Annotated in this window: 48 protein-coding genes (2 of these 48 cut by a window edge); 16 read left to right on the top strand and 32 right to left on the bottom strand. The window is 55.7% G+C overall.

Going from position 1 to position 57,671, the window contains the following annotated elements; translation table 11 throughout:
• Nucleotides 1-2,137, top strand: partial view of a glucose/quinate/shikimate family membrane-bound PQQ-dependent dehydrogenase gene (locus tag MXM41_RS13510; RefSeq protein ID WP_325932492.1) — the 3' portion only. Its footprint begins 251 nt before the window's first position; 2,137 of the gene's 2,388 nt are visible here — the last part of the coding sequence; its start codon lies off the left edge, out of view; it ends in the stop codon at nucleotides 2,135-2,137.
• A 74-nt stretch (nucleotides 2,138-2,211) separates the two neighbouring features.
• Here the strand turns inward: MXM41_RS13510 and cueO are convergent, their stop codons facing one another.
• A complete protein-coding gene (cueO, locus tag MXM41_RS13505; protein WP_325932491.1) occupies nucleotides 2,212-3,765 on the bottom strand; it encodes a multicopper oxidase CueO in 1,554 nt (517 codons plus the stop codon).
• A gap of 145 nt (nucleotides 3,766-3,910) precedes the next feature.
• Here cueO and MXM41_RS13500 point away from each other — a divergent pair, with 145 nt between their 5' ends.
• The 3 genes from MXM41_RS13500 to speD all read left to right on the top strand — a co-directional run bounded on the left by MXM41_RS13500 (nucleotide 3,911) and on the right by speD (nucleotide 6,026).
• Nucleotides 3,911-4,258 (top strand): YacC family pilotin-like protein, encoded by a 348-nt coding sequence (locus MXM41_RS13500; RefSeq protein WP_325932575.1) that lies wholly within the window; start codon nucleotides 3,911-3,913, stop codon nucleotides 4,256-4,258.
• A 110-nt stretch (nucleotides 4,259-4,368) separates the two neighbouring features.
• Nucleotides 4,369-5,226, top strand: a complete 858-nt coding sequence (gene speE / locus MXM41_RS13495) for a polyamine aminopropyltransferase (RefSeq protein ID WP_325932490.1) — start codon at nucleotides 4,369-4,371, stop codon at nucleotides 5,224-5,226.
• A gap of 5 nt (nucleotides 5,227-5,231) precedes the next feature.
• Complete coding sequence (speD, locus tag MXM41_RS13490; RefSeq protein ID WP_325932489.1) at nucleotides 5,232-6,026, top strand: adenosylmethionine decarboxylase; 795 nt, start codon at nucleotides 5,232-5,234, stop codon at nucleotides 6,024-6,026.
• A 30-nt stretch (nucleotides 6,027-6,056) separates the two neighbouring features.
• Here speD and yacL read toward each other — a convergent pair whose 3' ends face one another.
• Together yacL and acnB are read right to left on the bottom strand one after the other, a co-directional pair.
• A complete protein-coding gene (gene yacL / locus MXM41_RS13485; protein WP_039030345.1) occupies nucleotides 6,057-6,419 on the bottom strand; it encodes a protein YacL in 363 nt (120 codons plus the stop codon).
• 147 nt (nucleotides 6,420-6,566) lie between these two features.
• A complete protein-coding gene (acnB, locus tag MXM41_RS13480) occupies nucleotides 6,567-9,164 on the bottom strand; it encodes a bifunctional aconitate hydratase 2/2-methylisocitrate dehydratase (protein WP_325932488.1) in 2,598 nt (865 codons plus the stop codon).
• A gap of 890 nt (nucleotides 9,165-10,054) precedes the next feature.
• Between acnB and MXM41_RS13475 the strand changes: the two genes are divergently transcribed.
• Entirely contained in the window at nucleotides 10,055-11,665 is a 1,611-nt protein-coding gene (locus MXM41_RS13475; protein WP_325932487.1) for a DUF3300 domain-containing protein, read from the top strand.
• 11 nt (nucleotides 11,666-11,676) lie between these two features.
• Complete coding sequence (locus MXM41_RS13470; RefSeq protein WP_325932486.1) at nucleotides 11,677-12,471, top strand: DUF2950 family protein; 795 nt, start codon at nucleotides 11,677-11,679, stop codon at nucleotides 12,469-12,471.
• 56 nt (nucleotides 12,472-12,527) lie between these two features.
• Here MXM41_RS13470 and lpdA read toward each other — a convergent pair whose 3' ends face one another.
• From lpdA to pdhR, 4 genes are all read right to left on the bottom strand, one after another.
• The gene (gene lpdA / locus MXM41_RS13465) at nucleotides 12,528-13,952 is read right to left on the bottom strand and encodes a dihydrolipoyl dehydrogenase (protein WP_325932574.1); all 1,425 of its coding nucleotides are present in this window, start codon (nucleotides 13,950-13,952) and stop codon (nucleotides 12,528-12,530) included.
• 199 nt (nucleotides 13,953-14,151) lie between these two features.
• Nucleotides 14,152-16,050: a pyruvate dehydrogenase complex dihydrolipoyllysine-residue acetyltransferase gene (aceF, locus tag MXM41_RS13460; RefSeq protein ID WP_325932485.1), complete on the bottom strand. Its 1,899-nt coding sequence runs from the start codon at nucleotides 16,048-16,050 to the stop codon at nucleotides 14,152-14,154.
• Nucleotides 16,051-16,064: 14 nt separating this feature from the next.
• A complete protein-coding gene (gene aceE, locus MXM41_RS13455; RefSeq protein WP_325932484.1) occupies nucleotides 16,065-18,728 on the bottom strand; it encodes a pyruvate dehydrogenase (acetyl-transferring), homodimeric type in 2,664 nt (887 codons plus the stop codon).
• A gap of 121 nt (nucleotides 18,729-18,849) precedes the next feature.
• A complete protein-coding gene (gene pdhR, locus MXM41_RS13450) occupies nucleotides 18,850-19,614 on the bottom strand; it encodes a pyruvate dehydrogenase complex transcriptional repressor PdhR (protein WP_039030352.1) in 765 nt (254 codons plus the stop codon).
• A 538-nt stretch (nucleotides 19,615-20,152) separates the two neighbouring features.
• Between pdhR and aroP the strand changes: the two genes are divergently transcribed.
• The 3 genes from aroP (at nucleotide 20,153) to MXM41_RS13435 (ending at nucleotide 24,168) form a co-directional block, all read left to right on the top strand.
• The gene (aroP, locus tag MXM41_RS13445; RefSeq protein WP_325932483.1) at nucleotides 20,153-21,523 is read left to right on the top strand and encodes an aromatic amino acid transporter AroP; all 1,371 of its coding nucleotides are present in this window, start codon (nucleotides 20,153-20,155) and stop codon (nucleotides 21,521-21,523) included.
• Between the two features lie 161 nt (nucleotides 21,524-21,684).
• Nucleotides 21,685-23,094, top strand: coding sequence for an MFS transporter (locus MXM41_RS13440; protein WP_325932482.1), 1,410 nt, complete (start codon nucleotides 21,685-21,687; stop codon nucleotides 23,092-23,094).
• A 123-nt stretch (nucleotides 23,095-23,217) separates the two neighbouring features.
• Nucleotides 23,218-24,168: a family 43 glycosylhydrolase gene (locus MXM41_RS13435; protein WP_325932480.1), complete on the top strand. Its 951-nt coding sequence runs from the start codon at nucleotides 23,218-23,220 to the stop codon at nucleotides 24,166-24,168.
• Nucleotides 24,169-24,186: 18 nt separating this feature from the next.
• On the opposite strand, the gene ampE is transcribed toward MXM41_RS13435, so the two are convergent.
• Together ampE and ampD are read right to left on the bottom strand one after the other, a co-directional pair.
• Nucleotides 24,187-25,041: a beta-lactamase regulator AmpE gene (gene ampE, locus MXM41_RS13430; RefSeq protein WP_325932479.1), complete on the bottom strand. Its 855-nt coding sequence runs from the start codon at nucleotides 25,039-25,041 to the stop codon at nucleotides 24,187-24,189.
• Nucleotides 25,038-25,601 (bottom strand): 1,6-anhydro-N-acetylmuramyl-L-alanine amidase AmpD, encoded by a 564-nt coding sequence (ampD, locus tag MXM41_RS13425; RefSeq protein WP_325932477.1) that lies wholly within the window; start codon nucleotides 25,599-25,601, stop codon nucleotides 25,038-25,040. The genes ampE and ampD overlap by 4 nt, the downstream gene beginning before the upstream one ends.
• Before the next feature lie 87 nt (nucleotides 25,602-25,688).
• Between ampD and nadC the strand changes: the two genes are divergently transcribed.
• The 4 genes from nadC to hofC all read left to right on the top strand — a co-directional run bounded on the left by nadC (nucleotide 25,689) and on the right by hofC (nucleotide 29,787).
• Complete coding sequence (nadC, locus tag MXM41_RS13420; protein ID WP_325932476.1) at nucleotides 25,689-26,582, top strand: carboxylating nicotinate-nucleotide diphosphorylase; 894 nt, start codon at nucleotides 25,689-25,691, stop codon at nucleotides 26,580-26,582.
• 184 nt (nucleotides 26,583-26,766) lie between these two features.
• Nucleotides 26,767-27,216 (top strand): prepilin peptidase-dependent pilin, encoded by a 450-nt coding sequence (gene ppdD, locus MXM41_RS13415; RefSeq protein WP_325932475.1) that lies wholly within the window; start codon nucleotides 26,767-26,769, stop codon nucleotides 27,214-27,216.
• Complete coding sequence (gene gspE / locus MXM41_RS13410; protein WP_325932474.1) at nucleotides 27,216-28,601, top strand: type II secretion system protein GspE; 1,386 nt, start codon at nucleotides 27,216-27,218, stop codon at nucleotides 28,599-28,601. Before ppdD ends, gspE begins: the two co-directional genes overlap by 1 nt.
• A complete protein-coding gene (gene hofC, locus MXM41_RS13405; protein ID WP_325932473.1) occupies nucleotides 28,591-29,787 on the top strand; it encodes a protein transport protein HofC in 1,197 nt (398 codons plus the stop codon). The genes gspE and hofC overlap by 11 nt, the downstream gene beginning before the upstream one ends.
• A gap of 32 nt (nucleotides 29,788-29,819) precedes the next feature.
• On the opposite strand, the gene MXM41_RS13400 is transcribed toward hofC, so the two are convergent.
• A complete protein-coding gene (locus MXM41_RS13400) occupies nucleotides 29,820-30,863 on the bottom strand; it encodes a GMP reductase (protein ID WP_325932472.1) in 1,044 nt (347 codons plus the stop codon).
• 235 nt (nucleotides 30,864-31,098) lie between these two features.
• Here MXM41_RS13400 and coaE point away from each other — a divergent pair, with 235 nt between their 5' ends.
• From coaE to yacG, 3 genes are read left to right on the top strand one after another with little or no spacing between them, the layout of a single operon-like run.
• Nucleotides 31,099-31,710, top strand: a complete 612-nt coding sequence (gene coaE, locus MXM41_RS13395) for a dephospho-CoA kinase (RefSeq protein ID WP_325932471.1) — start codon at nucleotides 31,099-31,101, stop codon at nucleotides 31,708-31,710.
• Nucleotides 31,710-32,453, top strand: coding sequence for a cell division protein ZapD (gene zapD, locus MXM41_RS13390; RefSeq protein WP_325932470.1), 744 nt, complete (start codon nucleotides 31,710-31,712; stop codon nucleotides 32,451-32,453). The genes coaE and zapD overlap by 1 nt, the downstream gene beginning before the upstream one ends.
• A 9-nt stretch (nucleotides 32,454-32,462) precedes the next feature.
• Nucleotides 32,463-32,657 (top strand): DNA gyrase inhibitor YacG, encoded by a 195-nt coding sequence (gene yacG / locus MXM41_RS13385; protein ID WP_103823255.1) that lies wholly within the window; start codon nucleotides 32,463-32,465, stop codon nucleotides 32,655-32,657.
• 38 nt (nucleotides 32,658-32,695) lie between these two features.
• Here the strand turns inward: yacG and mutT are convergent, their stop codons facing one another.
• The 22 genes from mutT to ilvI all read right to left on the bottom strand — a co-directional run.
• Entirely contained in the window at nucleotides 32,696-33,085 is a 390-nt protein-coding gene (gene mutT, locus MXM41_RS13380; protein WP_325932469.1) for an 8-oxo-dGTP diphosphatase MutT, read from the bottom strand.
• A gap of 57 nt (nucleotides 33,086-33,142) precedes the next feature.
• On the bottom strand, nucleotides 33,143-35,848 hold the full coding sequence (gene secA, locus MXM41_RS13375; protein ID WP_325932468.1) for a preprotein translocase subunit SecA: 2,706 nt from the start codon (nucleotides 35,846-35,848) through the stop codon (nucleotides 33,143-33,145).
• 60 nt (nucleotides 35,849-35,908) lie between these two features.
• A complete protein-coding gene (gene secM, locus MXM41_RS13370; RefSeq protein ID WP_325932467.1) occupies nucleotides 35,909-36,412 on the bottom strand; it encodes a secA translation cis-regulator SecM in 504 nt (167 codons plus the stop codon).
• Between the two features lie 251 nt (nucleotides 36,413-36,663).
• Nucleotides 36,664-37,581 (bottom strand): UDP-3-O-acyl-N-acetylglucosamine deacetylase, encoded by a 918-nt coding sequence (gene lpxC / locus MXM41_RS13365; protein WP_103178276.1) that lies wholly within the window; start codon nucleotides 37,579-37,581, stop codon nucleotides 36,664-36,666.
• A 101-nt stretch (nucleotides 37,582-37,682) separates the two neighbouring features.
• Nucleotides 37,683-38,834: a cell division protein FtsZ gene (gene ftsZ, locus MXM41_RS13360; protein WP_325932466.1), complete on the bottom strand. Its 1,152-nt coding sequence runs from the start codon at nucleotides 38,832-38,834 to the stop codon at nucleotides 37,683-37,685.
• Between the two features lie 63 nt (nucleotides 38,835-38,897).
• Nucleotides 38,898-40,154, bottom strand: a complete 1,257-nt coding sequence (ftsA, locus tag MXM41_RS13355; protein ID WP_325932465.1) for a cell division protein FtsA — start codon at nucleotides 40,152-40,154, stop codon at nucleotides 38,898-38,900.
• 2 nt (nucleotides 40,155-40,156) lie between these two features.
• Entirely contained in the window at nucleotides 40,157-40,990 is an 834-nt protein-coding gene (gene ftsQ / locus MXM41_RS13350; RefSeq protein ID WP_325932464.1) for a cell division protein FtsQ, read from the bottom strand.
• A gap of 1 nt (nucleotide 40,991) precedes the next feature.
• Nucleotides 40,992-41,912 carry a D-alanine--D-alanine ligase gene (locus MXM41_RS13345; protein ID WP_325932463.1) on the bottom strand — a complete coding sequence of 307 codons (921 nt, stop codon included), beginning with the start codon at nucleotides 41,910-41,912 and terminating at the stop codon, nucleotides 40,992-40,994.
• Complete coding sequence (gene murC / locus MXM41_RS13340; protein WP_325932461.1) at nucleotides 41,905-43,380, bottom strand: UDP-N-acetylmuramate--L-alanine ligase; 1,476 nt, start codon at nucleotides 43,378-43,380, stop codon at nucleotides 41,905-41,907. The genes MXM41_RS13345 and murC overlap by 8 nt, the downstream gene beginning before the upstream one ends.
• Before the next feature lie 59 nt (nucleotides 43,381-43,439).
• Nucleotides 43,440-44,504 carry an undecaprenyldiphospho-muramoylpentapeptide beta-N-acetylglucosaminyltransferase gene (gene murG / locus MXM41_RS13335; protein WP_325932460.1) on the bottom strand — a complete coding sequence of 355 codons (1,065 nt, stop codon included), beginning with the start codon at nucleotides 44,502-44,504 and terminating at the stop codon, nucleotides 43,440-43,442.
• Complete coding sequence (ftsW, locus tag MXM41_RS13330; protein WP_250587807.1) at nucleotides 44,501-45,745, bottom strand: cell division protein FtsW; 1,245 nt, start codon at nucleotides 45,743-45,745, stop codon at nucleotides 44,501-44,503. The genes murG and ftsW overlap by 4 nt, the downstream gene beginning before the upstream one ends.
• Nucleotides 45,745-47,061, bottom strand: a complete 1,317-nt coding sequence (murD, locus tag MXM41_RS13325; protein WP_325932459.1) for a UDP-N-acetylmuramoyl-L-alanine--D-glutamate ligase — start codon at nucleotides 47,059-47,061, stop codon at nucleotides 45,745-45,747. The genes ftsW and murD overlap by 1 nt, the downstream gene beginning before the upstream one ends.
• Before the next feature lie 2 nt (nucleotides 47,062-47,063).
• Nucleotides 47,064-48,146, bottom strand: coding sequence for a phospho-N-acetylmuramoyl-pentapeptide-transferase (gene mraY / locus MXM41_RS13320; protein ID WP_103823246.1), 1,083 nt, complete (start codon nucleotides 48,144-48,146; stop codon nucleotides 47,064-47,066).
• On the bottom strand, nucleotides 48,140-49,498 hold the full coding sequence (gene murF, locus MXM41_RS13315) for a UDP-N-acetylmuramoyl-tripeptide--D-alanyl-D-alanine ligase (protein ID WP_325932458.1): 1,359 nt from the start codon (nucleotides 49,496-49,498) through the stop codon (nucleotides 48,140-48,142). The genes mraY and murF overlap by 7 nt, the downstream gene beginning before the upstream one ends.
• Nucleotides 49,495-50,982, bottom strand: coding sequence for a UDP-N-acetylmuramoyl-L-alanyl-D-glutamate--2,6-diaminopimelate ligase (gene murE / locus MXM41_RS13310; RefSeq protein WP_325932457.1), 1,488 nt, complete (start codon nucleotides 50,980-50,982; stop codon nucleotides 49,495-49,497). Before murE ends, murF begins: the two co-directional genes overlap by 4 nt.
• Nucleotides 50,969-52,735: a peptidoglycan glycosyltransferase FtsI gene (locus MXM41_RS13305; RefSeq protein WP_325932456.1), complete on the bottom strand. Its 1,767-nt coding sequence runs from the start codon at nucleotides 52,733-52,735 to the stop codon at nucleotides 50,969-50,971. Before MXM41_RS13305 ends, murE begins: the two co-directional genes overlap by 14 nt.
• Nucleotides 52,736-52,750: 15 nt before the next feature.
• Nucleotides 52,751-53,116: a cell division protein FtsL gene (ftsL, locus tag MXM41_RS13300; RefSeq protein WP_325932455.1), complete on the bottom strand. Its 366-nt coding sequence runs from the start codon at nucleotides 53,114-53,116 to the stop codon at nucleotides 52,751-52,753.
• The gene (gene rsmH / locus MXM41_RS13295) at nucleotides 53,113-54,054 is read right to left on the bottom strand and encodes a 16S rRNA (cytosine(1402)-N(4))-methyltransferase RsmH (RefSeq protein WP_325932454.1); all 942 of its coding nucleotides are present in this window, start codon (nucleotides 54,052-54,054) and stop codon (nucleotides 53,113-53,115) included. The genes ftsL and rsmH overlap by 4 nt, the downstream gene beginning before the upstream one ends.
• Before the next feature lie 2 nt (nucleotides 54,055-54,056).
• Complete coding sequence (gene mraZ, locus MXM41_RS13290; protein ID WP_103178262.1) at nucleotides 54,057-54,515, bottom strand: division/cell wall cluster transcriptional repressor MraZ; 459 nt, start codon at nucleotides 54,513-54,515, stop codon at nucleotides 54,057-54,059.
• A 598-nt stretch (nucleotides 54,516-55,113) separates the two neighbouring features.
• Nucleotides 55,114-56,118: a catabolite repressor/activator gene (cra, locus tag MXM41_RS13285; RefSeq protein ID WP_103823241.1), complete on the bottom strand. Its 1,005-nt coding sequence runs from the start codon at nucleotides 56,116-56,118 to the stop codon at nucleotides 55,114-55,116.
• Nucleotides 56,119-56,298: 180 nt separating this feature from the next.
• Nucleotides 56,299-56,790, bottom strand: a complete 492-nt coding sequence (ilvN, locus tag MXM41_RS13280) for an acetolactate synthase small subunit (RefSeq protein WP_032616525.1) — start codon at nucleotides 56,788-56,790, stop codon at nucleotides 56,299-56,301.
• Between the two features lies 1 nt (nucleotide 56,791).
• A protein-coding gene (gene ilvI, locus MXM41_RS13275) for an acetolactate synthase 3 large subunit (protein ID WP_325932453.1) crosses the window boundary here: on the bottom strand, nucleotides 56,792-57,671 show its 3' portion. Its footprint extends 845 nt past the window's final position; the window shows 880 of its 1,725 coding nt (coding positions 846-1,725); its start codon lies beyond the right edge, outside the window — the gene reads right to left on this strand; the stop codon is at nucleotides 56,792-56,794.

Raw genomic sequence — 57,671 nt, 5'->3', positions numbered from 1 at the left:
CTTCGACTTCTGGGCCCTGACGCCGCGTAGCGATATTCTGGTCTTCTTCGGTGTCTGGCTGATCCTGCCTTTCGTCTGGCGTCGCCTGCTTGTGCGCTCCAGCGGCGCGGTGGCCGCGCTGGTCGTGGCGCTGCTGATCAGCGGCGGCATCCTGACCTGGGCTGGCTTTAACGATCCGCAGGAGGTGAAAGGCACCCTGAATGCCGACGCCACGCCTGCGGCGGCGATCTCTGAGGTGGCCGACGGCGACTGGCCTGCCTATGGTCGTAATCAGGAAGGTCAACGTTACTCTCCGCTGAAGCAGATCAATGCGGACAACGTGAAAAACCTGAAAGAAGCCTGGGTATTCCGTACCGGCGATCTCAAGATGCCGAACGATCCGGGCGAGCTGACCAACGAAGTCACCCCGATTAAAGTGGGCAACATGCTCTACCTGTGTACGGCGCACCAGCGTCTGTTCGCGCTTGATGCGGCCACCGGTAAAGAGAAATGGCACTTCGATCCGCAGCTGAAGACCAATAACCAGTTCCAGCACGTGACCTGCCGTGGCGTCTCTTATCACGAAGCACGCGCTGATAATGCCAGCCCGGACGTCATTGCCGACTGTCCGCGCCGCATTATGCTGCCGGTGAACGATGGTCGTCTGTTTACCATCAACGCCGAAACCGGCAAACTGTGCGAAACCTTTGCCAACAAAGGTGTACTGAATCTGCAGAGCAACATGCCGGATCAGACTCCGGGTCTGTATGAACCTACCTCCCCGCCAATCATTACCGATAAAACCATCGTGATTGCCGGTTCGGTAACGGATAACTTCTCCGTGCGCGAAACCTCCGGCGTGATCCGTGGTTTTGACGTTAACACCGGTAAGCTGCTGTGGGCCTTCGACCCGGGTGCGAAAGATCCAAACGCTATTCCTTCAGATGAACACACCTTTACCTTCAACTCGCCAAACTCCTGGGCACCCGCGGCGTATGACGCGAAGCTGGATCTGGTCTATCTGCCGATGGGCGTGACCACGCCGGATATCTGGGGTGGCAACCGCACGCCAGAACAGGAGCGTTATGCCAGCTCGGTACTGGCGCTGAATGCGACCACCGGGAAACTGGCGTGGAGCTACCAGACCGTTCACCACGATCTGTGGGATATGGACCTGCCCGCTCAGCCAACGCTGGCGGACATTACCGTTAACGGTAAAACCGTGCCGGTGATCTACGCGCCTGCGAAAACCGGTAACATCTTCGTGCTGGATCGTCGTAACGGCGAGCTGGTGGTTCCGGCCCCGGAAACACCGGTTCCCCAGGGCGCGGCGAAAGGCGACTACGTCACCAAAACCCAGCCGTTCTCCGAGCTGAGCTTCCGTCCGAAGAGAGATCTCAGCGGAGCGGACATGTGGGGCGCCACCATGTTCGACCAGCTGGTGTGCCGCGTGATGTTCCATCAGTTGCGCTATGAAGGCATCTTCACCCCGCCGTCCGAGCAGGGCACGCTGGTGTTCCCGGGTAACCTGGGGATGTTCGAATGGGGCGGTATCTCCGTTGACCCGAACCGTCAGGTGGCGATTGCCAACCCGATGGCGCTGCCGTTTGTCTCTAAACTGATCCCACGCGGCCCGGGCAACCCGATGGAACAGCCGAAAGACGCGCAGGGCACCGGTACGGAATCCGGTATTCAGCCGCAGTACGGCGTGCCGTACGGCGTTACGCTGAACCCGTTCCTCTCGCCGTTTGGCCTGCCGTGTAAACAGCCTGCCTGGGGTTATATTTCCGCGCTGGATCTGAAAACCAATCAGGTGGTCTGGAAAAAACGTATTGGTACGCCACAGGACAGCATGCCGTTCCCGATGCCGGTTCCGGTGCCGTTCAATATGGGTATGCCGATGCTGGGTGGTCCAATCTCCACCGCCGGTAACGTACTGTTCATTGGCGCTACCGCCGATAACTACCTGCGCGCATACAACATGAGCAACGGTGAAAAACTGTGGCAGGGTCGTCTGCCAGCCGGTGGCCAGGCTACACCGATGACCTATGAAGTGAATGGCAAGCAGTTTGTTGTCATCTCTGCGGGTGGTCACGGATCGTTTGGTACGAAGATGGGCGACTATATTGTTGCCTACGCGCTGCCTGACGAGAAGTAAAAGCAAAACGGCAACGAATGTTGCCGTTTTTTTTACCCCTAAGCCGGGTCAGGCGTAGCCGCCACCCGGCTTTTTTATACCGTGAATCCGAGCATCATCCCGCTATCTTCATGCTCTAACAAATGGCAGTGCGCCATATAGGCGTACTCTTTCGGCGCCGCGTGGTTGAACTTCACTAATACCTCGCTCACTCCGCCCTCAACGCGTACCGTATCCTTCCAGCCTGTACGATGCCCCGCTGGCGCTTTACCGTTTTCCGCCAAAATGCGGAACTGGGTGCCATGTATATGGAACGGATGCAGCATCATATCGCCCTCCCCCGAAATCACCCAGCGCTCATACTGCCCTCTGGCGGCAGCAAACTGCGGGGCGTGCATATCGAAGGCTTTACCGTTAATGCGGTTACCGTTGTGGAAATCAAACCCATGCATGCTGTGATCCATCCCGCCCCTCTGGCCGTGATTCATATGGCCCTTCATCTGACCGTGATGCATCCCCGCCATCGCCTGATCGCCATATTTCTTCATCAACGCCTGCATGCCCATCATGTCGAGCATCGGATCCATCGACAGCTGGAGTTTACGCTGGGTCAGCCCCTCCAGGGACGGCAGTGCGGGCATGCTGGTCAATGTATCGGGCAGTACGCCGGAGGCGGTTACCTGCAGCGGCTGAATCCGCAATACCGGCTGCGGTTTATCGAAGGGGGCAACCGCCATTCCCATCTGGCTCACCGGCAGGGTCATCAGGTCAAACGCTTTACCGTCGCTGATGTCCACCAGCACTTCGAAGCGTTCGCCCATCAGCATCGGCAGCTCGCTCACCCTGACCGGCTCAGCCAGCAGCCCACCGTCGCTGGCGACGACGTACAGCGGACGCTTATCGCTGGCGGCGACGTTGAGCGAACGAGCATTACAGCCGTTGAGCAGACGCAGACGCAGCCAGCCTTTGGGCGCATTGTGCTGCGGGTAGACGGCCCCATTGGTCAGCAGGGTGTCGCCAAACCAGCCCACCGCGGCGCTCAACACATCAAGCTGATAGTCAATTTGCCCGTCGGCGGTAAATTTCTTGTCCTGCACGATAACAGGCACATCGTCGATGCCCCACTGCTTCGGCAGGCGGAGCAGGCGACTCTCGTCATCCTCAATCAGCACCAGCCCGGCTAATCCCATCGCCACCTGATGGCCGGTTTTGCCGTGCTGATGAGGATGAAACCAGCAGGTAGCCGCCCGCTGATCCGGCGTAAAGGTCACCGTCCGCTGGCCGCCTGGCTTAATAGTGCCGTGCGGTCCGCCGTCGACCTCGCCCGGCACTTCCAGACCGTGCCAGTGGACGGTGGTCTCTTCGCTCAGGGTATTGTGGATGTTAACGGTAAGGGCTTTTCCTTTCCGTAGCTGAATGGCCGGGCCCAGTAGATTGCCGTTGTAGCCCCAGGTGGTGGCGTTGTGGGGACCAAACTGGGTTTTCCCCGCCTGCACCACCAGCTTCACCTGATTACGCACATCGGGCGTCAGTAAATTCGGGATCGGTAAAACGGGTCTGTCGGCCGCCAAAACGGCGCGGCTCCAGAGCGGCAGCGCACTGGCAACCCCCAGTGCGGCAGAATATTTTAAAAAATCACGGCGTTGCATGTTCATCTCCTTATTCGCAGCAGTCGATGTTCTGAGCATAAACCCTCCCCTTGCCGGAAGGTCAAGAAAAGCCGCAATAATAAAGATCGTCGCTCCGGCGGGAAGTGTGCTAACGTTGAATTTCCGTGACGTATTGGTAGAAGCAATGAAGACGTTTTTGCGAACAATCCTGTTCAGCACCCTGATGATTAGTTGCGCAAACAGCTATGCGCTGAGTGAAAATGAAGCCGAAGATATGGCGGATTTGACGGCGGTATTTGTATTTTTGAAAAACGACTGCGGCTACCAGAATTTACCTAACGGTCAGATTCGTCGCGCGCTGGTCTTTTTTGCTCAACAGAACCAGTGGGATCTGAGCAACTACGACAGTTTCGATATGAAAACCCTCGGTGAAGACAGCTACCGCGATCTCAGCGGCATCGGCATTCCCACGGCAAAAAAATGTAAAGCTCTGGCTCGCGATTCGCTGAGCCTCCTTGCCTACGTTAAGTAAATCCCCACCCGATGCCCCTTTGCTGAATTTATGACCGTGCAACCACGGTCATTGTTAGCTATGATGTTGCCCCCGTTTTATGCGGGTGTTAACAAAGGAGGTATCATCCCATGGCCGAAAAAACGATGTGGCATGAAACGCTACATGACCATTTTGGGCAGTACTTTGCCGTTGATAACGTGCTCTATCACGAGAAAACCGATCATCAGGATCTGATCATTTTCGAAAACGCGGCCTTTGGCCGGGTGATGGCGCTGGATGGCGTGGTGCAAACCACCGAGCGTGATGAATTTATTTATCATGAAATGATGACCCACGTCCCGCTGCTGGCACACGGCAACGCGAAACATGTGCTGATCATCGGCGGCGGCGACGGCGCTATGCTGCGTGAGGTTTCCCGCCACAAAACCATTGAAAGCATCACCATGGTCGAGATTGACGCAGGCGTGGTCAGCTTCTGCCGCCAGTATCTGCCGAACCACAACGCCGGCAGCTACGACGATCCGCGCTTTACGCTTGTCATTGACGATGGCGTCAATTTTGTTAACCAGACGACGCAAACGTTCGATGTGATCATCTCCGACTGCACCGACCCGATTGGGCCAGGGGAGAGCCTGTTTACCTCGGCATTCTATGAGGGCTGCAAACGCTGCCTGAATCCCGGCGGTATCTTCGTGGCCCAGAACGGCGTCTGCTTCCTGCAGCAGGATGAGGCCTTAGACAGCCACCGCAAGCTGAGCCACTACTTTACGGACGTCAGCTTCTACCAGGCGGCGATCCCAACCTACTACGGCGGCGTGATGACCTTCGCCTGGGCGACGGACAACGATGCCCTGCGCCATCTCTCCACCGGCATTATTCAGGCGCGCTTCCAGCAGGCGAATCTGACCTGCCGCTATTACAATCCGGCCGTCCATACCGCAGCCTTTGCCTTGCCGCAATATTTACACGATGCTCTGAGGGGGTGAATGAATTGAAAAAGCTGAAACTGCATGGCTTTAACAACCTGACCAAAAGCCTGAGTTTTTGTATTTACGATATCTGCTATGTGAAAACGGCGGAAGAGCGCGATGGTTATATCGCCTATATCGATGAACTCTATAACGCCAACCGACTGACCGAGATCCTGTCAGAAACCTGCTCCATCATTGGCGCTAACATCCTGAACATCGCGCGTCAGGATTATGAACCTCAGGGCGCCAGCGTCACTATCCTGGTCAGCGAGGAGCCCGTTGACCCCACGCTTATCGATCATACGGAGCACCCCGGCCCGCTGCCGGAGGCGGTGGTTGCCCATCTCGATAAAAGCCATATCTGCGTGCATACCTACCCGGAAAGCCACCCTGAAGGGGGGTTATGTACATTCCGCGCCGATATTGAAGTGTCGACCTGCGGCGTGATCTCCCCGCTCAACGCGCTGAATTACTTAATTCATCAGCTTGAGTCCGATATCGTGACCATTGACTATCGCGTGCGCGGTTTTACCCGTGATATCAACGGCATGAAACACTTTATCGACCATGAAATTAACTCCATTCAGAACTTCATGTCCGAGGATATGAAAGCGCTGTATGACATGATGGATGTGAATGTCTATCAGGAGAATATCTTCCATACCAAGATGCTGCTTAAGGAGTTCGACCTCAGGCACTACATGTTCCACACCCGGCCGGAAGATTTAAGCGAAGAAGAGCGCAAGGTCATTACCGACCTGCTCTGGAAAGAGATGCGCGAAATTTACTACGGCCGCAATATCGCGACCGTATAAGACGCGTCAGGAGCAGGGATGCTCCTGATGTTATTTCTGCTTCACAAATTCGCGGTAGGCCGCCACCACCTGAAGAAAATCCTCTACGCCGCACAGCGACAGGCTCTCTTCATCGTAGTAGCTCATCCCCTCTTCCATCTCGTCGCCGGAAAACTCCAGCTGGTTGGCGCGAACCATGACCTCTTCGCCGTCCATCCACAGCGTGTACTCATGCCCGGCACGTTGCCAGGATCGTTCACTGCCTTTGACCGTGCGCGCAGCCTGTTCCACTTCATCGAGCAGGCTCAGGTTCTCTTTCACTTCTTCATTGAACCAGTGACCGACCACCTCGTGGCCCATCGACATCCGCACTTTCACCACCCCGGTGATATCACGCAGAAATTCGTAATCCATAGTATTTTCCTCTGCAAAACTCTTGCTGTAATTATCGCAGCAGCGAGGAAGAAAAAAAGCGGAACGGGTGGAAGGAATGAAAATAAAAAATCCCCTCACCCCGGCCCTCTCCCCTATGGGGAGAGGGTTAGGGTGAGGGGTGAGGTTTTATACCGCCGTCTGGAAGATAACGCCGTCCGCCTTCTCGGTGTACTGAGAGAGCTGGTCAAAGTTCAGATAGCGATAGGTATCCACCGCAGTCTTATCTACCTGCGCCACAAAGGTCTGGTACTCTTCCGGCGTTGGCAGTTTGCCAATCAGCGCCGCAACCGCCGCCAGCTCCGCAGAGGCCAGATAGACGTTTGCACCGGTACCTAAACGGTTCGGGAAGTTACGGGTAGAGGTAGAGACCACCGTCGCACCGTCAGCCACACGCGCCTGGTTACCCATACACAGGGAACAGCCAGGGATTTCGATACGCGCACCGCTCTTACCGAACACGCTGTAGTAGCCCTCCTCCGTCAGCTGTGCCGCGTCCATACGGGTTGGCGGTGCCACCCACAGACGGGTTGGCAGCTGGCCTTTATGGGTATCCAGCAGTTTACCGGCAGCACGGAAGTGACCGATGTTGGTCATGCAGGAGCCAATGAAGACTTCGTCGATCTTGTCGCCCTGAACGTCGGAGAGCAGACGCGCGTCGTCCGGATCGTTCGGCGCGCACAGGATTGGCTCTTTAATGTCGGCCAGATCGATCTCGATCACTGCCGCATATTCTGCGTCAGCATCGGCTTCCAGCAGCTGTGGATCCGCCAGCCATTTCTCCATGCCCTGAATACGACGCTCCAGGGTACGACGATCGCCGTAGCCTTCAGCAATCATCCACTTCAGCAGCACGATGTTGGAGGTCAGGTACTCTTCGATAGGCGCCTGGTTCAGCTTGATGGTACAGCCCGCAGCGGAACGCTCCGCGGAGGCATCGGTCAGCTCGAATGCCTGCTCGACTTTCAGGTCCGGCAGACCTTCGATCTCAAGAATGCGGCCAGAGAAGATGTTCTTCTTGCCTTTCTTCTCAACGGTCAGCAGGCCCTGTTTGATAGCGTACAGCGGGATCGCGTGCACCAGGTCGCGCAGGGTGATACCCGGCTGCATTTTACCTTTGAAACGCACCAGAACGGATTCCGGCATGTCCAGCGGCATTACGCCAGTCGCCGCGGCAAACGCCACCAGACCAGAGCCTGCCGGGAAGGAGATGCCAATCGGGAAACGGGTGTGGGAGTCACCACCGGTACCCACGGTATCCGGCAGCAGCATACGGTTCAGCCAGGAGTGGATTACGCCGTCGCCCGGACGCAGGGAGACACCGCCACGGTTCATGATGAAGTCAGGCAGCGTGTGGTGCGTGGTGACATCAACCGGCTTCGGATAGGCCGCAGTGTGGCAGAAGGACTGCATCACCAGGTCAGATGAAAAGCCCAGGCAGGCCAGGTCTTTCAGCTCGTCACGAGTCATTGGGCCGGTGGTATCCTGAGAGCCCACGGAGGTCATCTTCGGCTCGCAGTACGCGCCCGGACGGATACCGGCTACGCCGCATGCGCGGCCAACCATTTTCTGTGCCAGAGAGTAACCCCGGTTGCTTTCCGCCACGTCTTTTGCCTGACGGAATACGTCGCTGTGCGGCAGACCCAGCGCTTCACGCGCTTTGGTGGTCAGGCCACGACCGATGATCAGCGGAATACGGCCACCGGCACGCACTTCGTCGATCAGCACGTCGGTTTTCAACTCGAAGCTTGCCAGCAGCTCACCCGTTTCGTGGTTGCGCACTTCGCCCTTGAACGGGTAAACGTCGATCACGTCACCCATGTTCAGGTCAGAGACATCAACTTCAATTGGCAGCGCGCCCGCATCTTCCATGGTGTTGAAGAAGATGGGTGCGATTTTGCCGCCGAGGCACAGGCCGCCGCCGCGTTTGTTCGGCACATGTGGGATGTCATCGCCCATGAACCACAGTACGGAGTTGGTCGCGGATTTACGGGAAGAACCGGTACCGACCACATCACCGACGTACGCCAGCGGGAAGCCTTTTTTCGCCAGCTGCTCGATCTGTTTGATCGGGCCGACAACGCCAGGCTGATCCGGTTCAATGCCTTCGCGGGCGTTTTTCAGCATCGCCAGAGCGTGCAGTGGAATATCCGGGCGTGACCAGGCATCCGGTGCCGGAGAGAGGTCATCGGTATTGGTTTCGCCGGTCACCTTGAAGACGGTGACGGTCATTTTTTCTGCCAGAGCAGGACGGCTCAGGAACCACTCGGCATCAGCCCAGGACTGCATAACCTGCTTCGCATAGCTGTTGCCCGCTTTGGCTTTCTCTTCTACGTCGTAGAAGTTATCGAACATCAGCAGCGTGTGGGACAGAGCTTTGGCAGCAATGGGGGCCAGCGTGTCGCTGTCCAGCGCATCAATCAGCGGATGAATGTTATAACCGCCCTGCATGGTGCCGAGCAGCTCAATTGCTTTTTCAGGAGTAACCAGTGGGGACGTTGCTTCGCCTTTGGCAATCGCAGCAAGGAAACCGGCTTTTACGTAGGCGGCTTCATCGACGCCTGGCGGTACGCGGTTGATCAACAGATCTAACAGGAATTCTTCTTCGCCTTTTGGCGGATTCTTCAGCAGCTCGACGAGCGCGGCCATTTGGGTTGCATCTAAAGGTTTGGGTACAATCCCCTCGGCGGCACGTTCTGCTACGTGCTTACGGTATTCTTCTAGCACGACGGTTCTCCTCGCTCTCATTGTCATATGCGGCGGGCGTTCTCTTCACGCTCCTGTGAGACAGCAGTTTGTAGGGTATATGCCCGATACCGCGTCGGGCAGCATAGCAGGATTTTCAGACAGTGTTAATCTGTTTACAAAAAAGCAACATTAAATTGTTTGCTGAATCGTTAAGCATGGTGTAGCGGCGAGGCGGGAAGAATTTTGGGCACAAAAAAACCGCCCTAAAGCGGTTAGTTTGTTGCCTTGCGGTGGTAGCACACCGGGTTGGCAGATTTGCGGCAAAGTCCCAACGAGAAAGATTTTGCTACCAGGTCTGCTCATTTGCAACTCTGCCATTCACTTTTGCGTAGCTTTATCCAATTTTGGATTAAGCCCCATGCAATTATCTCTTTTCGCTTCTGAGCAAAATATTAATCCGCTATTGTGTGTTTCGGCCTGCTTCGCTGGTGTAGCAACCAGTCACCGGGCCCGGAAGCAGTTCCGTAACCTACGTGGCAAAGTCCCAATTTGCCTGGTTCGGCCTTTCCCGGTGAAGAATGAACCCGCGTAGCCTGCAAAGGAACGCACGCAATGGAGATGCGAATCTATGCGCTGATCGTTGTGACCGGTTTACTGCTTACCGCGCTGCACGGTGGCTGGAGCATATCCGACATCACAGTGCTGTTTGTCATTAACCTCGGCAACTAGCTTCTGGCCGCTCGCGAGAGCGGCCATTTGAATCCCCGGCGCGTTTTTCGCTATCGGGTATAATCTGTGTAATAAATGCTCACACTCTTTTTACGGCCATCTGGAACAGTTCCCAGTTTAAGTCAAAAAAGTCATACCCGGGTGCATATACTCGCGGCAACGTAAACGCCTCACGGCCTCGCATTCGTCGGAGTCTTATTATGAAGTTGCCCTTTAAGCCACATCTGCTTGTTCTCTTGTGTAGCGCCGGGCTGTTAGCCGCGTCTGGCGTTGTCTACGTGAATAGCCGCGCGCCGGAGACCGTCACACAGCCACCGCCGCCTGCGCCAGCCGCGCAAACCGCCCCTGTCCCTGCTACGGATCCCGCGCAGCCCGTGCCAGTGGTCTATACCGCAGCGCAAATCGACCAGTGGGTAGCGCCCATTGCGCTCTACCCGGACTCTCTGCTGTCGCAGATTTTGATGGCCGCGACCTACCCGACAAACGTGATACAGGCGGCCCAGTGGTCGCATGACAACCCGCGCATGCAGGGCGACGCGGCCATCCAGGCCGTCGCCGGGCAACCCTGGGATCCCAGCGTGAAATCGCTGGTCGCCTTCCCGCAATTAATGTCGCTAATGGGTGAAAACCCGCCCTGGGTGCAGAATCTCGGCGATGCGTTTCTGGCTCAGCCGAAGGATGTAATGGACTCCGTCCAGCGCTTACGCCTGCTGGCGCAGCAGGCCGGGGCGCTACAGTCCACGCCGCAGCAGAAGGTAACGACCGTGCCGAAAACCGAACCGGCAAAAGTAAGCGCGTCGTCCACGACCTCCACTTCAACGTCAGCCCCTGCCCCGACGGTGATCAAGATTGAATCCGCCGATCCGCAGGTGGTGTATGTCCCGACCTACAATCCCAGCACGGTTTACGGTACCTGGCCTAACACCAGCTACCCGCCGGTCTATCTGCCGCCGCCTCCGGGGGAACAGTTCACCGACAGTCTGGTAAAAGGGCTGGGCTTTAGCCTGGGCGTGGCGACCACCTACGCCATCTTCAGCAACATCGACTGGGATGACAATGACGACTGGGACCATCACCATCACGATGACGATCATCACGGCGGCTATTCCCGTAACGGCGATAACAACATCAACATCAATGTCGATAACTTCAATAAAATCAGCGGAGAGCGGCTTGATGCCAACCGCGGCTGGCAACACAATCCGGCCTATCGCGGCGGCGTACCTTATGCCTCCAGCCAGCTGAATAATCGCTACGCGCAGAACACTCCCGCGGTGCGTCGCACCACTCCGACCGGCCTCAGCGCAGCGACGCCGCAAGGCCACGTTAACCGTGACGCCCAGCGCCAGGCGGCGATGACGCAGATGGAGCGATCCACGGGCAAAAACCTGTCGCAGACGGCGCGTCCTGTCGCTCGCGACGGGCAGCGCCAGGCGGCACACCAGCAGCTGAATCAACTCTCTCAGCGCAATAACTACCGGGGATACGACAGCGCCCGACCGCAAAGGGTAGAACGGGCTACCCATACCCAGCGCGATGCGCAGCGTAGTGCAGCACGCCAGGAGTCTACTCATAAGGTGCAGCCTCAGCAGCGCACCGCGCACGCCCAGCAGCGCACCGCGCAGACGCACCCGCGGGCAAATGCCCTCAGCGGTAACGACAGCCGCTCGGCTAACTGGCAGGCGCAGCAGCAGCGCGGAATACAGAGCCGCCAGCAGTCGCTCCGCCATGTCGAACAACGCAGCGGCGGCAGAACACAGATGTCTGAGCGTCGGGTTGGGGGTGAACACCGTGAATTCCGTCATCGTTAAGGGAGACGACAATGAAAAATAAACTACTCTGCGGAATGATGCTGTTCATGGTATCGACCGGCGTCTTTGCCCAACAACACTTCAGCACCCCCGAACAGGCGACCGATGCGCTGGCGAAAGCGATCAACGAGCAGAACGAAACTGCACTGGGCGACCTGCTTGGCAACGACTGGCGGAGCTTTTTACCGGCCGATGGCGTCGACCCGGAAGCGGTGGATCGCTTCCGGCGCGACTGGCGGGTCAACCATCATACGGTTACCGACGGTAATATGGCCTGGCTGACCGTGGGGGAGTACCACTGGCAGCTGCCGATCCCGGTGGTGAAAACCGACGCAGGCTGGCAGTTTGACATGCAGGAAGCCAAAGAAGAGATCCTCAACCGCGAAGTGGGCCGCAACGAGCTGGCCGCCATTGAAGCGCTGCATGCCTATGTGGATGCCCAGGAGAGCTACTACGCACTCAACGCGCACTATGCAGAGAAGATTGTCAGCAGCGAGGGCAAAAAAGATGGTCTCTACTGGCAGGTTAAGCCTGGTGAAGCCCCCAGCCCACTCGGCCCGGCCTTCAGCCCGAAAGCGCCGGGACAGGGGTATCACGGCTATCACTTCCGTATCCTGCCGGACAACAAATCAGGCTTCGCGATGATCGCCTGGCCGGTGAGCTACGGCGAGACCGGGGTCATGAGCTTTATGATCAACGGCGACGACCGGGTCTGGCAGGCTAATCTGGGCGAGAACGCGGAAAAAGAAGCGAAAGCCGTGTCGGCGTTTAACCCCGACGACCGCTGGCATCAGGTCGCGCAGTAGTTTTTTAGCATAAAAAAAAGCGGCTCAGGAGCCGCTTTTTTCATGCCGGAAGAAACTTACTTCTTCTTCGCTTTCGCGTTTGGCAGGTCGGTGATGCTGCCTTCGAACACTTCTGCCGCCAGGCCAACAGACTCGTGCAGAGTCGGGTGAGCATGGATGGTCAGCGCGATGTCTTCAGCGTCGCAACCCATTTCGATCGCCAGACCGATTTCACCCAGCAGCTCGCCGCCGTTGGTGCCGACAATCGCACCACCGATCACACGGTGAGTCTCTTTGTCGAAGATCAGTTTGGTCATACCGTCTGCGCAGTCGGAAGCGATAGCACGGCCAGATGCAGCCCACGGGAAGGTGGCGGTTTCGTAGCTGATGCCTTTCTCTTTCGCTTCTTTCTCGGTCAGACCAACCCATGCAACTTCTGGTTCAGTGTAGGCGATGGATGGGATCACTTTCGGATCGAAGTAGTGCTTCATGCCGGCGATAACTTCAGCGGCAACGTGGCCTTCATGAACACCTTTGTGCGCCAGCATTGGCTGACCGACGATATCACCGATAGCAAAGATGTGCGGCACGTTAGTGCGCAGCTGTTTGTCAACGCGGATGAAGCCACGATCGTCCACTTCCACGCCCGCTGCGCCTGCATTGAGGTTTTTACCGTTCGGCACACGACCGATAGCCACCAGCACCGCGTCGTAACGCTGCGCTTCTGCAGGGGCTTTTTTGCCTTCCATGGAAACGTAAATACCGTCTTCTTTCGCTTCAACGGCAGTTACTTTGGTTTCCAGCATCAGGTTGAATTTCTTGCTGATGCGTTTGGTGAAGACTTTAACGATGTCTTTGTCAGCAGCCGGGATAACCTGGTCGAACATTTCAACCACGTCAATGTCTGAACCCAGCGCATGGTACACGGTACCCATTTCCAGACCGATGATACCACCACCCATAACCAGCAGGCGTTTTGGTACTTCTTTCAGCTCCAGCGCATCGGTGGAATCCCACACGCGCGGATCTTCATGTGGAATGAATGGCAGTTCGATCGGACGGGAGCCCGCCGCGATAATCGCGTTGTCGAAGTTGATCACGGTTTTGCCGTTTTCGCCTTCCACTTCCAGGGTGTTAGCCCCGGTAAATTTACCCAGACCGTTTACCACTTTTACTTTACGGCCTTTGGCCATGCCAGCCAGACCACCGGTCAGCTGAGTGATAACTTTCTCTTTCCAGGTACGAATCTTGTCGATATCGGTTTTCGGCTCGCCAAAGACGATACCGTGATCGGCCAGCGCTTTGGCCTCTTCGATAACTTTTGCTACGTGCAGCAGCGCTTTAGAAGGGATACAGCCGACGTTCAGACAAACACCGCCCAGGGTGTTGTAACGTTCTACGATTACGGTTTCCAGACCTAAATCAGCGCAACGGAAGGCAGCAGAGTAACCTGCCGGGCCTGCCCCAAGTACCACGACCTGAGTTTTGATTTCAGTACTCATCATGACCTCTTATTGATTTCCGGCGGTCCAGGTACTTTGTCGCCCTTCATCCACCGGGACGTTCTATCCGCCCGCAGTTTACAAAATTGTTAACAATTTTGAAACAACAAACGGCTCACGAATTGTCGCTTTCGCTAATAACCTCACAGACAGCATGAGATTAACAGAAAAAAGCCGGCCGTCTGGCCGGCTTTTTCGCTTACATCACCAGGCGGCGAATGTCGCTCAGCATGTTGTTGATGATGGTGATAAAGCGCGCACCATCAGCACCGTCGATCACGCGGTGGTCGAAGGAGAGAGAGATCGGCATCATCAGACGCGGTACGAACTCTTTACCGTTCCACACTGGCTCCATCGCGGACTTGGACACACCAAGGATCGCCACTTCCGGCGCGTTAACAATCGGCGCGAAGTGGGTAGTACCCAGGCCGCCGATGCTGGAGATAGTGAAGCAGCCGCCCTGCATTTCGCCGGCAGTCAGCTTACCATCACGCGCTTTTTTGGAGATGGTGGTCAGTTCACGGGACAGCTCGGTAACGCTCTTCTTGTTCACGTCTTTGAAGACCGGAACAACCAGACCGTTTGGCGTATCAACCGCAACACCGATGTTGATGTATTTCTTCAGCGTCAGCTTCTGACCATCTTCGGACAGGGAGCTGTTGAAGCGTGGCATCTGCTCAAGAGCTGCAGCAACCGCTTTCATAATGAAGACCACTGGGGTGAATTTCACGTCCAGTTTACGCTTCTCAGCTTCGGCGTTCTGCTGTTTACGGAACGCTTCCAGATCGGTGATATCGGTTTTGTCGAAGTGGGTAACGTGCGGGATCATCACCCAGTTACGGCTCAGGTTCGCACCAGAGATTTTCTGGATACGGCCCAGTTCCACTTCTTCGATTTCGCCAAACTTGCTGAAGTCCACTTTCGGCCATGGCAGCATGCCCGGGATACCGCCGCCGGTGGCAGCAGCAGGCGCTGCTTCAGCACGCTTAACGGCGTCTTTCACGTAAGCCTGAACGTCTTCGCGCAGGATACGGCCTTTACGACCGGTGCCTTTCACTTTCGCCAGGTTCACACCGAATTCACGCGCCAGGCGACGAATCAGTGGGGTGGCGTGGACGTAAGCGTCGTTTTCAGCGAACTCAGATTTGCCTTCTGCTTTCGCAGCTGGAGCCGCAGCAGGTTTAGCAGCCTGAGCCGGTGCAGCAGGTGCCGGTGCAGCCGCGGCAGCCGGAGCTGCTGCAGGCGCAGCGCCTTCCACTTCGAAGACCATAATCAGAGAGCCGGTAGAGACTTTGTCGCCGGTGCTGATTTTGATCTCTTTAACGGTACCGGCGAATGGCGCAGGGACTTCCATAGAAGCCTTGTCGCCTTCAACGGTGATCAGTGACTGTTCAGCGGCAACTTTGTCGCCCACTTTCACCATCACTTCGGTCACTTCAACTTCGTCACCGCCGATGTCCGGTACGTTAACGTCTTTCGCACCGCCAGCCGCAGCAGGTGCAGCCGCCTGAGCCGGAGCAGCTTCCGCTTTCGCTGGAGCCGCAGCGCCTTCAGCGCCCGCCACTTCGAAGACCATGATCAGGGAGCCGGTAGAAACTTTGTCACCGGTGTTGATCTTGATCTCGGATACGGTACCCGCGAACGGCGCCGGGACTTCCATAGAGGCTTTGTCGCCTTCTACGGTGATCAGGGACTGCTCAGCCGCAACGGTATCGCCCACTTTCACCAGGATCTCGGTCACTTCAACTTCGTCACCGCCGATGTCAGGCACGTTCACTTCTTTCGCTGCCGCAGCCGCTGCTGGAGCAGCAGCCGGAGCTGCTTCTTTCTTCTCTTCCTGCGCAGGTGCAGCAGCTGCTGCACCGTCGGCGGAATCGAAAATCATGATCAGTTTGCCCGTCTCGGTTTTATCGCCCACAGAGACTTTGATCTCTTTAACGATGCCAGCCTGAGGAGACGGGACTTCCATAGAGGCTTTGTCGCCTTCTACGGTGATCAGCGACTGTTCAGCTTCAACTTTGTCGCCCACTTTGACCAGGATCTCGGTGATTTCAACTTCATCAGCCCCGATGTCCGGTACATTGATTTCGATAGCCATTCTTCTTTTACCTCTTACGCCAGACGCGGGTTAACTTTTTCTGCATCGATGTTGAATTTGGTAATTGCGTCCGCAACCACTTTCTTATCGATTTCGCCACGTTTAGCCAGTTCGCCCAGTGCTGCTACAACCACGTAAGAAGCATCAACTTCGAAGTGGTGACGCAGGTTTTCGCGGCTGTCAGAACGACCGAAGCCGTCAGTACCCAGAACGCGATAATCATCAGCTGGTACGTAAGTACGAACCTGCTCAGCGAACAGTTTCATATAGTCAGTGGACGCCACCGCTGGCGCATCGTTCATCACCTGAGCGATGTACGGAACGCGTGGAGTTTCCAGCGGGTGCAGCATGTTCCAGCGCTCACAATCCTGGCCATCACGCGCCAGTTCGGTGAAGGAGGTTACGCTGTATACGTCAGAGCCCACGCCGTAGTCGTTCGCCAGGATCTGCGCTGCTTCACGAACGTGACGCAGGATAGAACCGGAGCCCAGCAGCTGAACTTTACCTTTGCTACCTTCGATGGTTTCGAGTTTGTAGATACCTTTACGGATACCTTCCTCGGCACCTGCTGGCATTGCCGGCATGTGGTAGTTTTCGTTCAGGGTGGTGATGTAGTAGTAAATATTCTCTTGCGCTTCACCGTACATGCGCTGCAGACCGTCATGCATGATGACTGCCACTTCGTACGCGTAAGACGGATCGTAAGAGATACAGTTAGGGATAGTCAGAGACTGAATGTGGCTGTGACCATCTTCGTGCTGCAGACCTTCACCGTTCAGAGTCGTACGACCGGAAGTACCCCCTACCAGGAAGCCGCGAGCCTGCTGGTCGCCAGCCTGCCAGCACAGGTCACCGATACGCTGGAAACCGAACATGGAGTAGTAGATGTAGAACGGGATCATCGGCAGGTTGTTGGTGCTGTAAGAGGTCGCAGCAGCCAGCCAGGATGCGCCTGCGCCCAGCTCGTTGATACCTTCCTGCAGGATCTGGCCTTTCTCGTCTTCTTTGTAGTATGCAACCTGCTCGCGGTCCTGCGGGGTGTACTGCTGACCGTTCGGGCTGTAGATACCGATCTGACGGAACAGACCTTCCATACCAAAGGTACGCGCTTCGTCAGCGATGATTGGAACCAGACGATCTTTGATCGACTTGTTCTTCAGCATCACGTTCAGGGCACGCACGAAGGCGATAGTAGTGGAGATCTCTTTGTTCTGCTCTTCCAGCAGCTGAGAGAAGTCTTCCAGCGCTGGCAGTTCCAGTTTCTCAGTGAAGTTCACCTGACGAGACGGCAGGTAGCCGTTCAGTTTCTGACGCTGGGCGTGCAGATAGGTGTGCTCTTCAGAACCTTCCGGGAAGGTCAGGTAAGAGAGGTTTTCAACCTGCTCATCGGTCACTGGCACATTGAAACGGTCGCGGATATAACGCACGCCGTCCATGTTCATTTTCTTCACCTGGTGCGCGATGTTTTTACCTTCGGCGGTGTCACCCATGCCATAACCTTTAACGGTATGAGCCAGGATTACAGTTGCTTTGCCTTTGGTTTCCTGCGCTTTTTTCAGTGCAGCGTAGACTTTCTTCGGATCGTGACCACCACGGTTCAGCGCCCAGATCTGATCGTCAGTCCAGTCTGCAACCAGGGCTGCGGTTTCAGGATATTTACCGAAGAAGTGCTCACGAACGTAGGCACCGTCTTTGGATTTGAAGGTCTGGTAGTCGCCGTCAACGGTTTCGTTCATCAGCTGGATCAGCTTACCGCTGGTGTCTTTACGCAGCAGCTCATCCCAACGACCGCCCCACATGACCTTGATCACGTTCCAGCCAGCACCTGCGAAGATGCCTTCCAGTTCGTTGATGATCTTGCCGTTACCGGTTACCGGACCATCCAGACGCTGCAGGTTACAGTTGATGATGAAGCACAGGTTGTCCAGCTTCTCACGGGTTGCGATGGTGATCGCACCTTTGGATTCTGGTTCATCCATCTCGCCGTCGCCCAGGAAGGCATAAACGGTCTGCTGGGAGGTGTCTTTCAGGCCACGGTGCTCCAGATATTTCAGGAACTTAGCCTGGTAGATCGCACCGATTGGGCCCAGACCCATGGAAACGGTCGGGAACTGCCAGAATTCAGGCATCAGTTTCGGGTGCGGGTAAGAAGACAGGCCTTTACCGTGAACTTCCTGACGGAAGTTGTTCATCTGCTCTTCAGTCAGACGACCTTCCAGGAACGCACGTGCGTAGACGCCCGGAGAGATGTGGCCCTGGAAGTACACCAGGTCGCCGCCATCTTTTTCAGTACGCGCGCGGAAGAAGTGGTTAAAGCACACTTCATAAACGGTTGCGGAAGACTGGAAGGACGCCATGTGGCCGCCCAGCTCCAGATCTTTTTTGGAGGCGCGCAGAACGGTCATGATGGCGTTCCAGCGGATTGCAGAACGGATACGGCGTTCCAGATCCAGATTGCCCGGGTATTCCGGTTCGTCTTCAACGGCAATCGTGTTTACGTAGTTGTTAGCCCCTGCACCTGCAGCTACTTTCACGCCGCCTTTGCGGGCTTCAGAAAGCATCTGTTCAATCAGATACTGAGCACGCTCAACACCTTCTTCACGGATGACCGATTCGATCGCCTGTTGCCAGTCGCGGGTTTCGATCGGATCCACGTCATTTTGGAGACGTTCTGACATGGGGGTATTCCTTATCTATCTAATACGTTGATTTGTCTGGAACCTGTCCCATTGTATTTTCGCAAGAAAATACAATAAGACAGGTTCTGCGTTTAGTTGCCGCGCTCTAAAAAACTGGCGCTTAATCCTTTCGTTGCTGTATGCGGCGTAATGAACGTTCGCGTCGCGACTGTTCACGGCTGCGGTCCAGCAAGATTTCCTCAATGAAAGCCAGGTGACGGTGCGACGCTTCACGCGCCTGCTCCGGCTCCCCGGCCATTATCGCCTCGAATATTCGGGTGCGATGGTTGCTGACCAGCGGAAGCATCTCCCGGCGGGCATACAACAATTCAAAATTCTGACGAACGTTCTGGGCAAGCATTGGCTCCATGCAGCGTAGCAGATGGAGCAGCACCACGTTGTGGGCCGCTTCAGTGACGGCAATTTGATACTGGACAACGGCGTCGGACTCGGCGTCGAGATCGCCGGATTCCTGAGCCCGTTCGATGGCCTGATGAAGCTCGCGGATACGCTCGCGATCGGCATCATTGCTGCGCAGCGCCGCGTAATAAGCCGCGATGCCTTCAAGCGCGTGACGGGTCTCAAGCAGATCAAACTGGGATTCTGGGTGGTCGGAGAGCAGTTCCACTAACGGGTCGCTGAAACTCTGCCACAGGCTGTTTTGCACAAAGGTTCCGCCACCCTGGCGACGAAGCAGCAGGCCCTTGGCTTCGAGGCGTTGGATTGCCTCACGCAGCGAGGGACGGGAAACGTCGAACTGTTTCGCCAGTTCGCGTTCAGGCGGCAGTTTTTCACCGGGGCGCAGGGTCCCCTCAAGGATCAAAAACTCCAGCTGCTGCTCAATCACATCGGATAATTTTGGTTGGCGAATTTTGCTGTAGGCCATATTCCCTGTCTTACGCCTTTTTGCCCGGAGTCAATTGGTCTTACCAATTTCATGTTCGTATCGCTAAAGTAACAAAGTATTCACCTTGTGTCCATATTGGTTTTGATTGAAATCATTAAACCCTGCTTATTTTAACAACCTTACAGAAATGGTGTTTCAGAAATGTAACTTTGCCCAAATGAATTGGTTACCCCGAAAGAGGCATTTTTAACTTTATTGAAACGGTGAAAAGTGCGATATGAACCGATTTAGCAGAGTAAAAAATGAAATATTGCCCACTTAAGGAGCATTTTTATTCTATAGGTTGGTAAAGGGACTTAAACGGGACGATTTACAAATGCTTTCTTTTTATTCGAACTCGCTTTCTCCGCGCATAAAGCAGGTGCATTCGCCGTCGCTTACCACTATTCTTCCGAATACGGAAGCCACATCCGGTTTTTTCAGCCAATTGAACCGTAAACTAATAAATACATGAAATGGAATTTCATAATTACACACGCCAGAGCGTGAACATAACAACCACACACGAGGTTTTATAATGGATGGTCAACAGCAAGGCGATCAGCTAAAGCGCGGCCTTAAAAACCGCCATATCCAGCTTATTGCCCTCGGCGGCGCGATCGGTACGGGCCTGTTCCTGGGTAGCGCATCGGTTATTCAGTCTGCCGGTCCGGGTATTATTCTGGGTTACGCAATTGCCGGTTTTATCGCTTTCCTTATTATGCGTCAGTTAGGTGAGATGGTGGTCGAAGAGCCGGTAGCCGGCTCCTTCAGTCACTTTGCTTACAAATACTGGGGCAGTTTTGCCGGTTTCGCATCCGGCTGGAACTATTGGGTACTGTATGTTCTGGTAGCGATGGCGGAGCTGACCGCGGTCGGTAAATATATCCAGTTCTGGTGGCCTGAAATTCCGACCTGGGTCTCAGCGGCGGTCTTCTTTGTGTTAATCAACGCCATCAACCTGACCAACGTAAAAGTGTTCGGGGAGATGGAGTTCTGGTTCGCCATTATTAAAGTGATCGCGGTTGTGGCGATGATCCTGTTCGGCGGCTGGCTGCTGTTCAGCGGCAACGGCGGCCCGCAGGCTTCTGTGAGCAACCTCTGGGATCAGGGTGGGTTCCTGCCGCACGGCATGACCGGGCTGGTCATGATGATGGCGATCATCATGTTCTCCTTCGGTGGTCTGGAGCTGGTGGGTATCACCGCTGCGGAAGCAGATAACCCGGAGCAGAGCATCCCTAAAGCCACCAACCAGGTTATCTACCGCATCCTGATCTTCTATGTGGGCTCGCTGGCCGTGCTGCTCTCCCTGCTGCCATGGACCCGCGTCACTGCTGATACCAGCCCGTTTGTGCTGATCTTCCATGAGCTGGGCGACACCTTCGTGGCGAACGCCCTGAACGTAGTGGTCCTGACCGCGGCGCTGTCGGTCTACAACAGCTGTGTCTACTGTAACAGCCGCATGCTGTTCGGCCTGGCCCAGCAGGGTAACGCCCCGAAAGCGCTGATGTCTGTTGATAAACGTGGCGTACCGGTGAACACCATCCTGGTTTCGGCTGTGGTGACCGCGCTGTGCGTACTGATCAACTACCTGGCACCGGAATCGGCCTTCGGCCTGCTGATGGCACTGGTGGTTTCTGCGCTGGTGATCAACTGGGCGATGATTAGCCTGGCGCACATGAAGTTCCGTCGTGCCAAGCAGCAGCAAGGCGTGAAAACGCGCTTCCCTGCCCTGCTCTACCCGGTCGGTAACTGGGTTTGCCTGCTGTTCATGGCAGCTGTACTGGTTATCATGCTGATGACCCCAGGCATGGCCATTTCGGTTTACCTGATCCCGGTATGGATTGTGATTCTCGGGGTGGGCTACATGTGTAAACAGAAAAATGCCAAAGCGGTAAAAGCGCACTAATCTCCTCCCCTCTGCATCTTCATCGGGTGCAGAGGGTTGTTACCTTCCTCACACTTTCCCGTCAACAGCAATTTTATCCATATCAGCGACGTTATACTGCAACGCATCTTTTGGTTCGTCAGCGAATAATTCTCTCCATACCGTTACTCGGAGAAACGTCGATGGATAACAATAAACTATCAGTGAAAGAAAAGATCGGCTATGGGATGGGTGATGCCGGATGCAACATCATCTTCGGCGCCATCATGTTGTTTGTGAACTATTTTTATACGGACATCTTCGGCCTGGCACCAGCACTGGTGGGCGTCCTGCTGCTCTCCGTACGCGTAATTGATGCAGTTACCGACCCGATTATGGGCGCCATCGCCGACCGTACCCGCAGTAAGTATGGACGATTTCGTCCATGGCTGCTGTGGATCGCCTTCCCTTATGCGCTGTTCAGTATTCTGATGTTCACCACCCCGGACTGGACCTACAACAGCAAAGTTATCTATGCCTTCGTTACCTACTTCCTGCTTTCTCTGACCTATACGGCCATCAACATTCCGTACTGCTCCCTGGGTGGGGTTATCACTAACGATCCTAAAGAGCGTGTTGCCTGTCAGTCCTACCGCTTTGTGCTGGTGGGTATTGCCACGCTGCTGCTGTCGCTGACGCTGCTGCCGATGGCCGACTGGTTCGGCGGCGAGGACAAAGCCAAAGGCTACCAGATGGCGATGACCGTGCTGGCGCTGATTGGCACCTGCATGTTCCTGTTCAGCTTCTCTACCGTGCGCGAGCGCGTGCGTCCGGCAGTGCAAACCAATGACGAGCTGAAAAACGATCTCAAAGACGTCTGGAAGAACGACCAGTGGGTGCGCATTCTGCTCCTGACCCTCTGTAACGTCTGCCCGGGCTTTATCCGCATGGCGGCCACCATGTATTACGTCACCTGGGTAATGGGTCAAAGTACCCACTTCGCTACCCTGTTTATCAGCCTGGGTGTGGTAGGGATGATGCTCGGCAGCGTGCTGGCAAAAGTGCTGACCGACCGCTGGTGCAAGCTGAAGGTCTTCTTCTGGACCAACATCGTGCTGGCGATTTTCTCCTGCGCCTTCTATTTCTTCGATCCAAAAGCCACCGTCACCATTGTGGTGCTCTATTTCCTGCTGAACATCCTGCATCAGATCCCATCTCCGCTGCACTGGTCTCTGATGGCCGACGTGGATGACTACGGCGAATGGAAAACCGGTAAACGTATCACCGGGATCAGCTTCTCCGGCAATATCTTCTTCCTCAAGCTGGGGCTGGCCATTGCCGGTGCCATGGTGGGCTTCCTGCTCTCCTGGTACGGTTATGATGCGGGTGCAAAAGCGCAAAGCGCTGACGCCATCAACGGCATCGTCCTGCTCTTCACCGTCATTCCTGGCATCGGGTATCTCATTACCGCAGGCGTGGTGCGTCTGCTGAAGGTGGACCGCGAAACCATGAAGCAGATTCAGGCAGATCTGGAAAAACGCCGGAGCAACTATCGCGAGCTGAATGACTATACCCAACATAATTCGAGTGGCAGGAAGGCGGCAAGGGAGTGAATCCCCGGGAGCGTACACAAGTACGTGACTGGGGTGAACGAGTGCAGCCAACGCGCATGCAACTTGAAGTATGAAGGGTATATCAGGAACTCAAAGCCGCTGAGACTAAATAAGGAGAGCCGAATGCCAACCTGGCCAAACCCGTTTATAGAACAACGCGCCGATCCGTACATTCTTCATCATGAAGGAGAGTACTACTTTATTGCCTCGGTCCCGGCGTACGACCGGCTGGCGATCCGCCGCGCAGACTCGCTGGAAGGGCTGCGCAGCGCGCAAGAGGTCGTCGTCTGGCGCAAGCCAGACAGCGGCCCGATGGGCAACCTGATCTGGGCGCCGGAACTGCACGCTATCGACGGGAAATGGTACATCTACTTTGCGGCCGCCCACACCCAGGCGCTGGACGAGCTCGGCATGTTCCAGCACCGGATGTATGCCCTGGAGTGCGCCGACAGCGACCCGCTCACCGGAAAATGGATAGAGAAAGGGCAGATCAAAACCCCATTCGACACCTTTGCACTGGATGCAACCACCTTTGTTCACCAGGGTAAGCGCTGGTATTTATGGGCGCAAAAAGCGCCGGATATCACCGGTAACTCAAACCTCTATTTGTGCGAAATGGAAAATCCCTGGACGCTCAAAGGCGAACCGGTAATGCTCAGCAAACCGGAATATGACTGGGAGTGCCGCGGATTCTGGGTCAACGAAGGCCCGGCGGTCCTGTTCCATGGCGACCGGCTGTTTATCAGCTACTCCGCCAGCGCCACCGATGAAAACTACTGCATGGGGCTGCTGTGGATCGATCTTAATGCCGACCCACGTAACCCGGCAAACTGGCATAAATCCCCGCAGCCGGTGTTCACCACCAGCTATGAGAACCGCCAGTACGGCCCGGGACACAACAGCTTTACCCAAACGCCAGACGGCGAAGATGTGCTGGTCTACCATGCGCGCAACTACACCGAAATCGAAGGCGATCCGCTCTACGATCCAAACCGCCATACCCGTCTGAAAACCGTGCGCTGGAACGAAAACGGGATGCCCGATTTCGGCATCCCGTCCGCTGATACAGTCTGAGGCCTGCGGCGCGCTGGTTTAGATCAGCGTGCCGTAAATGGTCAACAGCGCCACAATCACCACCACCACAAAGGATGTTTTCTTGGCCATCGAAACGGCCGCTTTCGGCGTTTCGATCTTATCCGTGTGTGGCTCACGCGCCAGGGAAAACTGCGCCAGCCGCGTTAACACCAGATACTGCGAGGTATGGCGATCGCCCAGCGAGGCAAACCATGCCGGCAACGCCTTTTCACCATGACCAATCAGGGCATATACCACGCCGAACAGCCGCACCGGCAGCCAGTCCACCACATGCAGGATCGCGTCGATACCGGATTGCAAACGCTCGTGCGGAGTCAGATAACGTGCCAGCCAGCTCTGCCAGGCGCGTAAAAACGCATAGCCCATCAGCAAAACCGGGCCCCACGCGCCCCCCACAACAAACCAGAACAACGGTGCCAGATAGTAGCGGAAGTTAATCCACAGCAGCGCATTTTGCAGCTCGCGTAAAAACTCGCGCTCATCGCACTCCGGCGGTATGCCGTGGATAAGCGTCAGCTCGCTGGCCATCGCCCCGCGGGCATGGGCATCATTATTCGTTGCTGCCTTAAGATACGCATGGTAATGCAGACGAACCTTACCCGCGCCAATACAGAGCACGCCGAGCAGGATCCACACCACCAGCAGCGGCACATTGAAAAAGAGGCCATACAGCGATCGCAGCAGCAGGAACACGACGATCATCACCCCCGCCGTCATCAGCAGCGTGCGGATCATAGAAAAGTGGCGGATGCGACGAAACAGCACTTCCATCCGATGATCCAGATGCCAGTGTTCGCCCAGCTTAAACAAACGCTCAGCAATCATCACCAGCAGCATGGTAAATAACGTCATGTCATCTCCTTTTCTGACAGGGCGGTTAGCAGAGTTTTAAATCGTTTCCAGTCAAACGCCGGGCCGGGATCGGTCTTGCGCTGCGGCGCAATATCGCTGTGCCCGGTCAGGTTATGGGCGATAGCCGGATAGAGTGAAATCAGCGTGCGCGTCACCGCAGCGAGCTGCTGATACTGCGCATCGGTGTAGGGCAGCGTATCTGTCCCTTCCAGCTCAATACCAATGGAAAAATCGTTGCAGCGTTCACGCCCCTGATACTGAGAAACACCAGCATGCCAGGCGCGCTTATTAAAAGGAACATACTGGACGATCTCGCCATCGCGACGAATCAGACAATGGGCAGAAACGCGCAGGTGGGCAATTTCCGCAAAAAAAGGGTGAGCATCGGGATCGATTGTCCCGGTGAATAACGCGTCAATCCACGGGCCGCCAAACTCGCCGGGCGGCAGGCTGATGTTATGCACAACCAGCAGCGACGGGATTTCATCCTCTGGACGGCAATCGTGGTGCGGCGAAGGAACACGCCGGGCAGCTACCAGCCAGCCATGTTCTGAGTGCATGCAGGATCTCCTTATATATGGTGCTGATTCCCGGTTCAGAGTAGCATGTTTCAATCTGATGATTCGTTACCAATTTGGAGTTTTAACATGCCGCCACGCCGCTACAACCCCGACCACAGACGTAACGTACTGCTGGAACGTATAAATATGGATATTCCGGCAAGCGTCGCTAATGCGCTGCGCGAAGATCTGGGTGGAGACGTCAATGCTGACAACGACATTACGGCCCAGCTGTTGGCGAAGGATGCTCGCTCCCATGCCGTTGTGATCACCCGTGAGGATGGCGTTTTCTGTGGCAAACGTTGGGTGGAAGAGGTCTTTACGCAACTGGCCGGAGACGCTGTACAGGTGACGTGGCATGTCGAAGATGGTGACAGCATCAAAGCTAACCAGCCGCTGTTTGAACTTGAAGGGCCATCGCGCGTCCTGCTGACGGGCGAACGCACCGCCCTTAACTTTGTCCAGACGCTCTCCGGCGTGGCAAGCGAAGTGCGCAGCTATGTTGACCTGCTGGAAGGTACTAACACTCAGCTGCTTGATACGCGTAAAACCCTGCCCGGTCTGCGTACCGCGCTGAAATATGCCGTGCTGTGCGGCGGTGGTGCTAACCACCGTCTGGGGTTATCCGATGCGTTCCTGATTAAAGAGAACCACATCATCGCCTCCGGCTCCGTGCGCCAGGCAGTGGAAAAAGCCTTCTGGCTGCATCCGGATGTGCCGGTCGAAGTGGAAGTGGAAAGCCTGCAGGAGCTGGAAGATGCGCTGAAAGCCGGTGCCGACATCATCATGCTCGATAACTTTGAAACTGAGCAAATGCGCGAAGCCGTGAAACGCACCAACGGTCAGGCTCGCCTGGAAGTGTCTGGCAACGTAACGCGTGAGACCTTACGTGAATTTGCCGAAACCGGCGTCGATTTCATCTCCGTTGGCGCACTGACCAAACACATTCGCGCCCTCGATCTGTCGATGCGCTTTCGCTAAGTAACATAAAGCCCGGTCAGCACAGGCCGGGCATCCCCGATTTTCGACCCCTCTCGCAAACCCGCCGCAGATCACTGTAACGCCAACACAACTCCCTGAACCCCGCTTCACGAAATGATTTTTGCCGCTCGCCCCCTGTATTACGCGCTGCCACAGTAGCGCCAGTCCACACAAGGAGCGACTCATGGAAAAACAAAAAGGATTTACCCTTATCGAGTTAATGGTTGTCATCGGCATTGTCGCCATTCTTAGCGCCATCGGTATTCCGGCCTATCAGAACTACCTGCGAAAAGCCGCCCTCACCGATATGTTGCAAACCTTCCTGCCTTACCGTACCGCCGTCGAACTCTGCGCGCTCGATCATGGCGGGACAGAAAGCTGTGATGCCGGCGTCAACGGTATCCCCTCCCCTACCACCTCCCGCTATGTCTCAGCCATGAGCATTGCCAAAGGCGCCGTCACACTGACAGGCCAGGAGAGTCTGAATGGTCTGGAGGTAGTCATGACGCCGCAGTGGGATAACGGCAACGGCATCACTGGCTGGAATCGCGTCTGTACCATTGCCGCCGACAGCGCGCTGAAGCAGGCCTGTGAAGAGGTATTTCGCTTTGCGGCCGGAGAGGAGAGCGAATAATGAATCATGAACAGCTCACCGCGCTGTGCCGGCGTCATAACGCCCAGCTGCTGACCAGCGCCCCGGACAAAGTCACAATTGCAGTAGTGGGTAATCCGCCGTCGGAGCTGCTGGAGGCGTTACGTTTCGCGACGCAAAAAAGGATCGATATCGAATGCTGGACCAGCGAGAGAATGGAAAAGCACCGGCAAACCGCGTCTGAATCGCATCTGCCTCTGACCGCGATATCAACGAGTTCCGCTATTGAGATCCTCAACCGCACCCTGCTACAGGCACTGAGCCAGCGGGCATCGGATATTCATATCGAACCTGCTGACGAAAGCTGGCAGATCCGGCTACGCATCGACGGCGTGCTGTATCCGCAACAGCCCCTTTCGTCTGAACTGGGCACCACGCTTATCGCCAGGTTAAAGGTGCTGGGTAATCTGGATATTGCCGAACGGCGCCTGCCTCAGGACGGGCAATTTACGGTCGAGCTTTCCGGATCCCCCGTCTCGTTTCGTATTGCTACCCTCCCCTGTCGCAGCGGAGAAAAAATCGTCCTGCGGCTTTTGCAGCAGGAGCAACAGACGCTCCTGCTGGACCAGTTGGGCATGAGTCCCCCCCAACAGCGATTATTCGCCAGCGCGCTGAATAAATCGCAGGGGCTGATTCTGGTGACGGGCCCCACCGGCAGCGGTAAAACCGTCACCCTCTACAGCGCGTTGCAGGCGCGGAATACGCCCGGGGTGAACATCTGCAGCGTTGAAGACCCTGTCGAGATCCCGCTAGATGGGCTCAACCAGACCCCGATTAACCCCCGGGCGGGGTTAACGTTCCAGAACGTACTGCGCGCGTTTTTGCGCCAGGATCCCGACATCATCATGGTGGGTGAAATACGCGATGGCGAAACGGCGGAGATCGCCATCAATGCCGCGCAGACTGGCCATCTGGTGCTGTCGACGCTGCATACCAACTCCACCGCCGAAACGCTGGTTCGCCTGCAGCAGATGGGCGTGGCGCGCTGGATGATCTCCTCCGCGCTGTCTCTGGTTATCGCCCAGCGGCTGGTCCGTCGGCTGTGCCCGCACTGTCGTATAGAGTCTCGCCGGGATACACCGCTACCGCAGGCGTTGTGGCCTCGCCCTCTGCCACACTGGCAGCCATCAGGCTGTGACCGCTGTTACCACGGTTTTTATGGCCGGGTGGCGATCTTCGAGGTGATGGTGATCAACCGCGAATTGCGCACTGCCATTGCCGGCGGAGCAACGGTGGAAGAGATAGAAACACTGGCCCGACAGGCCGGCATGGTCACCCTGTTTGAGCATGGCTGTATGGCGGTAGAACAAGGGCACACCACCCTCGAGGAGCTGGTGCAGATGTTGGGCGCCCCGGATGAAAGGTAATCAGCTCTGGCGCTGGCGGGCACTCAGCCCGCAGGGAGAACGTCTGTCTGGCGCGCTTTGGGCACCCGATAAACAGACGGCCTGGACTATCCTGTATGGTAAAGATCTTTCTCCTCTTGAGCTCAGACGATGCATACAGATGACAGGCTGGCAGGTCCAGCATCGCTACGACGTTATTCATCAGCTGGCGACGTTACTGCAGGCGGGGTTAACGCTATCGGCAGGGCTGGCGCTTCTGGCGCAACAGCACCCGGCCCGGCAATGGCAGGCGCTGTTACAAAGCGTTGCCGACGACCTCAGCGCCGGGTGCGCCTTTTCTGACGCCCTGAAAAAGTGGCCGCATGTCTTCCCGCCGCTTTATATTTCGATGATCAAAACCGGAGAGCTGACCGGCAAGCTCGATGAATGTTGCCGTCAGTTAGCACTACAGCAAAAAAACCAGCAGCAGCTCAGCGCAAAGGTAAAAAAAGCGCTGCGTTATCCGGTCATTATTCTCGGCCTGGCTATCGCCGTGGTGCTGGCGATGGTGACCCTGGTGCTGCCGGAGTTTGCCGCTATCTACAAAACCTTTAATACTCCGCTGCCTGCCCTGACCCGGGCAGTGATGGCGCTGGCGACCGCGCTTCAGGAACAGGGTATTGTGCTGCTGTTAAGTCTGCTGGGGATAACATCTGGCCTTCTGTTAGTGCGCCGCAAACGACGATGGCAACAGGTTACTCAGCGTCTGTTGCTGGGCAGCCCGGTGATGGGTCCACTGGTGCGAGGGCAAAAGCTCAGCCAGATATTTACCGTTCTCTCGCTTACGCAACAGGCGGGCATCGCCTTTATACAGGGGCTGGAAAGTACGCAGGAGACGCTGGAGAACCCCTTCTGGCAGGAGAAATTACAGACCATGCGGCATCGCATCATGCAGGGAGCGCCCATCTGGTCCGCCCTGAATGACGCAGACGTTTTTACGCCACTTTGCATTCAGTTGATCCGCACCGGCGAAGCGTCGGGTGCGCTGGACACCATGCTGAGTAATCTGGCGCAACATCATAATGAGCAGACCTTTCAGCAGGCCGACAGTCTTGCTTCTCTACTGGAGCCATTATTATTGATTGTGACGGGATTGATTATCGGCACGCTGGTGGTTGCAATGTATCTGCCGATTTTTCATCTGGGGGATGCAATGAGTGCGGGATAACGCTGGCGCGAAAACGCGCCAGCGAGAGAACATTACAGGCTATTGAAAACGCGGTTTTCTTGTTCCTGAACGCGGATAAAGGTCGTGCGCTTGGTCAGTTCTTTCAGGCGGGATGCACCCACGTAGGTACATGCGGAACGCAGGCCGCCCAGGATATCACGCGCGGTATACTCAACCGGGCCGCGCAGTGGCAGCTTGACGGTTTTCCCTTCTGCGGCACGATACTGCGCAACACCGCCCACGTGGCGGTTCATCGCAGATTCAGAGCTCATGCCGTAGAACAGCATAAATTTTTCACCGTTTTCTTCAACAACGGTACCACCGCTCTCTTCGTGGCCAGCCAGCATCCCCCCCAGCATCACGAAGTCTGCGCCGCCGCCGAATGCTTTAGCCACGTCGCCCGGCATGGTGCATCCGCCGTCGCTGATGATCTGACCGCCAAGACCGTGGGCGGCATCAGCACATTCGATCACTGCTGACAGCTGCGGATAGCCAACGCCGGTTTTTACACGCGTTGTGCAGACGGAACCCGGGCCAATCCCCACTTTCACGATATCTGCGCCAGACAGGATGAGTTCTTCACACATTTCACCGGTTACCACGTTACCGGCAATAATGGTTTTGGTCGGCCAGGCCTGACGCGCCTTGCTGACGAACTGAACAAAATGCTCAGAGTAACCATTCGCCACATCAATACAGACGAAGTTCAGGTCAGGGTTAGCAATAAGGATCTGTTTCGTTTTTTCGAAATCAGCATCTGAGGTGCCGGTGGAAACCATCACGTGCTTTAAAACGTTTTCGGAAACGGAGCCAGCAAACGCATTCCACTCTTCAACGCTGTAATGCTTGTGCACGGCGGTCAGAATGTCGAAGGAAGCCAGCGCTTCTGCCATCGCAAACGTCCCGACGGTATCCATATTCGCGGCGATAACAGGCACGCCAGACCAGGTCTGACCGGAATGCTTAAAGGTGAATTGACGTTCAAGTTCAACGTCGGAGCGACTTTTCAGAGTAGAACGTTTAGGGCGGATAAGGACGTCTTTGAAACCTAACTTCAGATCTTCTTCGATACGCATTTGCGGATTCCTGGGGTACTGGGGTAAATGTCGAAAAACGAAACACACAACTCCAGTGACGCTATCATACGCACTAATAGCTGTTGCGCAAGACTGCGAAAATCACTTTTTTTACGCTACAATCCTATAAATTTACCTGGTAAAAAGTGGGTAAACAGAGCTTAACGCTTGCCGTCAAAAGACTAAATATTAAGCAATTGATTTCAATAATGAATATTTCCCAGGATTTTATTTAATGGGGTACATCGTTGCACTAACGGGAGGCATTGGCAGTGGCAAAAGCACTGTGGCAGAAGCCTTCTCTCGTCTGGGCGTCACAATAATTGATGCCGACATCCTTGCCCGCCAGGTGGTAGAACCCGGTACACCCGCATTAAATGCCATCGCAGAGCATTTCGGCCGCGACATGATCGAGCCAGACGGCACGCTAAACCGCCGGACGCTGCGCGAACGCATCTTCGCGCATCCTGAAGAAAAAGCCTGGCTTAACGCTCTGCTGCATCCGCTTATTCAGCAGGAGACGCAGAAGCAGATATCACTGGCAACCTCACCCTACGTGCTCTGGGTTGTCCCGCTTCTCGTGGAAAATAATCTCCATAAAAAAGCGAACCGGGTACTGGTGGTGGACGTCTCCCCGGCAACACAAATTCAGCGTACCATCGCCCGCGATAACGTCGCGCGTGAACATGCCGAACAAATTCTCTCCGCGCAGGCCACGCGTGAAGCACGCCTGGCCGTCGCGGATGATGTGATTGATAATAACGGCACACCGGATGCCATCGCATCGGATGTGGCTCGCCTGCATCAGCAATACCTGGCGCAGGCCGTTTTACAGGAAAAAGCCTAATGCACACCCATGTTCTTTTTGAGCATCCCCTCAATGAAAAAATGCGTACCTGGCTGCGCATCGAGTTTTTAATCCAGCAGCTTTCGGGCCTGCTTCCGGTTCGCGATCACACCACGGCGCTGCATTTTTTCCGTAACGTGAGCGATCTGCTGGACGTGCTGGAGCGTGGCGAAGTCCGCACAGAATTACTGAAAGAGCTTGAGCGTCAGCAGCGTAAATTACAGGCCTGGGCAGAAGTCCCGGGGGTGGATAACAGCCGTATCGACAGCCTGCGCCAGCAGCTGAAAAACAGTAGCCAGGTATTGATGGCGGCACCGCGTATCGGCCAGTTTTTGCGTGAAGATCGCCTGGTGGCGCTGGTTCGTCAGCGTCTCAGCATTCCCGGCGGCTGTTGCAGTTTCGATTTACCAACCTTACACATCTGGCTTCACATGCCGCAGGAGCAGCGCGATATTCAGGTACAGAGCTGGCTGAACAGTCTTGAACCGTTGAACCAGGCGCTGTCGCTGATCCTTGATTTGATCCGCAACTCCGCGCCGTTCCGCAAGCAAACCAGCCTGAATGGTTTTTATCAGGATAACGGCGAAGATGCCGACCTGCTGCGCCTGCACCTCTCCCTGGCCGAGCAGCTTTATCCGCAAATTTCTGGTCACAAGAGCCGCTTTGCGATTCGTTTCATGCCGCTCGACAGCGAACATGGTCTGGTACCGGAACGCCTCGACTTTGAACTGGCGTGTTGTTAAGGAGTCATGATGTCTGATGTTACCACCGTGAACTGCCCCACCTGTGGGAAGCCCGTCGTCTGGGGCGAGCAGAGCCCGTTTCGTCCTTTTTGCAGCAAGCGTTGCCAGCTGATCGATCTGGGTGAATGGGCCGCGGAAGAAAAACGCATTCCCAGCTCAGGCGATATGTCTGACAGCGATGACTGGAGCGAAGAGCAGCAGTAATATGAAAATGGCCTGCCGGCACAACGCTCGCAGGCCAGTCAGTTCTGTACTAAACGGGCAATAACAGGCGCATTCGCCGGTGGGAATTTATCGGCATCCAGCGCGTTCAGCGTCACCCAGTTTCCAGGTTGCCCCTCTTTACCCCAGGGTTCCCCCTCCCAGTTTTCAACCAGCCAGAACCACAGCGTAATATGGCGGTCGGGGAAGGTATATTCCAGTTTGTCGAACAGGGTGGCCCCAAGCGGAGTGATCCCCACCTCTTCCTGAAGTTCACGAACCAGAGCCTGCTCCGGCGTCTCGCCAGACTCAATCTTGCCGCCAGGAAACTCCCACTTGTTCGCCATATGCGCATCGGCGGCGCGCTGGGTAATAAAGATTTGGTTACCGGAATTACGAATGATCCCGACAGCGATTTGCAGTATTTTCATTAGTTTACGTCCATAAAAAAGGCGCAGATATCTGCGCCTTTTACGTTTATTTCAGGCTTAGCTCAGGCGGCCATGGCACTGTTTGTATTTTTTACCAGAACCGCATGGGCACGGATCGTTACGACCGACCTTACGCTCACCGGACTGCGCGGCAATCGCGTCAGCGGCGGCGGTTTCGTCGTCCTGATGGCTGAGCTGCTGCATCTGGGCCAGACGCTCAGCTTCTTCACGACGCTGCTGCTCCATCTCTTCCACTTCTTCCGGCATGCGCACCTGAACTTTGCTCAGGGTGCTGATCACTTCGTACTTCAGTGATTCAAGCATAGAGGCAAACATCGCAAAGGATTCGCGTTTGTACTCCTGCTTCGGATCTTTTTGCGCATAGCCACGCAGATGGATGCCCTGACGCAGATAATCCATCGCCGCCAGGTGCTCTTTCCACAGGGAGTCCAGCGTTTGCAGCATCACGCCCTTCTCGAAATGACGCATCATCTCTGCGCCCACAACTTCTTCTTTGCGCTGATAAACCTCAATGGCGTTAGCAAAAATACGCTCGCGCAGGGTCTCTTCGTGCAGCTCCGGCTCTTTATCCAGCCACTCCTGGATCGGCAAATCGAGGTCGAAGTCGTTTTTCAGGCGCGCCTGCAGCCCTTCGATATCCCACATCTCTTCCAGGGATTGCGGCGGAATATGGTTGTCGATAGTGGCTTTAAACACATCTTCGCGGATGCTGTTAATGGTTTCGCTCACGTCAGAGACGTCCAGCAGTTCGTTACGCTGGGTGTAGATAGCGCGACGCTGGTCGTTGGCCACGTCATCATATTCAAGCAGCTGCTTACGAATATCGAAGTTACGGCTTTCCACTTTACGCTGGGCATTGGCGATGGCTTTAGTCACCCACGGATGTTCAATCGCTTCGCCCGGTTTCATGCCCAGTTTACGCATCATGCCCGACACACGGTCAGAGGCGAAAATACGCATCAGCGCATCTTCCATCGACAGGTAGAAGCGTGAAGAACCGGCATCACCCTGACGGCCCGCACGGCCACGCAGCTGGTTATCAATACGACGGGATTCATGGCGCTCAGTACCGATGATGTGCAGACCGCCCGCAGCCAGCACCGCATCGTGGCGCACCTGCCAGTCGGCTTTGATCTGCGCGATCTGTTCCGGCGTTGGGTTTTCCAGCGCGGCGACTTCTGCCTGCCAGCTCCCACCCAGCATAATGTCGGTACCACGACCCGCCATGTTGGTGGCGATGGTCACCGCTGAAGGATAACCCGCCTGAGCCACGATATCGGCCTCTTTGGCGTGGAACTTGGCGTTCAGAACGTTGTGTTTGATACCGGCTTTGGTCAGCTCATTTGAGACCACTTCCGATTTTTCAATGGAGATGGTCCCCACCAGTACCGGCTGGCCTGCAGCGGTGCGGTCGCGGATATCTTCGATGATGGCCTGAATTTTTTCTGCTTCGGTCATGTAGACCAGGTCCGGCATATCCTTACGGATCATTGGACGGTTGGTTGGCACCACCACGGTATCCAGCTTGTAGATAGAGCTGAATTCGAAGGCTTCGGTATCCGCGGTACCGGTCATCCCTGCCAGCTTCTCGTACAGACGGAAGTAGTTCTGGAAGGTAATGGATGCCAGGGTCTGGTTTTCGTTCTGGATATCGACATTCTCTTTGGCTTCAACAGCCTGATGCAGACCATCGGACCAGCGGCGCCCCTGCATGGTACGACCGGTGTGTTCGTCGACGATAATGACTTCGCCATCTTTTACGATGTAGTCCACGTCACGGGTAAACAGCACGTGCGCACGCAGGGCGGCAGTCACGTGGTGCATCAGCATGATGTTGCCCGGAGAGTAAAGTGACTCGCCCTCTTCCATAATGCCCTGGGCAACCAGCAGCTCTTCGATCTGCACCAGACCGCGCTCGGTCAGGTTCACCTGACGGGCTTTTTCGTCAACGGAGAAGTGGCCTTCCCCCTGGAAGGTGTCGGAGTCCTCTTTCTCCTGGCGGATCAGGTGCGGAATGATTTTGTCGACTTTGCGATACATCTCGGAGCTGTCTTCAGCCGGGCCGGAGATGATCAGCGGCGTACGCGCTTCATCGATCAGAATGGAGTCCACCTCATCCACCAGCGCATAGTGCAGTTTACGCTGTACACGCTCTTCCGGGCTGAACGCCATGTTATCGCGCAGGTAGTCAAAGCCGTATTCGTTGTTAGTACCGTAGGTAATGTCAGCGTTGTAGGCTTCGCGCTTCGCAGGAGCCGGCAGGCCTGACATGTTGATCCCGACGGTCATACCGAGGAATTCGAACAGTGGACGGTTGTTTTCGGCGTCACGCTGCGCCAGATAGTCGTTGACGGTTACGACGTGCACGCCTTTACCCGACAGGGCATTAAGGTAGGCAGGCAGAGTCGCGGTCAGCGTTTTACCTTCACCGGTACGCATCTCGGCGATGCAGCGGTCGTTAAGCACCATACCGCCCAACAGCTGCACGTCGAAGTGACGCATGCCAAATACGCGCTTACTCGCTTCGCGCACAACGGCGAATGCTTCCGGGATGAGGCTTTCGACGGTCTCACCTTTTTCGAGGCGGGCACGGAATTCAGCGGTTTTGGCTTTCAGCTCTTCATCGGAGAGCTTCTCCATCGCTGGTTCAAGACCGTTGATGATGCCGACAGCTTTGCGCATGCGGCGCAGGGTACGATCGTTTCGACTACCGAAAACTTTAGTTAGTAATTTGATTAACATAATAAATTCTCAAACGCCCTATAACAGGCAGGTAAATTAAGGTATTGAAAGACGGTTAATTTAGCTGAGGCGTTGAGGTCCGGCGCGGATGCCCTGTACCTGGCTAATCCAGGCTGACACGGAGAAAGCAATTTGTGGATAGATTTCGACGAGCGCGACCTGACGGACAATAACCGGTGGCTTGCTCTGTTGAGTCAGAAGCGTATTGAGCGTATCCAGCAGCACCAGATGGTGCACCTGAACCGGTAACGACTCTTCAACAACGGGTAACGCCTGCGGCGCCATGGCAAATGAGAGATGACGAATAACGGTACGAATCGCATGCTGATGCCAGTAATCGACCGTGAAGTTCGGTCGGCGGTTCGCTTCCAGCAGGGCAAGGTTGGTGAAATTAACCCGTGTATTCAGGTCGTGCCGGGTAGTCGTAGTCTTTGTTGTATTAGCGGCTTCGGCGTTGCTGCTAAGCGCGGGCAGGCCGAGACTCGCCGCGACCATCCCCAAAAGGAGATGCGGCCAGAAGTAACGTCTGCCAAATTGTCGCCAGCGCGTCAGAATTCCGCTCAATTGCCCCACCACAATTCAGTAAGCCTTCAGGCTCACCCTATGATTTTTATATTTTCGCGCCCAGATAGTAACACTAAAGCTACGTTACAGCAGCAGTATTGAGCCGCAGAGGAGGTTAAAAATGGTGATGAAATCAGCAAACGCGCCATTGACTACAGCGATACGGGAAAGATAAAAACAAAAACGACTGGCCTTCCTGGCCGGAGAGAGTGCCAGGTCAACCAGTCGAATTTACATAACGGAATTTGCCGTTAAGCCAGAACCGTGCTCGGTGCTTTGAATGCCAGTGGCAGTTCAGCTTCGTCTTCGAAGGTCACGTATTCCCAGGCTTCCTGTTTTGCCAGAACAGCCTGCAACAATTTGTTGTTCAGCGCGTGACCGGATTTATACGCGGTAAACGCACCAATGATATTGTGACCACACATGAACAGGTCGCCGATGGCATCCAGCATTTTGTGACGAACGAATTCATCTTCAAAACGCAGGCCGTCTTCGTTCAGTACGCGATAATCGTCAACAACGATGGCACAATCGAAGCTGCCGCCCAGGCACAGGCCGCGGGACTGCAGATACTCGATATCACGCATGAAACCAAACGTACGCGCTCGACTGATCTGACGCATAAACGCATCAGCAGAGAAGTTCATTGCGTAGCGCTGAGTGCTGGAATCGATCGCCGGATGGTTGAAGTCGATGGTGAAATCCAACGAAAAACCATTAAACGGCTTGAATTCAGCCCATTTGTCGCCATCCTGGACACGTACGGTCTCTTTTATACGTACGAATTTCTTCGCACTGTTCAGTTCTTCAATGCCGGCATCCAGCAACAGATAGACGAACGGTGCAGCACTGCCATCCATGATCGGAATTTCCGGCGCATCGACTTCAACAATAATGTTGTCGATACCCAGACCCGCCAGGGCAGCATTCAGGTGCTCTACGGTAGAGATCCGCACGTCATGCTCATTCACCAGGCAAGTACAGAGCATAGTATCACGCACAGATTTGGCATCAGCCGGGAAATCTACCGGTGGATTCAAGTCGGTGCGACGATAGATGACCCCGGTATTGGCCGGCGCAGGGCGCAACGTCAGGGTGACTTTCTTGCCGGTATGCAAACCGACACCTGTCGCCTGAACGATACGTTTTAATGTCCTTTGTTTGATCATCGTATAATCTCGCCAAGTTACTTATCCAACCGAGAGTGTACATCACTATCGGGAGGCCAGTTTAGCACAAAGAGCGTAAATTCCCTAATTCCAGCTAATTCTTAATCAGCTTGCTTACGCAGGAACGCTGGAATGTCCAGATAATCCGGCTCTTTCTGCGTTTGCGGCGTATTATCGTTTACCACTTTCGCGGCAGGCTTCTGCTCCTGAGTCAACGGCGCCATGCCGTGCTGCTGGTAGCGATCCAGCACTGGCTGCTGAGCAGGCTTGTTAGTCACCAGGGTGATCTCAGGACGTTTGTCCATGCCGATACCGGTTGCAACAACCGTTACGCGCAGTTCGTCGTTCATTTCTGGATCAAGGGATGTACCGATTACCACGGTTGCGTTGTCAGACGCGAACGCACGGATGGTGTTACCCACGGTTTCGAACTCATCCAGACGCAGATCGAAGCCTGCAGTGATGTTAACCAGCACGCCGCGCGCACCAGACAGATCGATATCTTCCAGCAGTGGAGAAGAGATTGCCATTTCAGCGGCTTCTTCAGCACGATCTTCACCTTTCGCCACGCCGGAGCCCATCATCGCGTAGCCCATTTCGGACATCACGGTGCGCACGTCAGCAAAGTCGACGTTCATCAGACCCGGACGGGTGATCAGCTCGGCGATACCCTGTACTGCGCCTTTCAGAACATCGTTCGCCGCGCCAAAAGCGTCCAGCAGGGAGATACCACGGCCCAGCACTTTCAGCAGCTTGTCGTTCGGAATGGTGATCAGCGAGTCCACGTGCTTGGACAGCTCAGTGATACCCTGCTCGGCGAACGCCATACGCTTCTTGCCTTCGAAGTTGAAAGGCTTGGTCACAACGGCAACGGTCAGAATACCTAAATCTTTAGCCACTTCCGCAACAACTGGCGCAGCACCGGTTCCGGTACCACCGCCCATGCCTGCGGCGATAAACACCATGTCCGCACCATCAAGCGCAGCACGCAGTGCTTCACGATCTTCTTCTGCAGCATTACGGCCGACTTCCGGGTTTGCCCCAGCGCCCAGCCCTTTAGTAATACCGCCACCGATCTGGATGGTCTGGCCAACAGCCGTCTTACGCAGTGCCTGCGCATCGGTGTTCACCGCGAAGAATTCAACACCTTCGATGCGCTCGCGCACCATATGCTCTACAGCATTACCGCCGCCGCCACCGACGCCGATGACTTTAATCACCGCGTCGTTGGTCAGTTCCATAGGTTCAAACATAGTTTCTCTCCGTTTTGTGCCTGTCGCCTGAAACCGTTAATTCTCTCCGGTCTCTTACTAAAATTAAAACTCTTTTCGCAGCCAGGTATTGATTCGCTTAAACCACGAACCCACCGACGCGCGTTTTTCTACTTCTGCTTCGCCACTGAGATGCGTTTCCTTCCCGTAATGAAGCAAGCCCACTGCCGTTGAGTAGTATGGCTCCTGGGCATAATCCGTCAGACCGGTGATATTCAGCGGTGCACCAATACGCACCTGCGTATGGAACACGCGCTGAGCACAGGCTGCAAGACCTTCAATTTGCGCCGCGCCGCCGGTTAATACAATCCCCGCTGCAAGATGATGTTTAACCCCCTGCTGGCGAAGCTGTTCCTGTAACTGCAAAATCTCTTCGTTCACCAGGTTGAGCAGCTCGGTATAACGCGGCTCAATGACCTCGGCTAACGTCTGGCGCTGCAGGCTGCGCGGCGGACGACCACCGACGCTCGGCACTTCTACGCTCTCATCTTTACCCACGATGGAGCCCAGTGCACAACCGTGGCGCACTTTAATTGCCTCTGCGTCGCTTGGTGGCGTACCAAAGGCGTAAGCAATATCGCTGGTGACCACATTTCCTGCATAAGGGATAACTTTGGTGTGGCGCAGCGCGCCGCCGGTGTAGACAGCCATATCCATAGTACCACCGCCGATATCGACGACACAGACGCCCAGTTCACGTTCGTCTTCAGTCAGTACCGAATAACTTGCCGCCAGACCGGCGAAAATAAGTTGGTCAACTTTCAGGCCACAACGTTCCACGGCTTTAACAATGTTCTTTGCCATATCGTTGTGACATGTGATCAAGTGCACTTTTGCCTGCATACGCACGCCTGAAAGCCCTACCGGGTTCTTGATACCTTCCTGGTAGTCGATCGCATATTCCTGCGGAATCACATGCAGTACGCGATGTTCGTCGCGAACCCTCACCGACTTTGCAGTATGCACGACGTTCTCGACGTCTTCCTGCGAGACCTCTTCTTCGGAGATCGGTACCATACCGATCTCATTCTGGCAGCTGATATGCTTGCCAGAGAGTGCCAGATACACGGAGGAAATCTGGCAATCTGCCATCAATTCGGCCTGATCGATGGCGCGCTGCACGCATTTCACCACCGACTCGAGGTCGTTTACCCCACCTTTATCCATACCACGGGAGGGGCAGCTACCCACACCAATGATATTGACCACACCGTCGGGCAGAACTTCCCCTACTAAAGCGGCAACCTTCGCAGTGCCAATCTCCAGTCCTACTACCAGTTTTCTGTCCGTCGCCTTGATCATTGTTATTCTGCCTGTACCTGAGCCTGATTCTGTTGCTGATTAGGTTCCTCAACCGGGGCCGGGCTCCACCCGACCGATGCGCCTGAGTCATAGCGCAAATCAACGTAGCTAATCCTTTTGCCTTCAGCCTGCGCCTGCTGCTGCAGAACGGGATAGAGTTCTACAAAACGTTCCAGACGCTTCATCGTGTCACCCCGCCCCAGGTTCAGCTTAATATCGTTCGTCAGGGTCAACTGCCAGGAACGACGTGCCGTCATTGCAGCCTGCTTCAGGGTAAAACGATCCTTAGCCAGCACCTTCCCCATGCTACGAAAACCTTCCAGCACTTCGTTTTCACTGCCTTCTGGCCCATACAACATAGGTAAATTTTGCTTGCTGACACGATCGGCCGGGACGCTGAAAGAAACTCCCTCTACGTCAACCATATGCTGATCATTCCAACGTGCAATGGGTACATATTCAACCAGATGAATCTTCAATTCATCGGGCCATTGCTTTCTGACGCTCGCCTGTTTAATCCATGGCAGGCGCTCAATCTGACTCTGGATAATGTTCACATCCTGCGTCATGAAGGTGCCAGGGGATCCTAATGCCAGGATCGACTGACGAATATCATCATTACGCGTGTAGTGACGGTCACCCGTCACTACCAGTTTCGACAGAGGCAGACGTTGTGCATCTTCCATCCAGCCGAGCACCATCCAGCCGCTGACAAACACAGTACACAGCACGGCGAGCAGGAAGGTGATCCCTGCAAGACGCGTTCCATTACTCCGCCGTGAAGAATACTCTTCTTCCTCGTCACGGTTTCGCGTGTTCAGCGCAGCCTGAGACATATCAGCCCGCCTGTTCCAGAATGCGAACGACCAGCTGCGAGAAGCTCATTCCCGCCTGGCGAGCCGCCATCGGCACCAGGCTATGACTGGTCATACCTGGCGAGGTATTGGCTTCCAGCAGATAAAATTGCCCGTCGCTGTCCTGCATCACGTCGATCCGCCCCCAGCCACGGCAGCCAAGAATATGCCAGGCTTTAAGCACCAGAGCGTTTAATAACGCTTCATGTCCGGCATCCAGACCACTTGGGCAGAAATATTGCGTCTCATCAGAGAGATACTTCGCCTCATAATCATAGAAGGTTCCGGCAGGTTGGATACGAATTGACGGTAAAATTTCTTCACCGAGCATCGCGACAGTAAATTCCGGTCCGCTTAGCCATTTTTCCACCAGAACTTCTTCATCATGTTGAAATGCCAGCGCTAATGCTGATGATATATCGTCAGCTTTATCAACTTTAGACATTCCTACGCTTGAGCCTTCACGACTGGGCTTAACGATAACCGGTAAACCCAGCGCCGCAATGCGCTCGCTAACGTTGGCTGCAAGGCCCTGCTCAAATTCGCGGCGCGTCAGCGCCACCCATGGCGCTACCGGCAAGCCGGCGCCCTGCCACAGCAGTTTGCTGCGCAGTTTATCCATGGAGATGGCCGACGCCATCACACCGCTGCCGGTATAAGGCAGGCCGATGATATCCAGCAAGCCTTGCAGCGTGCCATCTTCACCGCCGCGACCATGCAGGGCGATAAACACTTTGTCAAAACCCATCTCTTTCAGGCGCGTCACGTCGGTCTCTTTCGGATCGACCAGATGCGCATCAACGCCGCCTTCGCGTAGCCCTGCCAGCACAGCCGTGCCGGAGTTCAGGGAAACCTCACGCTCGGCCGAAGTACCGCCAGAGAGGACCGCAATCTTATCAGCCATGGCGCTCTTCCTCCGAAATTTGCGGCTTAAGTTTGATTTCGGCCAGCGTACGGGCGATTTTGCCGATATTTCCTGCCCCCTGCACCAGAATCAAATCATTGCCGGTCAACACCGGAGCAAGCATGGCTGCCGCCTGTGCGTGATCGGAGACCAGAATCGGATCGATTTTGCCGCGACCACGAATGGTACGGCACAGCGAGCGGCTGTCTGCCCCCGGAATCGCCGTCTCACCCGCGGAATACACTTCCAGCATCAGCAGTGTATCAACCTGTGAAAGCACATTAGCGAAATCGTCGTATAAGTCACGCGTACGGGTGTAACGGTGTGGCTGGAACAGCATAACCAGATTTTTGTCCGGCCAGCCCGCGCGCGCCGCTTTAATCGTGGCATCCACTTCTGTTGGATGATGCCCGTAATCATCTACCAGCATTGCGGTACCGCTTTTTCCGTTCACCGCTTCCAGCGGAAACTCGCCGAGGAAATCAAAGCGACGACCGGTTCCCTGGAAGCTTTCCAGCGCCCGCAGGATCGCCTCGTCGTCAATGCCCTCTTCTGTGGCTACCGCCACGGCCGCTGCGGCGTTCAGGGCGTTATGACGCCCCGGAGCGTTAAGCGTCACCTGCAACAGCTCTTTGTCCTGACGCGCCAGGGTGAAATGCCCCTGCGCCCCAATCTGCTTGAAACTTTCTATGCGGACGTCGGCGTCTTCGCTAAAACCGTAGGTAGTGATCTGACGCCCGACGCGCGGCAGCAGCTCGCGGATCACCGGATCGTCAACGCACATCACCGCACGTCCATAAAACGGCAGGTTGTGCAAAAAGTTTATGAAGGTTTGCTTTAAATTTTCGAAGTCGCCCTGGTAGGTATCCATGTGGTCGGCTTCGATGTTGGTCACAATCGCCACCATCGGCTGCAGGTGCAGGAACGACGCGTCGCTCTCATCCGCTTCAGCAATCAAATAACGGCTGTGACCCAGGCGAGCGTGAACCCCCGCCGCCTTAACCAGGCCACCGTTAACGAAGGTCGGATCGAGACCTGCTTCGGCATAAATACTGGAAACCATCGCCGTGGTGGTGGTCTTACCGTGCGTACCGGCAATAGCAATGCCGTGACGAAAACGCATCAGCTCGGCCAGCATCTCCGCGCGGCGGATCACCGGAATACGCGCTTCGTTTGCTGCAACGATTTCAGGGTTATCGGCGGGAATGGCGCTGGAGACCACAACCACGCTCGCATCAAGAACGTTTTCCGGGCGATGATTAAAATAGATGGTCGCGCCCAGCGACGCCAACTGTTGCGTAACAGGGTTCGGCGCCAGATCGGACCCGCTGATCTGGTAGCCTTCATTTGCCAGCACTTCGGCAATACCGCCCATACCGGCGCCGCCGATGCCAACAAAGTGAATGTGCCGGACGCGACGCATCTCGGGCACGATTGAACGCAGTTTCGCCAGTTGTTGTGTATTCATTCTCTAAACGCCATCGACTACTTCAAAAAAATCGTGCAGCGCAACACGCGCTGCGAGGGTTAAGCCTGGGCTGCCAGGCTCACTTCTTTCGCCACCCGCTCGGTGGCATCCGGGATCGCGGCGGCACGAGCATGCTGCGCCATCGCCAGTAATGTCTCCCGGTCCCAGCCCGCCAGGGTAGTGGCGACCGCGTCGGCGGTAAATTGTGGCTGTTCAAAAATCTTTGCGGCACCGGCTTTTTCAAGCGGCAGCGCATTCCAGTACTGCTGACGATCTTTGTGCTGGAACGGCACAAACAGCGCCGGCAAACCGGCGGCAGCGATCTCGCTCACCGTCAGCGCGCCGGAGCGGCAGACCACGACATCGGCCCAGGCATAGGCTGCCGCCATGTCGTCGATGAACTCCGTCACTTTATGCTGCGGCTGGCCCGCGTCGGCATAGGCTTGCTCCACCGTTTGCTGCGCGCCTTTACCGCTCTGATGCCAGATGGTCACTGCGCTGCCGAGCTTCGCCGCCACCTGCGGCAGGGTCTGATTCAGGACGCGCGCGCCCTGAGAGCCCCCCACTACCAGCACCCGCACCGGGCCTTCTCGCCCGACCAGCCGTTCCTGCGGCAGCGGCAGCGCCAGCACGTCGACACGCACCGGGTTACCCACCACGTCCGCTTTCGGGAATGCGCCCGGAAAAGCCTGCATCACTTTGCTGGCAATTTTCGCCAGCCATTTATTGGTGAGGCCCGCGATACCGTTCTGCTCGTGGAGCACAACCGGGATCCCCAGCGACCACGCAGCCAGTCCGCCAGGACCAGAGACATAACCGCCCATCCCCAGCACCACGTCCGGCTTAAAACGTTTCATAATCGCCCGCGCCTGACGCCAGGCGTTGAAAATACGCACCGGCGCCAGCAGCAGGGCTTTGATCCCCTTGCCGCGCAGACCGGAAATACGAATAAAGTCAATCTCAATGCCGTGCTTCGGCACCAGATCGGCTTCCATGCGGTCGGCGGTTCCCAGCCAGCGCACCTGCCAGCCCTGATCCATTAAATGGTGTGCAACCGCGAGCCCCGGGAACACATGCCCACCGGTACCGCCCGCCATCACCATTAACCGCTTCGGTTGATTCATCGTGAACCTCGTGTAAACGCCTGGGCATTTTCCAGACGCGTTTCATAATCTATGCGTAGCAAAAACATAATGGCGGTCGACATGATCAACAGACTGGAACCACCGTAACTGATTAACGGCAATGTCAGACCTTTTGTCGGCAGCATACCAGCTGCGGCACCCACGTTAACCAGCGCCTGGAAGCTAAACCAGATCCCGATGGAACAGGCTAAAAACCCGGAAAAACGGTGATCGATTACCAGCGCTTTTCGACCAATCGACATCGCACGGAAAGCGACGAAGAATACCATTAAAAGCGCCAATACCACACCGATATAACCCAGTTCTTCCCCAATAATGGAGAAGATAAAGTCGGTATGCGCTTCGGGTAAATATTCCAGTTTCTGGACTGAATTCCCCAGCCCCTGGCCCCACATTTCACCGCGGCCAAACGCCATTAGCGACTGCGTCAGCTGATAACCGCTGCCGAACGGATCTTCCCATGGGTTCCAGAAAGAGGTCACACGGCGGATACGATACGGCTCAGCGAGGATCAGCAGCACGACCGCAGAGATCCCCATTCCGATGATGGCGATGAACTGCCAGAGTTTTGCCCCCGCCAGGAACAGCATCGCCAGCGTGGTAACGAACAATACCACCACGGTACCGAGGTCAGGCTGGGCCAACAGCAGCACAGCCAGCACCAGTATCACGCCCATCGGCTTTAAGAAGCCGCGCAGGTTGTTACGTACTTCATCAACCTTACGTACCAGGTAGTTGGCCAGATAACAGAACAGCGACAGCTTGGTAAATTCGGCTGGCTGAATACGCAGCGGGCCAAAAGCAATCCAGCGCGATGCCCCGTTAACCGAGCTCCCGACGACCAGCACGATCAGCAGCATGACGATGGAGGCGATGAGCATGGCGGTACTGTGGCGCTGCCAGAAGGTCATGGGCAGACGTAGCGTCACCATCGCCAGACAGAACGCCAGGATGATGTACAGCCCGTCACGCTTGGCAAACAGGAAAGGATCGTTCGCCAGACGCTGCCCGACGGGCATTGAGGCCGAGGTCACCATAATAAAACCAATCGCCGCCAGCCCCAGCGTGAGCCAGAGCAGCATGCGATCGTACATTACCAGGCTATCGGAATCTTTATCCCGGGAGCCCATGACCCAGCCTTTTAACGCCGACGAAATCCAGACCAGGATGCCAAATCCTGGCAGGCGCGGCATTTTCGGGCGAGGGAGAGAGAAACGCATCAGCCTAACTCCTTCGCCAGGCGGGTAAAAAGATCGCCCCGCTGTTCGAAATTCTTAAACTGATCGAGACTGGCGCAGGCCGGCGAAAGCAGAACCATGTCACCCGGCTTCACGCGCGGGGCGATAAGCCGCATCGCCTGCTCCATGGTGTCAGTTTGCACTGCGATGTCCGGGCGCAGCGCCGCCAGTTCGGCACCGTCACGGCCAAAACAGTAGAGACGCACGCTGTCGCCGTTGAGATACTGTTTTAGCGAAGAGAAATCGGCGGATTTACCGTCGCCACCCAGCAGCAGATGCAGCGTGCCGTCGACGTGCAGGCCATTCAACGCCGCTTCCGTACTGCCGACGTTGGTGGCTTTTGAATCGTTGATCCAGCGCACACCGTTATGCTCCAGCGCCAGCTGGAAGCGGTGCGCCAGGCCACTGAACGTGGTCAGGGCCTTCAGGCTGGTGGCACGGGGTAATCCTGCGGCATCCGCCAGCGCCAGCGCGGCAAGGGCGTTGGTGTAGTTATGCTGACCCGAAAGCGGCATCTCTTTTACGTTCAGCACTTTCTCACCCTGTGCCCGCAACCAGGTTTCGCCCTGCTGACGGTTCAGATGATAGTCGCCCATAGTGATACCAAAGCTTACGCAGCGCTCGTCCGCACCACGTACCGGCATGGTCAGCGCGTCATCGGCGTTCACCACGCACACGCGGGCATTTTCATAGATGCGCAACTTGGCAGCGCGATACTGCTGCAGACCAAACGGATAGCGATCCATATGATCTTCGGTCACATTGAGGATTGTTGCCGCCGTCGCCTGCAGGCTTGAGGTGGTTTCCAGCTGGAAGCTGGAGAGCTCAAGGACATAGAGTTGGCGAGCGGGATCGAGCAACATTAAGGCCGGAAGGCCGATGTTACCACCGACGCCCACATTGACGCCCGCCGCTTTAGCCATCTCCCCCACCAGGGTGGTAACGGTGCTTTTACCGTTTGAACCGGTTATCGCCACGATCGGTGCCTGGGCTTCACGGCAGAACAGTTCGATATCGCCAACAATCTCAATACCTGCCTCTGCGGCAGCGCTCAGGGCCGGGTGCGCCAGGGCGATACCCGGGCTTGCGACAATCAGATCGGCGGCGTTCAGCCACGCTTCATTCAGACCACCAAGGTGGCGTTCGACCTGTTCCGGCAGTTTATCCAGACCAGGCGGAGAGACACGCGTATCCATCACCCGAGGCGTGATGCCTCGCGCGAGGAAAAAGTCCACGCAGGAGAGGCCGGTTAAGCCTAACCCGATGATAACGACTTTTTTACCCTGGTAATCTGCCATGATTAACGTACCTTCAGCGTTGCCAGGCCAATCAGCACCAGCATCAGCGAAATAATCCAGAAGCGCACGATAACGCGCGGTTCCGGCCAGCCTTTCAGTTCATAGTGGTGATGGATAGGTGCCATCCTGAATATGCGCTGTCCGCGCAGCTTGAATGACCCCACCTGCAGGATCACCGACAGGGTTTCCACCACGAACACACCGCCCATGATCACCAGCAGGAACTCCTGGCGCAGCAGCACGGCGATGATACCCAGCGCGCCGCCCAGGGCCAGTGAACCCACGTCGCCCATAAAGACCTGCGCCGGGTAGGTGTTAAACCACAGGAAGCCTAAGCCTGCGCCGACAATCGCCGTACAGACGATCACCAGCTCACCGGCATGACGCAGATACGGGATGTGCAGATAGCTGGCAAAATTCATGTTGCCGCTCGCCCATGCCACCAGCGCAAAGCCTGCCGCGACGAAGACGGTTGGCATAATCGCCAGACCATCCAGACCATCGGTCAGGTTCACCGCGTTGCCGGTACCGACAATCACGAAGTAAGCCAGCAGAATGTAGAACAGCCCCAGCTGCGGCATCACGTCTTTGAAGAACGGCACCACCAGCTCGGTTGCCGGAGTGTCTTTTCCTGCAAGGTAAAGGGCAAATGCCACGCCCAGCGCAATCACCGACATCCAAAAATATTTCCAGCGAGCAATCAGCCCTTTGGTATCTTTACGCACCACTTTGCGGTAGTCATCGACAAAGCCGATAATCCCGTAGCCTATCAGCACTACCAGCACGCACCAGACGTACGGGTTTGACGGATACGCCCACAGCAGGACCGACACCACAATCGCGGTGAGGATCATAATGCCGCCCATGGTCGGCGTGCCGCGTTTACTGAAGTGTGATTCCGGACCGTCGTTACGCACAACCTGACCGAAAGAGAGTTTTTGCAGACGGGCAATCATGCGCGGGCCCATCCACAGCGAGATGAACAGCGCAGTCAGCAGGCTGACAATGGCGCGAAACGTCAGGTAAGAAAAGACGTTAAAGCCGGAATAATATTTGACCAAATGCTCGGCCAGCCAAACTAACATGTCCCATTCTCCTGTAAAGCGTGCACAACCTCTTCCATGGCAGCACTGCGTGAACCTTTCACTAAAACTGTCACTATTTGTTGTTCTGCAACCAGCGCCTTAAGACGAGCGATCAACGCCGCCTTATCGGCAAAATGTTCACCGACGCCGCTGGCCTGGCTGATAAATTTGCTGAGATGACCGGCGCTTAACACGCGGTCGATACCGGAGGCTTTCGCCGCTTCCCCTACCTGGAGATGGCAGGCTTCGCTTTCATCGCCCAGCTCGGCCATATCACCGACGACCATCACACGATAGCCCGGCATCTCAGACAGCACCTGTACGGCGGCAGTCATGGAGCCGACGTTGGCGTTGTAGGAGTCATCCAGCAGCAGTTTGTTTTCCGCCAGCTGGACAGGGAACAGGCGGCCGGGCACGGCTTTGAGGTTCGCAAGCCCGCTTTTGATAGCAGACAGCGGCGCGCCGACGGCCATCGCCAGCGAGCTTGCCGCCAGAGCGTTGGCGATATTGTGACGACCCGGTAGCGGCAGCAGCACCTCTACATTCCCGGTTGGGGTCTGCAACGTAAATTCGGTGCCGTGGGAGGTCACATGAATGTTGTTTGCGGTGAAGTCGCTGTTGGCAGCATTAGGCGAGAAGCGCCAGGTTTTACGATCCCCGATAACGCTTTGCCAGTTCAGCCAGTCGTTGTTATCGGCATTCATAATGGCGATGCCGTTTGCCGGCAGACCGGTGTAGATCTCGCCCTTCGCTTTTGCCACGCCTTCGAGCGAGCCAAAGCCTTCAAGGTGCGCCGCCGCAAGGTTATTCACCAGCGCCGCTTCCGGCTGCGTCAGGCTCACGGTCCAGGCGATTTCGCCCTGATGATTAGCGCCCAGTTCGATCACCGCATATTCATGCTCGGGCGTCAGGCGGAGCAGCGTCATCGGCACGCCGATATCGTTGTTCAGATTGCCTGCGGTATAGAGGGTGTTACCACACTGCGTGAGGATGGCGGCCGTCATCTCTTTAACCGAGGTTTTGCCGGAGGAACCGGTCAGCGCTACAACGCGCGTTGGAACCTGCTGGCGTACCCATGCCGCCAGCTCACCAAACGCCAGGCGGGTATCTTTCACCACTACCTGCGGCAGGTCGATATCCAGTTTACGGCTTACCAGCAGCGCACCCGCGCCCGCGGCTTTCGCCTGGTCGGCAAAATCGTGCGCATCGAAACGCTCACCTTTCAGCGCCACAAACAGGCAGCCAGGGGTGATTTTACGGGTGTCGGTGGTCACCGCATCGAAGTTCAGATCGTCGCCGCTGACGTCGGCGCGCAGGATCGTCGCAAGCTGGCCCAGCGTTACGCGAATCATGCCACCACTCCCAGCAGACGCGCCGCGGTAACCCGGTCGGAGTAATCCAGACGGTTGGTACCCACGATCTGATAATCTTCGTGGCCTTTACCTGCCAGCAGAACCATATCGTTCTCGTTAGCCTGCATGATGGCGTTGGTCACCGCTTCTGCGCGACCTTCCACCACGCGGGCACGTCCCGCATCCAGCATACCGGCCAGAATGTCGTTGATAATGGCGCGCGGCTCTTCCGTACGCGGATTATCATCGGTCACGACCGCAATATCCGCGAACTGCTCGGCAATCGCCCCCATTAGCGGACGTTTGCCTTTATCGCGATCGCCGCCGCAGCCGAAAACGCACCACAGTTTACCGGCGCAGTGCAGGCGCGCCGCTTCCAGCGCTTTTTCCAGCGCATCCGGGGTATGGGCATAATCCACCACGACCGTTGGTTTGCCTGGTGCGGTAAATACTTCCATACGCCCACAAACCGGCTGCAGGCGCGCAGAAGTGTTGAGCAGATCCGCCAGCGGGTAATCCAGTGCCAGCAGGGTCGCGAGGGCCAACAGCAGGTTGCTGACGTTGAATGCGCCCATCAGACGGCTTTCGATTTCGCCGTCGCCCCAGCTCGACGCAAAGCGAATGGTCGCGCCGCTGTCGTGCCAGGTCACCTCGGTGGCCTTCAACCAGCGACCGTGACAGTTCGGGTTGATGTGGTCGGCCATTGAGACCGCAACGGCATCCGGCAGCTTAGCCAGCCAGCGACGCCCAACCTCGTCATCGGCATTGATAATTGCCTGGCCGCAGTGATGCGTGGCAAACAGCTGCCATTTTGCCGCTTCGTAGTTTTCCATGTCGCCATGGTAGTCAAGATGGTCCCGGCTCAGGTTAGTAAACACTGAGGCGGCAAATTTCAATGCTGCGACACGGTGCTGAACCAGCCCGTGGGAAGAGACTTCCATCGCCGCGAAGCTCGCGCCCTGCCCCGACAGACTGGCCAGCACATGCTGTACGTCAACGGCAGAGCCGGTGGTATTTTCTGTTGGGTTCACTTTGCCTAACAGGCCGTTACCCACGGTACCCATCACCGCACTGGTTTCACCCAGCAGCTGCGCCCACTGCGCGATCAGCTGCGTGGTGGTGGTTTTACCGTTGGTACCGGTCACGCCAATCAGACGCAACCGGTCAGAAGGTTCGTGATAAAAACGTCCCGCCAGTGCGGAGAGACGTTCAGTTAACTGGCTGAGATAGATGACCGGCACGCCGTGCATTTCACGGATTTCACCATCAGTGGCCTCATCTTTTGCCTCAGCAATAATGGCAGCTACACCTTGCGCTATCGCCTGCGGGATATACCGACGCCCGTCCGCCTGATGACCAACAACTGCCACAAAAAGATCGCCCGCCGCAGCCACACGGCTGTCCAGCGTCATCTCCCGCAGTTCTCTCGCAGGTAAACCTGTTACCCACGGAGCAAGAAGGTCGCGCAAATTACGATCTGCCACCTGTTCCCTCGCCTTGATTAATTACAAATTCATTTTTCTCGCCCGTTGTCAGCGCGTCCGGCTCAATGTTCATGGTACGCAGTACGCCGCCCATGATGGCACCGAAGACCGGCGCGGAAACGGCGCCACCGTAGTATTTACCCGCCTGTGGATCGTTGATGACCACCACCAGCGCAAAACGCGGATTACTCGCAGGGGCCACGCCTGCGGTATATGCAATGTATTTATTGATGTAGCGGCCATCCGGCCCGACTTTTTTCGCCGTACCGGTTTTGATCGCGATTCGATAACCCTTGATCGCCGCCTTCACGCCGCCGCCGCCGGGCAACGCCACGCTTTCCATCATATGAACGACGGTACGTACGATCGATTCCGGGAAGATACGCTCACCGGGAACCGGGGGATCAACTTTGGTAATTGAGAGCGGGCGATAGATGCCATAGCTGCCAATCGTTGCATAGACACGCGCCAACTGTAACGGCGTTACCATTAGCCCGTAGCCGAAAGAGAAGGTGGCCCTCTCTATGTCAGACCACCGTTGTTTTTGAGGATATAAGCCACTGCGTTCTCCGACCAACCCCAAATTGGTCGCTTTTCCCAGCCCAAAACGTGAGTAAGTTTCTACTAACGCTGAGGACGGCATCGCTAACGCCAGCTTAGAAACGCCGACGTTACTCGACTTCTGTAGAACCCCGGTCAGGGTCAATTCGCTGTAACGCGCCACGTCTTTGATTTCGTGGCCGTTAATTCGGTAAGGCACGGTATTTAACACGGTATTTTCATTGACGATGCCGCGCTGCAGGGCTGTCATCACCACCATCGGTTTCACCGTTGAACCCGGCTCGAACACGTCAGTGATTGAGCGGTTACGCATCGCGTCTTTGGCCGTACCGGCAAAGTTGTTCGGGTTATAGGAGGGGCTGCTGGCCATCGCCAGCACTTCGCCGGTATTAACATCCACCAGCACGGCGCTGCCGGATTCCGCTTTGTTAAAAGCAACGGCGTTGTTCAGTTCACGGTAAACCAGCGCTTGCAGACGCTCGTCGATGCTCAGCGCCAGATTGTGCGCCGCCTGGCTGTCCGTTGAAGAGATATCTTCAATCACGCGGCCATAACGGTCCTTACGTACCACGCGCTCGCCGGGCTGACCGGTGAGCCATTTATCGAAACTCTTCTCTACGCCTTCAATACCCTGACTATCGACGTTGGTGAAGCCGATCAGATGGGCGGTCACTTCCCCGGACGGGTAGTAGCGACGCGACTCTTCACGCAGATGAATGCCGGGTAGCTTTAATTTTTTAATGTAATCGGCCATATCAGGGTTTACCTGACGCGCCAGATAGATAAAGCGCCCTTTCGGGTTGGCATTGACGCGCGCCGCCAGCTGATCGAGCGGCATTTTCAGCGCGTCTGACAGCGCTTTCCAGCGGTTATCCAGCGAGATCCCGCCAGCATCATGCAGCTCTTTAGGATCCGCCCAGATCGCTTTTACCGGCACGCTGACCGCCAGCGGACGCCCGGAGCGGTCAGTGATCAAACCGCGTGACGTCGAAACTTCCTGAACGCGCAAGGAACGCATATCCCCCTGACGCACCAGCATGTCAGGCGCAATGATCTGCAGCCAAGCCACGCGTCCCAGCAGGAAACCCAGCGCCAGTAAAATGCAGCCGCACAGCAACGCAAAACGCCAGCTGATAAAGCTGGCCTGTTCTTCCTGACGTTTTGGTTTTAGTGCCTTCGCCGCGGATTTCATGCGTCGCGTTTTTCCTTATTTTTGTACTACGATATTTTCCTGAGAAGGATCAACATGCTGCATCTGCAGCTTTTCCGTTGCGATCCGTTCTACCCGGCTATGGTCGCCGAGCGCATTTTCTTCGAGGATCAGATTTCGCCACTCGATATCCAGCGCGTCGCGCTCCAGCACCAGCTGCTCGCGTTGCGCCGTTAATAAACGGGTATGGTGGGCGGTGGTCACAACCGTGACCGCCGACACGATGATGCAAATAAACAGGCACAGTGGCAGCTTGCCGAAACGCAACAGATCGTCCCAGATCACGCCCGGCAAGGCATGACGCTCGGTGCTGCCTAACGTCTCTTTGACCTTGCTGAGGGTATCTGCCACTTTGCCGATCATGCACTGGTCCTTTCTGCTATACGCAGCACTGAACTACGCGCGCGCGGGTTCTCTTCCACTTCGGCTTCGCCCGGCATTAACTTGCCTAATGCGCGCAGCTGACGGCCACCCAGCTTTTTAAGCTGCTCTTCGGTCATCGGTAACCCGGCCGGAACCTGCGGGCCGCGGCTTTGCTCGCGCATAAAACGCTTCACAATGCGATCTTCCAGCGAGTGGAAGCTGATAATCGACAGACGTCCGCCCGGGGCCAGTACGCTAAGCGAACTTTTCAGCGCCTGCTCGATCTCGTCCAGCTCGCTGTTCACCCAGATGCGCACCGCCTGGAAAGTGCGGGTGGCAGGGTGCTTGTACTTGTCCTTCACCGGCGTTGCCGCCGCGATCACTTCCGCCAGCTCTTTGGTGCGGGTCATGGGCTCAATGCGGTTACGCTCAACGATGGCGCGGGCAATACGTTTGCCAAAACGCTCTTCACCGAAGGTTTTGATCACCCAGGCGATATCGGCTTCATCGGCGGTTTGCAGCCACTCGGCAGCAGACTGGCCGCGGGTCGGATCCATACGCATATCCAGCGGACCGTCACGCATAAAGGAGAAGCCGCGTTCAGCATCGTCAAGCTGCGGTGAGGAGACGCCAAGGTCGAGGAGAATGCCGTCGATCTTGCCGGTTAAATCACGCTCGCTGACGTAATCAGCCAGCGCAGAGAAAGGACCGTGGATAATAGAAAAGCGTGGGTCATCAATGGCTTTCGCCACAGCAATTGCCTGTGGATCGCGATCAATAGCCAGCAAACGGCCTTCCGCACCCAGCTGGGAAAGGATCAAACGCGAGTGGCCACCCCGGCCAAAAGTGCCATCAATATAGATGCCATCAGGACGAATATTCAGGCCATTGACGGCCTCATCCAGTAGCACCGTCGTATGTTTATAATTTTCCATCATATTTATAGAGACAAATCCTGCAATCGTTCCGACAATGTTGCGGAATCAGACTGCTCAGCGTCGATATCTTCCTTGACCCGTTGATACCAGGCCGTTTCATCCCACAGTTCAAATTTATTGAACTGTCCGACCAGCATCACTTCTTTTGTCAGACCGGCATGCTGCCGCAACACTGGCGCAATCAGTAAACGCCCTGCGCTATCCATCTGACATTCACTGGCATGCCCCAATAACAGCCGCTGCACGCGGCGCTCCTGCGGGTTCATGCTCGACAGTCGAGACAGCTTTTGCTCAATGATTTCCCATTCAGGCAAGGGGTAAAGCAGCAGGCAGGCGTGGTTGATGTCAATGGTGCAGACCATTTGACCAGAAGCGCTCTCGTTCAGCTGGTCGCGATATCGGGTTGGTACCGACAAACGTCCTTTGCTGTCGAGATTGACTAACGTCGCTCCACGGAACATGCCAGTCTCACCCCTCCTCACCACTTTTACCCACAAATTCCCACTTAAGGGAGTTTACGGAGCGATGGAAAAGCTTGTCAAGCCAGGACTTCCGCGTCATCTGTCTAAATGTTACTGATTTACGAACGGAAGTTAATCAGGCTATTAACTGCACAACTGGCGAGGCAAAATTAACGTGATGAATATTTGTGAGAAAAAACTCGAATATGCATTTCATCGTTAAAAATCACTCATCTCATCGCAACGAAATATAAAGTGTCAGTTTGCGACGCGGGCGGCATTTTAAGCCATATTGTCGGGGGATAACAGCGCCAGATTCAACGCTGCTGCCACGCCGGTTGCCGGCAAGCGGATGCCGATAAATCTGAAGGGAAAAAATGGTTGATAATTCAGCGTTAGCGATCGGTTATGTAACAAAATAATACAATTCATGTCACCTATGACAATTAAATAACATGAAAAGAAGTTTTAAATAGCAAAGCGAAATAAAAAGCGTAGCAGGCGATGTAATTTAGAGAATTATCTTAAAAAAAATAAGGGAATAGCTGCACAAATTAATGGCAATAAATTCAGGGCAGTTCTTGCTGCCCTGTCACTCTTACGAACGGCTTAATATGCCGCGACGATAGAGATTGCGGCGGATACGCGTCAGCCCTGGTTTAGGCTTACGCGGCTCATCAAGGCTTGCCAGTACAATCTCCAGCACCCGTTCCGCCACGTCACGATGACGCTGGGCAACAGCCAGTACCGGACACTGCAGAAAATCGAGCAGCTCGTGATCGCCAAAGGTCGCAATCGCCAGATCCGACGGCAGTTTGCCTTCACGGCGCAGCGTCACATCCATCACCCCCTGCAGCAGCGCAAAAGAAGTGGTGAACAGCGCCTGCGGCATGGGATGTGTTTCCAGCCATTTCTCAAACAGCTGCGCTGAGGCTTCGCGTTCGTAGCTGTTGGCGTAGAGAAAATCCACTTTACGAGGATCGTCTTTCCAGGCGGTACGGAAACCCTGTTCACGGAGGAAACTCACCGAGAGCTCTGGCAGTGCTCCCAGGTAAAGGACGTTTTCAGCCGGGAAAGTCCGCAGCTCCGCCGCCAGCATTTCAGCGTCGTCCTGATCGGCACCCACCACACTGGTGAAATGCTCGCGATCTAAAGCACGATCGAGGGCAACAATCGGGAACGAATCGTTGGCCCAGCGCTGATAGAACGGATGCTCCGGAGGTAGTGAGGTTGAAACGATAATGGCATCAACCTGACGCTGCAGCAGGTGCTCGATGCAGCGCATTTCATTATCAGGCTGATCTTCCGAGCAGGCGATCAGTAACTGATAGCCCCGTTGACGCGCCTGGCGCTCAAGGTAGTTTGCGATCCGGGTGTAGCTGGTGTTTTCCAGATCCGGGATCACCAGACCGATCGAACGGGTGCGTCCGGCACGTAAACCTGCCGCGACGGCATTCGGATGGTAGTTATGTTCACGAACCACTGCCATGACTTTCTCAACGGTCTTATCACTGACACGATACTGCTTCGCTTTACCGTTAATCACATAGCTTGCCGTAGTTCGTGACACGCCGGCTAGCCTGGCGATTTCATCCAGTTTCACAATTGCCCCTTAAAAAAAATAAAAGAGTCCATGACCTTGTCAGGGTTATGGCTAAATCTTGTAACATCTAAACGCAGAATAGTCTGTGCGGCAACCGCTATTGTCAGCGCAAATGCGGCTGTACGCAAAAAAAAGCCCGGTTACGAACACCGGGCAATGTTGAGGCGAACTTTTTCGTCCTTAACGCATCACTTTGTCACCGCGGGATAACCCTACAACGCCTGAACGCGCCACTTCGACTATTTTTGCGACATCCCGCACCGAGGCGAGGAAGGCATCCAGTTTATCGCTGGTGCCGGCAAGCTGGACGGTATAGATAGACGGGGTGACATCAATGATCTGCCCGCGGAAGATATCCGCATTGCGTTTCACCTCTTCTCGTCCGTAACCGGTAGCCTGAATTTTCACCAGCATGATCTCACGCTCAACGTAGGCCCCCTGCCCCAGTTCGCTGACCCGTAAGACATCGACCAGTTTGTGCAGTTGCTTTTCAATCTGTTCCAGCACTTTGGCATCACCGACTGTCTGAATAGTCATGCGGGAAAGCGTGGGATCGTCCGTCGGGGCTACCGTCAGGCTTTCAATGTTGTAGCCGCGCTGTGCAAAGAGCCCAATTACGCGCGACAGCGCACCGGACTCGTTTTCCAGTAATACAGATAATATCCGGCGCATATCAGGTTCTCTCCGTTTTGCTTAACCACATTTCATCCATACCGCCGCCGCGTATATGCATTGGATAAACATGCTCAGTGCCATCCACAACCACATCGACAAAGACCAGGCGGTTATTTTTAACGTGCGCAAGGGCTTCACTGAGCTTCGCTTCCAGCTCTGCCGGATTGCTGATACGCATACCAATGTGGCCATAGGCCTCTGCCAGACGAACAAAGTCAGGCAACGAGTTCATGTACGACTGGGAATGGCGACCGGAATAGATCATATCCTGCCACTGTTTCACCATGCCCAGATAGCCGTTGTTCAGATTGAGTACCAGCACCGGCAGGTCGTACTGCAGCGCGGTGGAGAGCTCCTGAATGTTCATCTGGATACTGCCGTCGCCGGTCACGCAGACCACCGTTTCTTCTGGTAATGCCAGCTTAACGCCCAGCGCGGCTGGCAGGCCAAAGCCCATGGTGCCCAGGCCGCCGGAGTTGATCCAACGGCGTGGCTTATCAAACGGATAATAGAGCGCGGCAAACATCTGATGCTGGCCCACGTCCGAGGTCACGTAAGCGTCGCCTTTGGTCAGCCGCCAGATAGTTTCGATCACCGCCTGCGGCTTGATGTGCTCGCTTTGAGTGTCGTAGTTCAGGCACTGACGCGCACGCCACTGCTCAATCTTCAACCACCAGTCACGAATGTCATCAAGCGGCTGCACATAATTCTCCTGCGCCAGCAGCTCCAGCATCTGATCCAGCACCTGACGCGCGTCGCCCACAATCGGCACATCCGCCGGAACAGTCTTAGAGATAGAGGTGGGATCGATGTCAATGTGCAGCACTGTGGCATTCGGGCAGTATTTCGCCAGGTTATTGGTAGTACGATCGTCAAAG

It is taken from the genome of Leclercia adecarboxylata (genome assembly GCF_035787115.1).
In the GTDB taxonomy this organism is placed as follows: Bacteria; Pseudomonadota; Gammaproteobacteria; order Enterobacterales; family Enterobacteriaceae; genus Enterobacter; species Enterobacter adecarboxylatus_E.
This window is presented reverse-complemented; position numbering and strand designations above follow the sequence as displayed.

Excerpts from the sequence above, each read along its gene's own strand:
- cueO (WP_325932491.1), bottom strand. The coding sequence starts at position 3,765 with ATGCAACGCCGTGATTTTTTAAAATATTCTGCCGCACTGGGGGTTGCC.
- MXM41_RS13500 (WP_325932575.1), top strand. The coding sequence starts at position 3,911 with ATGAAGACGTTTTTGCGAACAATCCTGTTCAGCACCCTGATGATTAGT.
- speE (WP_325932490.1), top strand. The coding sequence starts at position 4,369 with ATGGCCGAAAAAACGATGTGGCATGAAACGCTACATGACCATTTTGGG.
- yacL (WP_039030345.1), bottom strand. The coding sequence starts at position 6,419 with ATGGATTACGAATTTCTGCGTGATATCACCGGGGTGGTGAAAGTGCGG.
- MXM41_RS13475 (WP_325932487.1), top strand. The coding sequence starts at position 10,055 with ATGAAGTTGCCCTTTAAGCCACATCTGCTTGTTCTCTTGTGTAGCGCC.
- MXM41_RS13470 (WP_325932486.1), top strand. The coding sequence starts at position 11,677 with ATGAAAAATAAACTACTCTGCGGAATGATGCTGTTCATGGTATCGACC.
- lpdA (WP_325932574.1), bottom strand. The coding sequence starts at position 13,952 with ATGAGTACTGAAATCAAAACTCAGGTCGTGGTACTTGGGGCAGGCCCG.
- aceF (WP_325932485.1), bottom strand. The coding sequence starts at position 16,050 with ATGGCTATCGAAATCAATGTACCGGACATCGGGGCTGATGAAGTTGAA.
- aceE (WP_325932484.1), bottom strand. The coding sequence starts at position 18,728 with ATGTCAGAACGTCTCCAAAATGACGTGGATCCGATCGAAACCCGCGAC.
- pdhR (WP_039030352.1), bottom strand. The coding sequence starts at position 19,614 with ATGGCCTACAGCAAAATTCGCCAACCAAAATTATCCGATGTGATTGAG.
- aroP (WP_325932483.1), top strand. The coding sequence starts at position 20,153 with ATGGATGGTCAACAGCAAGGCGATCAGCTAAAGCGCGGCCTTAAAAAC.
- MXM41_RS13440 (WP_325932482.1), top strand. The coding sequence starts at position 21,685 with ATGGATAACAATAAACTATCAGTGAAAGAAAAGATCGGCTATGGGATG.
- MXM41_RS13435 (WP_325932480.1), top strand. The coding sequence starts at position 23,218 with ATGCCAACCTGGCCAAACCCGTTTATAGAACAACGCGCCGATCCGTAC.
- ampE (WP_325932479.1), bottom strand. The coding sequence starts at position 25,041 with ATGACGTTATTTACCATGCTGCTGGTGATGATTGCTGAGCGTTTGTTT.
- ampD (WP_325932477.1), bottom strand. The coding sequence starts at position 25,601 with ATGCACTCAGAACATGGCTGGCTGGTAGCTGCCCGGCGTGTTCCTTCG.
- nadC (WP_325932476.1), top strand. The coding sequence starts at position 25,689 with ATGCCGCCACGCCGCTACAACCCCGACCACAGACGTAACGTACTGCTG.
- ppdD (WP_325932475.1), top strand. The coding sequence starts at position 26,767 with ATGGAAAAACAAAAAGGATTTACCCTTATCGAGTTAATGGTTGTCATC.
- gspE (WP_325932474.1), top strand. The coding sequence starts at position 27,216 with ATGAATCATGAACAGCTCACCGCGCTGTGCCGGCGTCATAACGCCCAG.
- hofC (WP_325932473.1), top strand. The coding sequence starts at position 28,591 with ATGAAAGGTAATCAGCTCTGGCGCTGGCGGGCACTCAGCCCGCAGGGA.
- MXM41_RS13400 (WP_325932472.1), bottom strand. The coding sequence starts at position 30,863 with ATGCGTATCGAAGAAGATCTGAAGTTAGGTTTCAAAGACGTCCTTATC.
- coaE (WP_325932471.1), top strand. The coding sequence starts at position 31,099 with ATGGGGTACATCGTTGCACTAACGGGAGGCATTGGCAGTGGCAAAAGC.
- zapD (WP_325932470.1), top strand. The coding sequence starts at position 31,710 with ATGCACACCCATGTTCTTTTTGAGCATCCCCTCAATGAAAAAATGCGT.
- yacG (WP_103823255.1), top strand. The coding sequence starts at position 32,463 with ATGTCTGATGTTACCACCGTGAACTGCCCCACCTGTGGGAAGCCCGTC.
- mutT (WP_325932469.1), bottom strand. The coding sequence starts at position 33,085 with ATGAAAATACTGCAAATCGCTGTCGGGATCATTCGTAATTCCGGTAAC.
- secA (WP_325932468.1), bottom strand. The coding sequence starts at position 35,848 with ATGTTAATCAAATTACTAACTAAAGTTTTCGGTAGTCGAAACGATCGT.
- lpxC (WP_103178276.1), bottom strand. The coding sequence starts at position 37,581 with ATGATCAAACAAAGGACATTAAAACGTATCGTTCAGGCGACAGGTGTC.
- ftsZ (WP_325932466.1), bottom strand. The coding sequence starts at position 38,834 with ATGTTTGAACCTATGGAACTGACCAACGACGCGGTGATTAAAGTCATC.
- ftsA (WP_325932465.1), bottom strand. The coding sequence starts at position 40,154 with ATGATCAAGGCGACGGACAGAAAACTGGTAGTAGGACTGGAGATTGGC.
- ftsQ (WP_325932464.1), bottom strand. The coding sequence starts at position 40,990 with ATGTCTCAGGCTGCGCTGAACACGCGAAACCGTGACGAGGAAGAAGAG.
- MXM41_RS13345 (WP_325932463.1), bottom strand. The coding sequence starts at position 41,912 with ATGGCTGATAAGATTGCGGTCCTCTCTGGCGGTACTTCGGCCGAGCGT.
- murC (WP_325932461.1), bottom strand. The coding sequence starts at position 43,380 with ATGAATACACAACAACTGGCGAAACTGCGTTCAATCGTGCCCGAGATG.
- murG (WP_325932460.1), bottom strand. The coding sequence starts at position 44,504 with ATGAATCAACCGAAGCGGTTAATGGTGATGGCGGGCGGTACCGGTGGG.
- ftsW (WP_250587807.1), bottom strand. The coding sequence starts at position 45,745 with ATGCGTTTCTCTCTCCCTCGCCCGAAAATGCCGCGCCTGCCAGGATTT.
- murD (WP_325932459.1), bottom strand. The coding sequence starts at position 47,061 with ATGGCAGATTACCAGGGTAAAAAAGTCGTTATCATCGGGTTAGGCTTA.
- mraY (WP_103823246.1), bottom strand. The coding sequence starts at position 48,146 with ATGTTAGTTTGGCTGGCCGAGCATTTGGTCAAATATTATTCCGGCTTT.
- murF (WP_325932458.1), bottom strand. The coding sequence starts at position 49,498 with ATGATTCGCGTAACGCTGGGCCAGCTTGCGACGATCCTGCGCGCCGAC.
- MXM41_RS13305 (WP_325932456.1), bottom strand. The coding sequence starts at position 52,735 with ATGAAATCCGCGGCGAAGGCACTAAAACCAAAACGTCAGGAAGAACAG.
- ftsL (WP_325932455.1), bottom strand. The coding sequence starts at position 53,116 with ATGATCGGCAAAGTGGCAGATACCCTCAGCAAGGTCAAAGAGACGTTA.
- rsmH (WP_325932454.1), bottom strand. The coding sequence starts at position 54,054 with ATGATGGAAAATTATAAACATACGACGGTGCTACTGGATGAGGCCGTC.
- mraZ (WP_103178262.1), bottom strand. The coding sequence starts at position 54,515 with ATGTTCCGTGGAGCGACGTTAGTCAATCTCGACAGCAAAGGACGTTTG.
- ilvN (WP_032616525.1), bottom strand. The coding sequence starts at position 56,790 with ATGCGCCGGATATTATCTGTATTACTGGAAAACGAGTCCGGTGCGCTG.